Origin of the sequence: Aestuariivivens sp. NBU2969, from assembly GCF_019931125.1 — a bacterium.
Classification (GTDB): Bacteria; Bacteroidota; Bacteroidia; order Flavobacteriales; family Flavobacteriaceae; genus Aestuariivivens; species Aestuariivivens marinum.
Window position 1 is genome coordinate 57672 of the sequence record NZ_JAIOUU010000003.1, and the last position, 57671, is coordinate 115342.

The following is a 57671-nucleotide window of genomic DNA, read 5'->3' on the forward strand; positions in this document are numbered from 1 at the left end:
AGCTACCTCCATTAACCCCTTTATACTTTTCTCTGAAGCATCAGATGCTGCAACATGAATACTACCAACACGCATAACCCCTATAGCCTCACCCAACAAATCTTCTATTTCTGTAATAGCTTCCATAGTCTGCATGACCAACGGAACTATTGATTTTTTCGACCTTGCCAAAGTCACTAATGAAGCCGCTAAAGACGTGTTACCAGAACCAATAAAATTCCTTTCAACTAATACAACTTCAGCTTTAGCCATTTTACTAACATAATAGGCTACTGCAGTGCCAATAGTACCTCCGCCAATCACAACAATTCTTTTAGCCATGACTTTTTATAAAATATTATAATTAATTTATCAATAAAACAATACTATGTATATTTTTTGACTTCTAATAATTAAAACCAATATACTGTATTGTTAATTGTTACAATTTTTAGTAATAAGTGATTGTCCATCCATATTCCAAGAGGATTGAATATCAATACACAAATGTGTTAATGCTGTAACAGCTACATCAACCATTCTTGGGGTATTATCATAATTGTTCACATTGACAGTCTGACCAACTGTAGCATCTTTCCACTCTCCATTAGTTAAAGTACCGCTGGCCGAATTTGAACTTGAATCTGTAATAGTATCCCCTGATCCTTCATTCAATTTCCAATACCCTTGTAAATTGTCATATTTAGAGTGGGTATCATCCAATGCTTTACATTTCCAGGAGTTAACATCATCAGCACTCAACAAGGTGTTAAAAATCCTTACTTCGGCAATATATCCATTATAGGCATAAGCATTTTTGCCATCCGCACCAATAGTAAAAGGAAATGTATTATCTATATCTCCAATAGAAGCCATTGAAACACTATTTTTAAGCGCACCATCAATATATACATCTAACATGCCATCACGATCAAAAGTTGCACTAACCGTATGCCATTCATTATCAGTTATTTCTTCTGTCTCTACATCTACTCTATTTGTACCATCCCCAACATTAACTTTAAATTTTTTGGTACTGGGTTTAAAAGAAAATACATATCCTGGATAAAAGCCACTTTGCCAGTCTTTTTTCGCTACAATACTCACATCGTTTGGCGCCGTGGACCTAAAACGGCATTCAATAGAAAAATCCTGAGATACACCAAAACTATGGACACTATTGTTAGGTATACTAATTCTTGATGCACCATTAAAAAACAATTCCGTAGTGCTATTTAAACAGTTATTTACTGGGGGAATTGTTGTTTGTGTTGTTATTTTGGCTATTTCTTTCTTTGGAATATTCTTTCCACTTGCAATTATAAATATGGTACGTTCTTCCTCACTATCTCCTCCATGGGAAGTTCCCAAACCTCCATGATCTGTACTTACCAAAATGAGCCAATCTTCCTTATTGTAATTAGTACGAGCGTTAACAGCTGCTATCACATCTCCTATAGCTGCATCAACCGTTTTAATAGCACTAATATAATTTGGGTTATCTGGACTAAAGCCAAAACCATGACCTGCATGGTCTACATCATCAAAATGAACAAATAACGCTGTTAAATCAATGTTGGCTAATTCTGAAACAGCTTTATTTTTTGTATCACTTGTAGAGTCTTGGGTATTTACTATTTTATCAGCCTCTCCATTTACAATGATGTCATTAATAGGGTGCCATTGACATACAGATACGGTTCTGTAATCTGAATCCTTATCTTCAACATATTTAAAAAAATGTGGATAGCTTGAAAACTTAGCTCCGCTAAATGAATTGTCCACAACACCATGCTTTTCCTGCCAAACCCCGGTTAACATGGATGACCATCCAGGACCACTTGAAGTTTTCCTTATATTTCTAGCGTCTAAGGAATAGGTGCCATTGGCGATTAAAGCATCCAAATTGGGAGTATTTGCTATTGTTAATGCATCTGGCCTACAGCCATCGATACCAATGACCAAGACCTTTTTAATTTGATCTGTAAATTCTGGCATGATTGGATCATCACTATCATTTTTACTACTACAGGATGCTAATATTACACTAAGTATTATTAAAACTATACTTTTAGAATAGGAAATCTTTATTTTTACCATAACATTTAAAATTATTGGTCAAAAGTTATAAATATCTAAAAAAAAGAGGAGTATATGTAATATATGCCCCCCTCTCTCATGCAAACTAAATTAAAACTAACGCAACTTACTATTCATCATAAAATCACATACAGAAATCAACATCCTAAAAACTATTTTATCAAGTAATTATATGCCAACAAACTTATTCATTTAACTAAAATAATTGTAATATTAGTAAAAAATATTTTTTAAATTATACTATTAGTATATTTTTTTTACTTTTGTGAAAATTTTAGTTTAAATATTTAGTGACTTAAATAATGGAAATAAATAACAGAAATTACCCTAGACAAAAGAAAACAATAATAGGGATTTGTATGGATGGTACTTCATACCCATACTATGAAAAGGCAAAACACGTTATGCCAAATTTGCAACGTTTTATAAACGAAGGCTCGTTTGGTTTAGTAAAAAGTGTCATTCCTTCATTTACAAACCCAAACAATATGGCTATTGTTACCGGGGTAACACCAAAAGTAAATGGTATATGCGGTAATTTTTATTGGGACACACAATTACAAGAAGAAGTGATGATGAACGACCCGAAATACCTAAAAGTACCAACCATTTTATCTGAACTGAGTCATAACGATCGTAAAGTTGCTGTTGTTACTGCTAAAGATAAACTAAGAAAAATGCTGGCCCATAATTTAAATGGCATCTGTTTTTCTGCTGAATTTGCCAATCAAGCCACTTTAGAGGAAAATGGCATTGAGAATGTTGAAAGTGAATTAATGGGTAAAGAAAGACCAGGCATATACGATCCTTATATTTCAGTTTACTGTATTGAAGCTGGCGCAAAACTTTTGCAACGCGAACATTATGATGTTATGTACTTAACCACTACCGATTTTGTACAACATAAATATGCGCCTGGAAGTGAAGGTGCAAACGATTTTCTAGCAAAAATTGACTACTGGTTAGGTGAGCTTGACAAATTGGGTGCTATTGTAGGTGTTACGGCAGACCATGGTATGGAAGCTAAAACAAATGCAGATGGATCGCCAAATGTACAGTTCATTGAAAAACTACTGAACGAGCAAGGTATTAGCACGAGGGTAATCCTACCAATTACAGATCCTTATGTAGTGCACCATGGTGCTTTGGGAGGCTATGGAACCTTATACCTAGATGATAAGTCACAACTGGAAGCTGCGAAGGCCTATCTATTAAGTTTAGATGGTATTGAAAAAGTGTTGACCAACGATGAAGCCGTTGAAGCTTATGAATTGCCATCCGATAGAATTGGAGATCTAGTTATACTTTCAGATGCTGCAACAACCATAGGAAGGACGCCAGAGTGGCATGACCTAGAAAAGGTAAAAGAAGGATTGCGTTCCCATGGCAGTGAACACTGCCAAGTGGTTCCTATGATTTTTAACAAGAAACTGAATAGTGAATATGCAGAAAAATTAGCTTCTGGAGAAAGCAGAAACTTCGATTTATTCCATTTCCTTTCTAACGGATTTTAAATCAGTTAAGCCTTAAAAACCTATTAAAGTCATAAAATAACAAGTTGGAATAATGGAAAAAGACAGTCATAAAAACAGTGATGGTATTATAGAATTTGGTGCCATAATTAATGGCAAACAAGTTAAAACTGGAGAATGGATTGAGGTATTCAATCCATACACCAAAAAATTAGTAGGTAGGGTTGCTTCTATAAATACTGATACCTTGGACAAAGTTTTAACCGATACCAAAAAAACAAAAATAAACCTCACACGCTATGAACGCTATGAGATTTTAAATAATATTGCTAACGAGCTGGAAAAACGTGTAGATGAAGTCAGCCAGATGATTACCGATGAAACTGGTCTCTGCTTAAAAGACACACGCTATGAAGCCAGTCGTGTTTCCGACGTGTTACGTTTTTCGGCCATGAAGGCTCTTGACGATGATTCACAAGTGTTTCCTTGTGATGTATCTAAAAATGGTAAACCCAGAAGAATTTATACCACTCGGGTCCCCTTAGGTTTAATTAGTGCCATTACACCATTTAACCATCCTATGAACCAAGTGGTCCATAAAATAGCACCTGCTATTGCAACTAATAATACCGTGGTATTAAAACCATCTGAAAGAACACCGCTTTCTGCCTACTATTTTACACAATTGGCACTGGATTGTGGCTTGCCGCCCAACATGCTTAACTGTGTGAATGGCAAAGACATTCAAGCCACATCCGAGATGATGACCGTACACCCTGAAATCACCATGGTTTCATTTACTGGAGGCAGCAAAATTGGAAAAATAATCGCTTCTAAAGCAGGCTACAAAAAGTTGGTTTTAGAACTAGGTGGCAGCTCAGCTTTATTAATATTAGACGATGCCGATATTGATGAAGCGGTTGAAGTCACCATGGCTGGAACCTTCAAAAATTCTGCACAACGCTGTACAGCTATTAGAAGGATTTTGGTGCATGAAAGTATTGCAGACGAATATGCTTCCAAATTGGCCAAACGCGTTAGCGCATTAAAATATGGTAATCCGTACGATGAAAATAACGATATGGGAACCGTAATTACTGAAGAAGCCGCCATTGAAATGGAAAGACGTGTACAAGATGCCATAGCTAATGGTGCCGTGTGTTTGGCAGGCAATAAGCGTGAAGGTGCACTATTTGCTCCAACGGTTTTAGACCATATTAAAAATAATCACGAAGTTGTTGCTAAGGAAACCTTTGGTCCGGTAGCTCCTATTATTCGTTTCTCTACATTAGATGAAGCAATAGACATTGCCAACGACACTCCTTACGGTTTATCTGGTGGAGTAGTAAGTAATCATTGGCCATCCATTCAACGTGTCATTACAGAATTGGATACTGGAACCGTTAATGTAAACGAAGCACCAAGCTATCGATTGGAGTGGACTCCTTTTGGCGGTGTGAAAGATTCTGGATTAGGTTACAAAGAAGGTGTTATTGAGGCCATGAAAGCGTATACTTATGTAAAAACCTATTCCCTCCCATGGGATATTGCATAACCATGAACTATACTTAAAACCATAACAAACTTTAAATTATTTTAGGGTTTGTTCTAGCAAAACACAATATTAAATTAACTAATAACATTATATGGTTTTTCTAAGTCTTTCAAAACAACAAAGATTTAAACCAAGCATAAAACCAACAATATTTTATGGAAATTAAAAGAAATGTATTATTGAACCCTGGACCAGCTACGACCACAGATTCGGTAAAATTAGCGCAAGCGGTACCAGACATTTGTCCGAGGGAAAAAGAATTTGGGGATCTTATGGAGTTTTGTTCCACAGAAATAACGAGATTCGTTGGAGACCCAAAAGAGTATGCTACAGTATTATTTGGAGGATCGGGCACAGCAACAGTAGAAGCTATTCTAAATTCTGTAATTCCAGACAGTGGCAAGGTATTAATTATAGATAATGGTGCTTACGGAAAGCGGATGTGCCAAATTACAAGTGTTTATAAAATCCCCACTGTTGTTTTTGAATCGTCTTCAATTGAACCAATTGACTTAAGCGCTTTGGAAGACACCATTAAAAACACTGATGGATTGACACATTTGGCCATGATTCACCATGAAACCACAACTGGGTTGTTAAATGACATTGCTGCTGTTGGTGACATTTGTAAAAACCACAGTATTAGTTTTATAGTAGACTCTATGAGTGGGTTTGCCGCCATTCCAGTAGATATGAAAGCCATGAATATTGACTTCTTGGCAGCAAGTTCGAATAAAAACATACAAGGTATGGCAGGTATAGGTTTTGCCATTTGTAATAAAAAAGCATTAGAAGCAACGGCTTCCATACCTATGCGAAGCCTATATTTAAATCTGTATGCGCAATACGCTTACTTCGAGAAAACACATCAAACCCGTTTCACCCCTCCTGTACAAACGTTTTATGCCTTAAAACAAGCTATCGTTGAAACACAGGAAGAAACCATAGAAGCCCGCTATGAGCGTTATTCTAAGTCTTGGGAAACCTTGTTGGATGGTATAGAAGCTTTAGGATTAGAGTACTTGATAGATAGAAAATACCACTCAAAAATCATTACGTCTATTATAGAGCCCAAAACAGAAGCTTACGATTTTGATGAAATGCATGACTATTTCTTCGATAGAGGATTTACCATCTATCCTGGAAAAGTAAATAATTACGATACCTTCAGAATTTCCAATATCGGTCAAATTGACCACAACGATATCAAGGCTTTTCTTGAAGTATTAAAATCGTATCTTGCTAAGATAAATTTCTCATAAACCACTAAAACATGGATGATATTTTAGTAAATCTAGGAAAGCAATTAAAAAGAGTGCGTTTAAGTAAAGAATTGAGCCTAAAGCAGGTTGCCGAAATGAGTGATGTAAGTACAGGCTTGATTTCAAAAATAGAAAATTTTAGGACCACGCCCTCACTTCCTGTTTTACTAAAAATTATGCAAGCCCTGCAAATAGATTTAGGCGAATTAAATCTAATGTCCAACAACACAGAACCCTATGTACTAATAAGACATGGGGAAGGTGAATTAGAGGATCGTGAAGACTCCATGGGCTTAGAATATACCTTTCTGTTTTCCAATTCATTATCAGACAGCACACTACGTACTTACATTGTTAGGGTTAATAAAGGCGTTTATAGAGAACCTATTTCAACAGATGCCGTTGAGTTAATTTATGTTGTAAACGGGAAACTGGATTACATTATAAATGAAGAATCCATTGTTTTAAATGAAGGTGATATTCTATTCTTTGATGGCTCTGTTCCCCATGCTGTCCATAATAAGTATTCTGAAAATGCACAATTACTAAAAATGTATTTCATACAGAAAAACCCTTTTTAATTTATGCCCTTAACCACTGAACAAAAGTATTGGAGGAAACGCGTATTCCTCCTAACTTGGTTGGCCTATGCTGGATTTTATTTTTGCAGAAAAAACCTATCGGTAACCTGGAGTTCCATGGAGGCCGATCTAGGTTTAGACAACTCTGACTATGCCTCTATTATTTTTGTTTACAGTTTAATTTATACCATTGGTCAATTTGTTAATGGCTATCTGTCGGATAAATTTGGCCCTAGAATAATAGTGAGTACAGGTCTATTCTTAGCAGCCATAGCTAATATTTTTTTGGGCTTATCGTTTTCTGTTGGTATTATTATTTTCTTAATATCATTAAATGGTTATGGACAATCTACAGGCTGGAGTGGCTTAATTAAAAACATGACGCCTTGGTACAGAAGTAATGAACGGGGAATTGTTATGTCATGGTGGTCTACATGTTATGTAACAGGAGGTTTTTTAGCCACGGTTTTTGCTACCTATACGGCGTTCGATATGGATTTTATGTCTGAATTGGGCTGGAAAAGAGGCTTCTTTTTTCCATCTATGGTACTTGTAGTTATAGCTTTCCTTTACCTACTATTCACAAGAAACAATCCACAAGAGGTTAATTTGTCTTCAATACTTGAAGACAAATACCAAACAGACAGCGATGATAATCAAGATAATATTAAGATTTTAAAAATTTTAATCAAAAACAACGCTCTTTGGATCTATTCCAGTTGTTATTTTATTCTCAAACTTACACGATACGCCTTTTTATTTTGGCTACCAATATACTTGGAAAAAGCCTTGAATTATGATGTTAACGACTCAGGATATATATCATCGGTTTACGAGCTTATAGGTTTTTTTGGCGTTATATTGGCTGGTTATTCTTCAGATAAGCTTTTTAAATCCAAGCGATTCAGTACCGTGGCCTTAATGATGCTAGGTTTGGCCGCTGTATGTTTATTACATGGCACATTAGTGTCCTTTGGTAAAATGGGAGTTATATCAAGCATCGCTTTAATTGGCATTGCCACTTATGGGCCAGATTCCCTCATTTGTACCGCAGGCGCAATGGATGTTGGCGGCAAAAAAGGAGCAGGAATGGCTGCAGGGATTATCAATGGAACAGGTTCTATTGGACAAATGTTTTCAGGGTTTATCGTTGTAGCCGTTAATGAAGCTTATGGTTGGGATAACCTATTTAATTTCTTTGTTATTTTATCTTTAGTTGGTGGTGGATTAGCTGCCTTGAAATGGAATTATAAAAGTCCTGAAAAATATATTTCTTAAATAAATTTTGTCATAACTAAGAGAAAATAAATCATGTAATATTTCTATTTTAAAATTTAGAATCTATATTGTACAAATGCAACAGTATAGATTAGGCATTCTTTGATACTAAATTCTAAAGAAAATAATAAAATTTAATTTCCACGTTCAAATTATTAGAAACAAACACAATATCTTATTGATTTACAACACCTTAAATTAGTAATCGATCACATGAAATTAATAATATTATTGTATTTCATCGATTTTTTTTGCGTTTTATAGATGTTTTATAAATTTTTTATCCTATATTCGTGTCCATAAAACAGTTATTTATCTAAAATATTTATTAAATGAGTTGATAAAAATTCTAATTAACTGTTTTATAACAGATTAATATTAATTAATCTATGTGAAAATTTTTATGATCCTACTAATAGGAAATAAGGGTATTTCAACGAGTATTTTTGACATATACCGAAGGACATTCTAATTTTACATATCCCTCATAATTGGTTAATAGCACGTAAAACCTATAATTAGTTCGTTTTTTAAAGAAAGTAAGAAAACGAACCTGTTTACGTTTGTGCAATGCCCTAAATATTAACAATTTATGAAGAGAAAATACTTTTTTAAGTTTCTTTATATCTTAAGTAGCCTATTATTTTGCAGTTCGCTGTTAGCAAATAATTTTTACTTAAAAAGGAGTCCTGCTCCTTCTTCAAATAATGACACCCCTTATTATGGCTTGATTTCGGATTATGCTAAGTTGCTTGATAATGATAATAGAAAAGTAAATGTTAATTATTCTGACTTAAGCAACCTTACTAATAGTGCAAAAAATCCAGTCTTAATAACTCCAAACCTTATATGTCCTGGAAATATCAATCTAAGTAGCGATCTAAATTCTTGTGATGCCATAATAAATGAAGTTGATTTAACTCCCACTTATGATGTAAGTGTTATATCATTAAATTGGACTATGACAGGAGCTGTCAATGATTCGAACAATTCTCTTGGAATAAACATTATTCCAGATTATAATTTTCCTGTTGGCACAACGACAATACAATATACTGCAGACGACGGATTAGGTAATTCTGATAGTGTAGAACAGTGTTCTTTCGATGTGATCATTACCGATGATGACAACCCAACAATTTCAGGGTGCCCAACAGACATCAACCAAGGTACAGATGCCACTGGCTGCAACGCAGTCGTTACGTGGACTGCGCCCACCGCTGCTGATAATTGTGCCGTAGCAAGCTTTACGAGCACCCATAGCTCTGGCGATACGTTCAACGTTGGAACAACTACCGTAACTTATACCGCAACAGATGCTGAAGGCAACTTCTCAACTTGTTCTTTCGATGTGATCATTACCGATGATGACAACCCAACAATTTCAGGGTGCCCAACAGACATCAACCAAGGTACAGATGCCACTGGCTGCAACGCAGTCGTTACGTGGACTGCGCCCACCGCTGCTGATAATTGTGCCGTAGCAAGCTTTACGAGCACCCATAGCTCTGGCGATACGTTCAACGTTGGAACAACTACCGTAACTTATACCGCAACAGATGCTGAAGGCAACTTCTCAACTTGTTCTTTCGATGTGATCATTACCGATGATGACAACCCAACAATTTCAGGGTGCCCATCAAACATTACATTGGACAATATCTCTGGAACCTGTAGTAATACGGCTACTTGGACACCACCAACAGCTAGTGATAATTGCTCGGTAACACTCACAAGCACACATACCCCGGGAGACACATTTAATGTTGGCACTACAACTGTTACCTATACGGCAACAGACCCTGCTGGTAACACCGATACGTGTAGCTTCACGGTAACCATAAATGATAAAGACCCTCCTGTTGCTATTTGCAAGGACTTTACAATTATTCTTGACTCAGATGGTGCCAATACCCATGGAGACAAATTAAATGTGAACGATATTAACAATGGTAGTTTTGATGCTTGTGGTAATGTGAATGTTTCATTTGCCGATGGAGGGAATACCATGAACATCTTCTGTACAGATGTAGGTATCATGCAAGTCGATATGATCGTAACTGATAGTGCTGGAAATACATCAACATGTACTGCCAACGTAACTGTAGTTGATGACATTGATCCTGTTGCCATATGCAGAGCAACTCCACTAACCGTACAATTAGACAATACCGGGAACTATACTTTAGATCCAGCCTTATTGGATAATGGAAGTAACGATGGAGCAAACCCTTGCGGGGTTACTTTATCTTTAAGCCAATCGAACTTTGATTGTACGGACGTAGGTTCTAATACAGTAACTTTAATTGCCACCGATGGAGGAGGCAATACAGATACTTGCGACGTTACTGTAATTATAGAGGATAACGTACAGCCTACAGCAGTTTGTCAATCTTATACAGTTTATTTAGATGCCAATGGTAATGGCTCATTAACCGCAGCAGATATTGATGGTGGGTCTACCGACGCTTGCGGCGTTGTTAATCTAGTTGCTAGTAAAACGACTTTCGACTGTTCCGATTTAGGTCTTAATTCGGTGAGATTAGATGTTACAGATACTAACGGTAACGCTTCTAGCTGCTTTGCAGATGTAACGGTCGTAGACAATATCCCTCCCATAGCTCCAAACTTAACTAATATATTATGGGGTTGTGATTACACGCCAGCTATACCAACAACTACAGACAATTGTACTGGTGGTACTATTTCAGGTGTTCCTGATGTAGCATTACCTATAACCACTACAACTACCATTACCTGGATATTTACTGATAATGCCAATAACCAATCTACATCAACTCAAACTATAACCATAGACCCTGTTGTTTGTAATACATCAGTAACCCAACAAGTTAGTTGTTTTGGAGGCTCTGATGGTATTGCTACCGTTAGCGGGTCTGGGGGCAATGGCCCTTATACCTATAATTGGGGTGGTTTAGACCCTAATGCATTACCAGCCGGCACGCATACAATTACAGTAACCGACTCCGAAGGTTGTTCTAGCACCTGTACGGTAACCATTACAGAACCTACACAATTAACGTCCGCAATAACAAATCAATCCACTAATTTATTCTGTTTTGATGGTCCAACCGGATCAATAACAGTAGCTGGAGCTAATGGTACGTCACCTTATGAATATAGTATTGACGGTGGCCCATTTCAAAGCAGTGGCACGTTTAACGATTTAATAGGTGGCTCCCATACAATAACAACAAGGGATACTAATGGTTGTACTGTAGATATTTCAACCACTCTTATTGGTCCTACAGAAGCACTTATAGCAGATGTGCAATTAACCGACGCCAATTGCTTTGAACCTGGCTCTAAAGGTGTGGTTGTTCAAGGACAAGGTGGAAATGGTGGATATGAGTACCAAATGTATGGTGACGCCACCGTAACCTGGACTAGCGATGGCGATTTTGGAGGTCTCATAGATGGTACCTACTACTTCGAGGTTAGAGATTCTCAAGGCTGTGTATCAGCTCCTGTTGAAGTTACGATAAATGAATCGACACGTTTACAAATAGATATCCCAAGTTGGCAAAATGTATTATGTTATGGGGAAGCCACCGGTAGTGCTAGTGGCGTTATTACTCAAGGAGGTAAAGCACCATATACCTATTTATGGGATGACCCCTCAGCACAAACCACTTTAGCCGCCACAGGTTTAGCTGCCGGCACATACACTTTAACGGTAACAGATTTTTATAATTGTCCGGTTACCGCAACGGTCACGATAACAGAACCTGATGACATTACGATTTCTGAAACGCATGTAGACGTTAATTGTCATGGAGATAATACAGGCTCCATAACAATAACAGCAACTGGCGGTACACCAGGATATCAATACAATATTAACAATGGTATTTACCAAGGTAGCAATACCTTTACAGGGTTAAGTTCAGGAACCCATACAATGGGTGTTTTGGATGCTAATGGCTGCGAAAAACAACTGGATGTGGTCATTACAGAACCTACTCCTATTACCGCGACATACACTACTGATACGATTGGTTGTGCTGAAGATAATAATGGGACAGCTACCGTAACAGCATCTGGGGGTGTAGAGCCCTATACGTATTCTTGGAGCAATGGACAAACCGGAGTCACGGCCACTGGATTAGCAGCTGGACCACATACAGTAACAATTACTGATGCCAACAATTGTATATTAGTACAAAATATAACCTATTCTAGTCCAGATGCCTTAACCGTAGCCATGAGTACTACAGTTACTTCCGGTGTTGGACAATCGGATGGTACGGCTACCGCAACACCTACCGGTGGTGTGGGGCCTTATACCTATTTATGGAGTAATGGCCAAACTAGTTCTACTGCAACTGGTCTAAGTCAAGGCTCTCATTCTGTTATCGTTACTGACAGCAAAGGGTGTCAAGTTACAGAAACGATTATAGTTGCAGACATCATCAACATTGTACTAGATTATGAAGCAGCCTGTGACCCCAACTTATCTGTGGATTTACAAAGATTATATGTAAGATTACTTGACCCGAATGGGGTTCCACTAATTACGGGTGGCTATGGAAATTTAACCTATACCTGGAATTTTGGAGCTAATGTACAATCACCCAGTAATCCTTACACAACTGTAAACGACAATTCAACTATTGAGGTTATTTATACTATTGGAGGTAACAAAACGGTTGCACTTAGCGTTACTGACGAATCCGGACAAACGGTAAGTTATTCCTTCAATATATTTATTGACTCCTGTATTGAGTTCGATGTAGAGTGTGAACGTTGCGTTTCTCAGGATTATCAGTTATTAGATTGGTATGTTGGAGATGTTAATGGCGATCCTCTTGGTTCTTGTGGTATTCCAGGAACAGTTATTACTGAAGACGTTTATATTTGGTTTTATTTAGATCATGGAGATAATACCAATTATAACCTTAACGTAGTTGCAGAATATGTTACTACTCACCCATTAACTGGAGAGGTAACAGTAGAATCTATTGAAGAATGTTTATATGAAGGTGAAAAAATTGGTACTGGGGCCGCTTACTTATTTATTGATAATAGCTATGTTTGTGGTAGTACCATAGAAATATCAAAATTCTTAATCTCCTGGACCAAATTAGCTAAAACTCCTTGCGGTCAAAGAGAGCCAAAGTGTTTTTGTCCAGGATTTGATATTACTGTAAGCTCTCCTTTGAGTGCAATTGCTACTGCAACGGATATTTTATGTTACGCAGGAGCCAACAATGGCACTGCAACTGTTAATGCCTTTGGTGGTACACCTCCGTACACATATCTATGGACTACCAACGATGGTAGTGGTTTAGACCCAACCTCACAAAGTCAGACTGGACTGAGCCCTGGAACTTATACGGTAACGGTTACCGACTCCAACACCTATTACGATGAGGATTTAGAAATGACCGTTTCAGACCCTTACACCTTTACAACCTCCGTAACGGTTGGGGAACCACCTGAATTAACCATAGATAGTTTCGACCCTAACGTGCCTCCATGTCATGGTGGATCGAATGGGTATGCCCAGGTTAATGTTTCCGGTGGAACAGCACCTTATACCTATGTCTGGTCTAACGGACAAACAACACAAACGGCCACTAATTTAAGTGCTGGCACATATAGTGTAACCGTTACCGATGCCAATGGATGTACCGATTTTGCCTCTTTAACAATTACGGATCCGCCATTGCTTACAGCAACAGCTATTGGTACAGAACCACTCTGTTTCGGTAACAGCAATGGTACTGCAATAGTAACTCCTGCCGGAGGAACACCAGGACCTGGATATACATACTTATGGAGTAATGGTCAAACAACTCAAGAAGCTACAGGTTTAGCAACAGGCAGTTATTCCGTTACAGTAACAGATGCCAACAATTGTACAGCTACAGCTAGTGTTACTATTGGCCAACCAACAGCCTTAGACGCAACAACCTCCAAAACTAATGTATTTTGTAATGGAGCTGCTGATGGAACCGGCACTATAAATGTTACTGGAGGTACTGCACCTTATACATATCTATGGAGCAATAGTCAAACTACTCAAACGGCATCAGGTCTTGCCCCTGGAACTTATAACGTAGTGGCAACAGATGTTAATGGCTGTCAGATTTCAAGAAACGTAACCATTACACAACCAACTGTACTGACCTTATCCACTGAATTCAATGAACCACAATGTTACCAAGGCGCCAATGGTGGAACAGCAAAAATTTATCCGTCAGGTGGTACGGCACCATATTCCTATTTATGGAGTGATGGGCAAACTACTCAAACCGCAATTAATTTAGCTGTTGGAACCTATACCGTAGATGTTACAGATGCCAATGGATGTACGGAAAATGCATCCATAGATGTAACCCAACCTTTAGAAACAACCGCGAATGCAGGTCCTGATCAAGATTTAAGTGTTGCAAATTGCGGTGTAACCTCAACAGTTTTAAATGCCTCAGGAACAGATTCTAATGGCACTCCTTTACCCGGAAGTTGGTACATAGTATCCGGTACCGGAGGTAGTTTCTCTAGCATAACCGATCCTAATGCGATTTTTACAGGTCAAGCAGGTACAACCTATCAATTACTTTGGGAGATTGATTGTGATCAAGATCTTGTTGTGATTTCATTTGGAGAAGGTTGTAATACCTTGGACTTTGATGGTGACAATGATCACGTAACATTTCAGAATGAATACAATTTAAGTGGTCCTTTTAGTTTTGAAATCTGGGTAAAACCGGATCCTACCCAAAATGACGGTGGAGCCAATAATGCTATACAAACCATTTTCTCGAAAAGAGACGTATCAGACCTCTCTCATGGATACGATTTAAGATTAGAAGGCACAAATCTTTCATTCAGGTATAACAACGGAGGTATTATATCGGCTTCTAATGCTTTAGGAACCAATAGATGGTATCATATTGCCCTAACATATGATGGATCTGATTATATTTTATATGTAGATGGTATCCAAGTAGGTTCGGGAACTGGTACTATACCTATTTCAAATAGTGACGAATTTATGCTCGGCGCCATGGATCAAAATCCCGCTGGTGGTAATCCAAACCCTGTTAATTACTACAGTGGATGGATGCAGGAATTACGTATTTGGAACACGGCCTTAACGGTGGAACAAATACGCCAAATGATGAACCAACCTATTGTCAATAACGGTACGGCCACTACAGGAACTATTGTACCAATAGATGTTGCAGGTTTAAATTGGTCTACTTTAACAGGTTATTATAGAATGCTTCAACCTGCTGCACTCTCGGGAACAGGTTACTTGACATCAACTTTTGGAATTGGTCCAGACGGACAAATGCGCAATATTGAAACCACCCAACAAGAAACAGCACCACTACCATATGAATCTGATGAGGATGGCAATTGGAATGCCGTTAACACAACTGGAAATGATGCTGCTTCTCCTTGGAAGTGGGGACACTCTGTATGGGACCACCCAAATAGCACAGGTATTAATGGAGATCCTATAGATTGGAATATTGTAAGAACAGGGCATAATATTACTTCAGATTTACAAGATGTAACCCTACTTGGACTACTTGTAGATACTGCCGAACTTACAATTACTAACACTGGCACTCAAGATGAAAACAATCTTGGACATGAACTAAATATTTCACATTATTTACTTTTAAATGGGTTAATTGATTTGATTGGTGAATCGCAACTCATTCAGAAAAAATACGGGTATTATGATCATGACAACAATGCAAGCACGCCGGAAATAACTAACCAAGTAAGCGAAAGTATTTTGGACGCTGCTAGTTCTGGACACTTAGAACGTGACCAACAAGGGCAATCTAATTTATATAATTATAATTATTGGAGTTCACCCGTAAGTCCTACTTATAATGGGGCGTACAACGTTAGTGGTGTGTTAAAGGATGGTACAGATACTAACAATCCATTACCTTTACAATGGACTAGTGGATATAATGCTAATCCAACTACATCTGGTATTACTTTGAGCAGACGCTGGATATGGGCATTCAAGAACAATCCTATTAACTTTTATGCTAATTGGGAATATTTACAAGAAACAGGAACTTTAACCCCAGGTCTAAGTTTTACAATGAAAGGTAGTGGTGCCTCTGGAAATGAACAAAATTATGTTTTTGATGGACTTCCCCATAATGGAACCATCACAACACCAATATCATTTGGCAATGAAGCATTGGTTGGAAATCCATACCCATCTGCCTTTGATGCTAGAAAATTCATTAAGGACAATATCCCAGGTGGTAACCCAGGCACCTCCTCGAGTTTTGATGGAGCCCTTTACTTTTGGGTACATTACGATACAAATAACACACACGTACTGAGAGACTATCAAGGTGGTTATGCACAACTAACCTTAATTGGTGGAAATCAAGCCGTGGCACCATTAATAACCATTGATGGATATGAAATAAGTGGCTTAGGATCATCCAATAAAATACCGGACTATTATATTCCTGTAGGGCAAGGCTTTTTTGTGTATGCAGTTGAATCTGGTTCTGGTTCAGGGGATGTGACCTTCCATAATAGACATCGCATTTTTAAAACTGAACAAGGTGGAGAGTCTGTGTTTATGAAACAAACCAATACGAAAGGAAAAACAAATACGCCTGTTCCACAAAATAACCAAGAAATTGATGATATACAAAGGGTTCGGTTATTATTTAGGACACCTGAAGGAGCAAAACGACCGTTATTATTAGGGTTTACTCCCGATAACTCAGCTACTGATGGTTTTGATTTTGGATATGACGCCATAAATAGAGAAAACCACCCGAACGATATGCTCTTTAGAATTGGTGACAAAAATTATATCATTCAAGGCGTTGGGGCATTTGATGAAAACAAGGAATATCCCCTTGCTATATTTTCTGAAACTGGAGGACTAATTGAAATTCATTTAACCGGATTGGAAAACTTACCTTCAAATACCAAAGTCTATATATATGATTCTCTATTAGGTAATTATACAAAAATCAATAATCAAGAATTCAATATAACTTTAGATCCGGGTACGTATCTTGACAGATTTTATGTGACCTTCTCTAAAAAGAATTCCCTTTCCACTAATGATGAGTTACTTGAGCAAATAGGAGTTAATTACCTTCAAAGAACCAATGAAATACATGTTAAAACAAACAATAATATAATTTTAAAGAAAATATATTTAATCAATATTTTGGGGCAAACAATCAATAAATGGGATATATCCAATACGGTTCATTTTTCAAATGATATAAAAATTCCAGTAAGAAATATTTCAGAAGGTAGCTACATAATCAAGGTTCAAACAGAAACAGGATCGATAAATAAAAAGATAGTTGTTGGACAATAAATAACTAAAAGTAAAAAAGTGAAAAATGGACTTCTTGTCCATTTTTTTATGTATTTTATCGATTAACAGGTTATATATTTTACACTTTATCGTATTTTTTTGTATTTTGTCGTTATATTACTAATTTTGTTTTATATTGCATCAGCAATTTAATTTAATGTCTATTAAACCCCAAATCTAATGACAAAAATTACTCGCTTATGTTTAATACTTGCTATCCTATTCCTTTTTAATGGAATAGTTAATGCAACTAATACAAACAATGCTAATAATTCTAAAAACTCTTCTTCAACTTCAACAGAAATTCAAAGAGTTCGTATTTATTTTACATCTCCAAATGGGATTATAAGATATTTATTATTAGGTTTTACATCAGATGATAGTGCAAGTGATGGTTTTGATTTTGGATATGATGCCTTAAATAGAGACGATCTTCCAGACGATTTAAATTGGATGATTGACGATGATAGATATTTAATACAAGGTGTTGGAGCTTTTGATGATAACAAACAATATCCACTCGGGATGTTTTTGAAAAATGATGGAAACATTAAGATTGACCTCCAAGAACTTGAAAATTTTGAAACTCCCATAAATGTTTACATATACGATTCACTTTATGAGACTTATACAAAAATAAATAAGGCCACCTTCACTGAGAATATGACTAATGGCGAATACCTTGATCGTTTTTTCATTGCTTTTAAAGACAATTCTAGTGCTTTAGCTAAAAACAGCCTATCAACAACAGATGAATCTATAGAGTATGCTCAAATAAATTATTTAAGAAGCACCAAAGAGCTATTCGTTAAAACCAGTGATGGAAGCAATATAAACAAAATAACTGTTTATAATATTAACGGTCAAAAACTATATTCAAAAAATAATCTAAGGGATAACCTTATAAAAACCAACCTATTAAATTTAAATAGTAATCATGCCATTGTAACGGTTGAAAGTGATGATGGTAAAATGTCCACTAAACAGCTTATAATAAATTAAAAGAATTAGTCATTACAATCAATCTAAAGTGTTTAAAAAATAATTTTTTTTAGACACTTTTTTTATACATATACTTTATACAAATATTTAAAGTTGTGTATTTCATCGATTTTATTTGCATTTCATAGATTTTAAATATAATTTTATAATATAAATATTAACCCCAACTAAAACTTAACCTAATGAGAACACTTTCATTCAAAAGAAAGTATTTCATTATCATAACCTGTTTATTGTTATGCAAAAGCTTAATGGCTTTATGCTATAGTGTAAAATCAATAAACAGGCAGAACTTAAGCCCTCCAAACAAACCTTCCAAATTAGACTTTGATGGTATAAATGATTATATTGATTTTGGTGACAACACGGCTTTTGAATTTGATACTACATTTTCAATGGAAGCCTGGATACTTCAAGAAACAACAGTATCTACAGGAACAATCATTTCCAAAAGCAACACAAAAACATCAAATGGTAGCGGATATCAATTCACTATAAAAAACAACCATCCCAATCTTAAGTTCTATAATAATTTCGGCTTAATACTAGTTGATATAACCTCCCCATATCCCATAACTAATAATCGCTGGTATCATATTACTGCCACCTATAATGGTTCATTGGCTAAACTATTCATAGATGGAATAGAAGTTGGAAGTGCTAGTTCGACCCCACCATCTTATGGTGATGAAAAATTCTTAATAGGTGCAACGTATAACAGTGATACACCTACTTCACCCAATAATTATTTTAATGGTTTTATTGATGAAGTACGCCTTTGGAATATAGCCCTGACACCTGATCAAATACATGAAATGATGAATCAGGAAATTGAACAAGATGGTGTCGCCATAAAAGGTAAAATCATTCCTTTGAAAATCTCTGGCGGTTTGCTTTGGAACAATCTGGAAGGTTATTACAACATGAACGCTAACGATGCAACCGATAAATCCAGTTACGCTAGAAATGGAAGTCCAGAGAATATGACTACTAAACAGGAACAAACTGCCCCTCTTCCCTATACAACAAAAGCTAACGGCAATTGGTTAGATAAAACAACTTCTACACCCTGGAGCTTTGGGGATACGGTTTGGAATTCCCCCAATACCATTGGTATTGATGGCGTTACTACAATAGACTGGAATATTGTTAAACTTTCCCATACTATAAACGGCCCAAATAGCAACATTACCCTGCTTGGTTTAGTCATGGACACCAACAGCCAACTCAATATCGCCAACCCCAATGAACCATTAGATGAATTAAACACTGGCCATGCACTATATATATCCCATTATTTAAGGTTGGATGGCAAAATAGATTTAATAGGGGAATCCCAACTCCTGCAAGATGAAGGTTGTATTCTATCAGAAGCCAGTACAGGTACACTGGAAAAAGACCAACAAGGCACAAAGGATATGTTTACCTATAACTATTGGTCTTCTCCCGTTGGTACAAACAATATCGCAACAGACAGTACCAGTACCCAAAACAATTTTACGGTACCAGATGTGTTAAAGGATGCTGTGGTCTCCTCAAATCCACTGGACATAGCATTTGCCTCTTCGGGATACGATGGGGCTCCAGGCATAGCTAATACTGTAGGAGCCACCATTGCCGATTATTGGATTTGGAAGTATGCAAAAAAAATAGGTTACACCAATTCACAATGGCAACATATGAGAAGCACTGGAACCATTTATCCAGGAGAGGGTTTCACCATGAAAGGAGTCGATAATACCCATGGTGCGATTTCCCAAACACAAAATTATGTTTTTAACGGAATGCCAAATAATGGAGACATCGCATTAACAATTGCTACCGGAAATGATTATTTAGTAGGCAATCCATATCCTTCAGCCTTGGACGCCAGCGCATTTATAAAGGACAATATTAGTATGGTAGCTGGAGGGAGAAATACAATTAATGTTATTAATGGTTCCTTATATTTCTGGGATCATTATGCCAATAGCACCCATGCCATACAGGATTACAAAGGAGGCTATGCTACCTACTCACTTATGGGTGGTATTCCTTCCATAAATAATGACACACGAATTAACACCACAGGAAAACCGAAAACAAAAACACCCGAGCAATACATTCCTGTAGGTCAAGGTTTTTTTGTATTTGCCAGAAACACCGAAGACAACAATACCCTGTTACTAGGGGGAGATATTGCTTTTAAAAATAGCCAACGGGTGTTCCAAAGAGAATCGGATGCCTCCTCCACTATTTTGAAATCTACAAGTTTCAAAAATATTGTAAATAAAACAGTAGATGTCAGACAAAAAATTAGGTTACTGTACAGTTCTCCCAATGGCTATTATCGTGAGTTACTCGTAGGTGTTGACGAAAATGCCACTAGTGGTTTCGACATAGGCTACGATGCCGATTTATTTGAAGACAACAAGGAAGATATGTATTGGTCTATAGATAGCGGTGCTAAACTAACCATTCAAGCCGTTGCCAATTTTAATAGTGAACAAGTGCTTCCATTGGCTATAAAAACCAATGTTGACGGATTATCATCCCTTAAAATTGACAAATTAGAAAATGTTGATTCCGATAAACTGATTTACCTTCATGATAAGGCACTAAACATTTACCAAGATTTGAAGCAAGAACCTTATGAAGTTTTTCTTTCTGCCGGTGAGCATACAGAGCGTTTCGAAATCACTTTTAAAAATTCCAACGCTCCATCTTTAAGCACTAACCGTATTGATAACAACTCTTTAAATGTCTATTTCTCGAATGAAAAACAAAGCTTTATTCTTCATAATCCTAAATTAAAGGAAATTAAAGCCATTAAAATATATAATGTAATAGGTCAGTCTATTTATGAGTTTACAAACCTTAAAAATGAAAATTACCAAGAGCTTAAAGCAAAAAAAACACCTACTGGAACCTACGTCATAAAAATGGAAACGATAGACAGTACACTATCGAAAAAAGTGCTCATATATTAAGTTTTAGTTCATGTTAGTTTGAGTTAGTCGCTTTATACCCCAAATCTACCATTAACTCTGCTAATTACGAGAGTCTCAAAATAATTTGGGACTCTCTATTTTTGTTTTAATTTACCAATTAAAGCTTCAAGACTTACCTGCTCCTGATCTCCCTTGACCATATTTTTAAGCGTATACATATTGGATGCTATTTCCGATTCACCTACTAAAACCACATAAGGAATATTACGCTTATTGGCGTGATTCATTTGCTTTTTCATTTTAGCAGCATCAGGATAAAGCTCTGCATTAATACCATTTGAACGCAATTGTTTAATTGCCTTGAGTGAAAATAAGGCTTCCTGTTCGCCAAAATTAATAAACAGTACCTCAATATTTTTAGTCACTGTTTCTGGAAACAGGTTCAACTCTTCCAACACCAAATAAATACGGTCGAGCCCAAAACTAATACCCACTCCACTTATATCTTTCATGCCAAAAATACCCGTTAGGTCATCATAACGGCCACCGCCCCCAATGGACCCCATTTTTACTGAAGTTGGTGCAGCTACTTCAAAAATAGCTCCTGTGTAGTAGTTTAGTCCTCGGGCTAAAGTTACATCCAGTTGTAGTTTTGCAGTATATAGATCCAATTCGGAAATAGCCTTATCTATAAATGCTATTTCCTGAATACCTTTTAATCCAACTTCTGATGTTGACAAAATAGCTTTTAGACTTTCTATTTGGTCTTCAAAAGTTCCCGACAAAGAAAATAATGGCTGTAGCTTAGTAATTCCTTCTTCTGAAATGCCTTTAGAAAGCATTTCTTCCTTCACTTTATTCTCGCCTATTTTATCCATTTTATCCAAGGCCACAGTAAAATCGATAAGCTTATCACTAGCACCAATGACTTCAGCAATACCCGATAAAATTTTACGGTTATTGATTTTAATAGTAACACCCTTCAGCTTTAAAGCTTTGAAAACACTATCATATAATTGAATAAACTCAACTTCTTGCCAAAGCGATTTACTGCCTACTACATCTGCATCACATTGGTAAAATTCCCTAAACCGACCTTTTTGAGGTCTATCTGCTCGCCAAACAGGTTGGATTTGATAACGTTTAAACGGAAATTCTATCTCGTTTTGGTGTTGTACCACATAACGTGCAAAAGGCACTGTTAAATCGTAGCGCAGGGCTTTTTCGGAGATACTGGCCGTTAATTCATTCGAGTCCTTATTTTCAATGGCCTCCTGATTTGCCTTCACCAAATAATCCCCTGAATTCAATATTTTAAATATCAACCTATCCCCCTCATCTCCATATTTACCCATTAAGGTTTCGGAGTTTTCAAAACTTGGGGTTTCTATAGGTTGAAAACCAAATGTTTCAAAAACACCACGAATGGTATTGAAAATATAATTGCGCTTGGCAACCTGCTCTGGATTAAAATCTCGGGTTCCTTTTGGAATACTTGGTTTTTGCATTATTGGTCATTAAGCTTTAGACATTAGGCTTTAGTAATTAGTTCAGATTACTCTTCTACTGCGCTCAGTGTGACAAAAATAATAGTTTTAATGGATTCCTGCATTCGTAGGAATGACAAATCTAATTAATTAGCTTATCAAAATATTGATACAGATCGCCTTTGGTAATGACTGCACCCTGCTCTATCATTTTAAACTTATCTAAATTTTTATCATCGCTATAATCCTTATCAGCTTGAAAGAATTCAACATTCTCATCCATCAGGTTATCCCTAAGCCACTGATAACCCTCCTTAGTGGTAATATCTACATCGTTTTTAACATTTAAAACAATGGCACTCATATGATCTTCACCCAAGTGAAACAAATACATGTGTTGAGCAGAGATGTGCTCTAAATATTCCGCTTGGTTTAAAACCCCTTCCCAAATGAGATCACTAAACACATCTAATTCGGTTTCGGCCAGCTCGGGTTTGTTTTGCTTTAAGTTGGTCCACTCATCGGCCGTGATGGATTGGGTTGCCAAAAAGTTTATGAATTCCTGGTGCAATTCTTCAAATTGTTCTTTGGTAAGTCTGGAATACTTCATTTTTAAATATCATAAAAAAAGCCCCAACTAAGGTTGAGGCTTGAAAATTATATACTATAAAATTAGTTAGCTTGTGCAATAACTTCAAAAGGTAATTCAACAGTCACCTCTCTGTGTAAACGTACAATAGCAGTATATTTGCCTAAACGTTTTACGTTTCCACCAATCACATTGATGAATTTTTTGTCAATCTCATGACCTTCTTTCTCTAAAGCAGCAGCTACATCAATATTGTTTACAGAACCAAATAATTTATCGCCAGCACCAACTTTAGAAGTTATTTTAACCTCTAAAGCCTTTAATGCTTCAGCAGTTTTATTGGCATCGTCTACAATTTTCTTTTCTTTATAAGCTCTTTGCTTTAAATTCTCTGCCAAAACCTTCTTGGCAGATGGCGTAGCTAAAATAGCATGGCCTTGAGGAATTAAATAATTTCTACCATAACCGCTCTTAACTGTTACAACATCGTCTTTAAATCCTAAGTTTTCAACGTCTTGTTTTAATATAAGTTCCATCGTTATCGGTATTTTATTTTAATAAATCTGCTACGTAAGGCATTAAAGCTAAGTGACGCGCTCTTTTTACAGCTACAGAAACCTTTCTTTGATACTTTAATGACGTTCCTGTTAAGCGACGTGGTAAAATTTTACCTTGTTCGTTTACAAACTTTAATAAGAAATCTGGATCTTTATAGTCTATGTACTTAATACCAGACTTTTTGAAACGACAATATTTCTTTTGTTTGTTGGTTTCTATATTAAGCGGAGTTAAATACCTGATTTCTCCGTCTTTTTTTCCTTTTGCTTGTTGATCTATTGATGCCATAATTAAGCTTTTACTTTAAGTTTTTCTCTTCTTCTTTCTGCCCAAGCTACAGCGTGTTTATCTAATTTTACGGTTAAGTAACGCATAAAACGCTCGTCACGCTTAAACTCTAGCTCCAATTGACCAATTGCATCACCTGCAATGGTGTACTCAAACAAATGGTAAAAACCACTTTTCTTGTTTTGAATAGGGTAAGCCAATTTTTTAAGCCCCCAATCTTCTTTAGATACCATCTTAGCCCCTTTTGAAACAAGAAAATCTTCATATTTCTTTACTGTTTCCTTTATCTGATCTTCAGATAAAACGGGATTTAAGATGAAAACAGTTTCGTAATGATTCATAAAAATCTAATTTATTGTTAAAAATGGGTGCAAAAATAGCTAAATATTTCATATATTGCAAGTGAAACCCAACTTATTACAACTAGTTATAATGTCATTCATTAAATGTTAAATTTTTGTTAAATTAAGCATTTAATCGATGATTTTTGGTTTTTAACCGAATTTTTTGTACTATTGTCGATACTTAACCGAAATATTAAAATGTTATGACTTTAAACTGTGTAGTAGTAGACGACTCAGCAATACAGCGTCTCTCGATTGTAAAGCTGGTAGAGAATCATCCATCGCTTAACTTAATTGCAGAGTACAGCAGTGCTCTAGAAACAAAGAATGGTTTAAATACGCACCAAGTTGATCTTATCTTTTTAGATATTGAAATGCCTGTGTTAAATGGTTTCGAACTTCTAGACGTATTAAATAACAAACCACAAATTATTTTTGTTACCGGTAAAACCGAATATGCCTTTAAAGCATTTAATTATGATGCTACCGATTATTTGCATAAGCCTATAACAAAAGAACGCTTCAACACCTCTGTAGAAAAAGCCCTAGAACAACACAAATTAAAATTAGACTTTAGCGAGGAAGAAGGCGAACATATTTTTGTGAAAAGTAACCTTAAAAAACGTAAGGTATATATAAAGGATATTAAATGGATTGAAGCTCTTGGGGATTATGTAAAATTAGTTACCGAAGAAACTAGCCTTGTGGTATTGTCTACCATGAAAGCCTTTGAAAAAGAATTACCTGAAAATAAATTTTTAAGAATCCATAAATCTTATATTGTTAACTTAGATAAGATTGATCGATTTAATAGTAAAAATGTTGAAGTTGGCGCCTATGAAATTCCTTTAAGCAGGAATAAAAAAACCCAATTGGTTGATGCTTTAAATAACATTTAGGGATTTTGCAAAAAATCTATCTCTCACTAAAAGTTATCAACATTTAAAATCATTTTTACCGACCGAAATTCTTTAATACTATAGAAGCTGTTATTTATTTTAATAATAGCTTCTTTTGTTTTTGACAAGGACTGCCCTTGGGGTATTTTTACCAAAATGTTTTTATGAAACTGATTTCTAATCCTTGCTATTGGTGGTGATTCTGGTCCCAATACATATTCAGAAAAAATTTGCCGTAAGGACTTGGCCAACCATACTGAAGCCTGTTCCACCTTATTAAAGTCCTTGTGCTTTAAAGTTATTTTAATAAGCTTATAAATTGGAGGATAATTAAAGTTATACCTATCGTTTAGCTGCTCTTTAAACATGCCCTGGTAATCATTTGTAGTAACCTGGTGTAAAATATTATGATAAGGGTTATAGGTTTGAATTAATACCTTACCCCGTTCGTTGGTACGACCTGCCCTGCCTGCAACTTGCATCATTAATTGAAAACTACGCTCATGTGCCCTAAAGTCAGGGAAATTCAACATAGTATCGGCATTCATTATGCCTACTAATTTTACATTTCTAAAATCAAGTCCTTTCGTTAGCATTTGAGTTCCCACCAAAACATCAATTTCTTGCTGTTCAAATGCTGTAATGATCTTTTCGTAACCATATTTGCCTCGAGTAGTGTCCAAATCCATCCTAGCAACTTTGTGCTTAGGATACAATATTTTAACTTCTTCCTCAATTTGCTCTGTACCAAAACCTTTTGAATCCAATTCCGAACTTCCACAGGCCTCACAGTTTTTATGCATTACTGTATTATACCCACAATAGTGGCAACGTAGCTGATTTCTATATTGGTGATAGGTTAAACTTACATCGCAATTGGGGCATTGTGGAGCATGTCCGCAAGTAATACATTCTACTATAGGAGAAAATCCCCTCCTATTTTGAAATAAAATAATTTGAGAACCCTCGTCTAAAGTTTCTGTCATAGCATCCAAAAGTGTGTCGCTAAAATGTCCTTTCATGCGCTTTCGCTTGTGCTTATCTTTTAGATCTACCAATTGAATCTCTGGCATTAAAACGTTATTATAACGCCTGCTGATTTCTGCCAAACCATATTTATTTTGTTGTACATTAAAATAACTTTCCAAACTAGGTGTCGCAGATCCCAAAAGGGTTTTTGCCTGATGCATTTTAGCCAACACAATAGCCGTATCGCGTGCATGGTAACGCGGTGCCGGATCAAACTGTTTGAAGGACTGCTCGTGTTCTTCATCAATAATAATGAGCCCTAAATCATTAAATGGCAAAAAGACGGAAGATCTTGCCCCCACTACAATTTGAGCTTTAGAAGCAGACTGCAATACATTATTCCATACCTCAACACGCTCCTGTGAGGAATATTTAGAATGATATACCGATATGCGTTCACCAAAATAAAGTCTCAATCTGCCTATGAGTTGGGTGGTTAAAGCTATTTCGGGAAGTAAATACAATACTTGCCTACCCTGTTCTACTATATCTTCAATTAACTTTGAATAGACTTCGGTTTTTCCAGAAGACGTCACGCCATGAAGCAAAGTAACATCATGTTTATGGAATGCTTTTTTAATAGCATCTAAAGCCTGTACCTGGTTTGTGTTTAATATCTTAGTTTCATGTAACTCCCCTCCTTCATAAGAAATCCTATCTGTTTGGATATGATATTCTAAAAGAACCCCTTTGTCAATTAATGCTTTAATTATTGAGGTGGAAACACCACTTTCTGTTGATAAATCTGAAACCTTAACTGGTTTTTTTGTTTTTGCTGCTATTGAAAACAAGGTCAGGACTACCTCTTTTTGTTTATGGGCTCTCCCCAAATCGTCCAATAACCTTTGAAGTGCTTTTTCAGAAGTATAATTGACGTTCAATTTTACATAACGTACCAATTTGGGCCTATACTTTTCATAGACTTCTTCCTCAAGAAAAACAACATTTTTCTCTATCAATCTATTTATAATAGGAAACACCTGTTTTTTATCCAGAATACCCATAACATCCTGAACCTTTAAAGAAGACTGGTATTGCAAAGCTTCAAAAACCAGAAATTCATCATCCTTTAATTCCGATTCATTAATGGACACGCCTTTGTTCTTAACAATACTAGTTTCACTTTCCAAAATAAAAGCACTTGGTAAGGCAGCGCGCATTACATCACCCAAAGTACACATGTAATAACTAGCTATCCACTGCCAAAATTGCAATTGCAAATCGTTCACCAAAGGCACATCATCTAATATTTGATGTATTTCTTTAGCTTCATAAGCCGTTGGTGGTGTTTGATGAATATCTACAACAATACCTGTATATATTTTGGCTCCTCCAAAGGGAACAGCTACCCGCATGCCTTTTTCAAGAAAATTAGCTTCGGAAGCAGAAATACTATATGTAAATAGCTTTTGAAGCGGTATAGGAATTATAACATCTATATAGTTACCCATAAACTACCTCCTTTTCCGAAGTTTATTTAAAGACACATTAAGTTCGTAACCTAAAAGCAAAATATTAGCATTGAGCCATAAATAGAATAACAATATTAACAGGGCCCCAATTGAACCATATAGCTTGTTGTATTGACTAAAATTCTCAATATAGACACCAAACAAATAAGAGGTAGAAATAATAAGTAAGGTAGTAAATAAGGCACCTACTGAAAAAAACTTAGACTCACGACCTTCTTTAGTTCCGAAGTAATATAATGTGGCTGTAGCAATATAGACCATAAAAACAAAAAACACATATTTAGCTATATTATACCAAAAAACGCTATCAGGCTCAACATAACCTGTGTTATTTAACACATCTACCAACCCTTGAATCACATAAATTTGAAAATAACCTAAAACCACTATAGTTACAATGAGTAAAAAAGCCAATATTAAAGCAATACCTAAGGCATACAAATATTGCTTAAAAACATTTCGGCTCAATTGTTCATGATAGGAATTTTCGAACCCTGAGAATATAGCATTCACCCCATTGGCCATTAAAACAATGGATAGCACAAAAACCGATGACAACAATCCGCCTCTTTTAGAGCTTTCAATATTTTTAAAAATGTTGTCAAAGAAAAAATCTGAAGTACTTGGTGGCAAAAACGATTCCAAAAAATTCATAAAATCATCTTGGAAATTTGCTACCGGAATTTCCGGAATAACTATAATAACAAACAACAAAAAGGGGAATAAAGCTGTAAAAAAACTAAAAGCAATGGCACTAGCACGTGTTGTTAGCGCTCCTTTTACAATACCAGTGATATAAAGTTCTAATAAATCATAAAATGACAGCCCTTCTAAACCTGGTAATTTTATTTGCTTGAAAAAGCGAATTAGAACATTTAAAATTGGGATTTTATCGAGATTATCTTCTATAGGTCTAGTCATTAAAACACCCTTTTGTATTGGCCTGTTAGATATGCTATTTACAAAAAACAGCCAAAAATATTTGAAAAGGCAATTAATTAACTGCCTTTAAGCTTAAATCCATATTGTGGACCGAATGGGTTAAAGCTCCACAGGATATATAATTTACACCACATTCGGCATAATGCCTAATAGTTGTTTCATTGATATTACCCGAAGATTCAATAAGACATTTATCTCCTATTAATTTTACGGCCTTACGCGTATCTTCATAATCAAAATTATCCAACAAAATTCTATAAACACCATCATTCCTCAATATTTCCTCTACCTCTATCAAATTCCTTGCCTCAACCATAATCTGCAGGTCCTTTCCAGTCTCCCTTAAATATTGTTTGGTAGTTTCAATAGCTTTGGTAATTCCTCCAGCAAAATCTATATGGTTGTCCTTTAGCATAATCATATCGTACAAGGCAAACCTGTGATTTTCACCACCTCCAATTTTCACAGCCCATTTCTCCAAAACTCGAATGCCTGGGGTAGTTTTTCTGGTATCCAAAATTTTTGTTTTGGTACCCTTTACCAAATTAACATAAAGTCTTGTTTTTGTTGCAATGGCACTCATACGTTGCATAGCATTTAAAACAGTACGCTCAGCCTTTAATATGGATTGCGACGGCCCCTCAACATACATTACAATATCCCCAAAGGTCACCTCGGTACCATCTTCAATAAGCACATCTATCCTCAAACTTTTGTCGATATAGGCAAAAACTTTTTTAGCAAAATTAACCCCTCCTATTATCCCTTTATCTTTCACCAAAAGCTTAGCTTTTCCCCTAGCATTTTCTGGAATACATGCCAGTGAACTGTGGTCACCATCTCCAACATCTTCGCTAATGGCTGCAGCAATTATGCGTCTTACTTCTGAATCAAAATATTCTTGTGTAATCATTATTTAAAAGTTTGATGCTAAAATAATAAATTGATTGGCGAAATAATATTTTACATTTACCTAATTTTAATTTTTATTAAGATAAAATCTATCGCTCATCTTAATTTTGGCATTATGACTATTAAACTTTTGGCCATTGGAAAAACAGACAACGCGCATCTTGTCTCTTTAATTGAAGATTACAAAAAACGTCTGGAGTTCTACGTTAATTTTTCCTTTCAAATCATCCACGACATAAAAAAAGCCAAAAATTTAACTGAAGAACAACAAAAAGAAAAGGAAGGTAAACTTATTTTAAAGAACTTAACAAGTTCAGATGTTTTAATATTATTGGATGAAAACGGACAACAATTCACCTCTATTGCATTTTCCAAACAACTACAAAAACGTATGAATTCCGGTATAAAACAACTTATTTTTGTTATAGGAGGGCCCTATGGATTTTCACAGGAAGTTTATCATAGAGCGAACGAAAAAATAGCCTTATCTAAAATGACATTTTCACATCAAATGATAAGGCTTTTCTTTATTGAACAACTGTATCGTGGGTTTACTATACTTAGAAACGAACCCTACCACCACCGTTAGTGCTTAACAAAGGTTTGTTTTCTCTTTTTTAACTGTACTTCCAAATCCTTAAGGGTCTTTTTAACAGCATTTTCAAAGGTATTTTCACTCGATGTAGCAAATAACCTAGGGCCTGGGGCACTCAATTCAATTTTACATATCTTTCCATTTTCCTTGGCATTATGTTCAATCTCAAAATGGACCTCTGCATTGATAATCCAATCATATTTTTGGTTAAGTTTATTTAATTTCTCGGTTACATAAGCGTTCATGGCCTCACTGGTTAGCATATGAACATATTGAATGTTAATTGTCATAATTCTATTTTTAATCCATTAAACAATACTCTAAAATAGTAAAATTAAAAAAAGTGGCGTCTAACAAAAATCATAAAAAAGATATAAAAATCATATCTTAAAGAATCTAAGGCATTTAGCTATTTAAATTTTATCCGCAGTCGGTGCATCAATTCCTTTTTCATTTGAAATTTCGGTTATTGCTCTTAACGGAATTAACCGCTTAGTTCCCCTTTCCAATGCTTCTTTATAATAAGTAATCGCTTCTTTTGGTCTGTTTTGTGAAATTAAAAATTTAGCATACAACTCTTTTGTTGGCACAATAATATCTGGTGGCCCATAACTATAGGTCAAACTTTCTTCAAGTTCAACAGATTCTTTCAAAAAATGCTCAGTCTTGTCAAAATCCTCCTTAAGCCATGCTTTCAAACCCAATAATTGAACTTTCACAGTTTCAGCCCGCTTCAAATCCTGTCTATTAGGTAACGACCTATCTGATGAGGCACATAAACTTCCTCCATTACCAATATTATCAACCAAAAGTGATTCCTTATTTATTTCATCTTCAAGATTATCAATATTCTTACTTAATGCTTCTTCATCCTTATTTTTAAAAGCTTTCATTCCTTCAATAAAATAATTTTGAGCCTTAACCGAAATATTTGCTCCTGAAACATCTATGTCTACATTTACTATAGGATGATTCCAAAGATCTGTCTCTGCAAGAAAAGTTCCTTTTAAAAACAAGAGATGCACCCTTGCCCGTTTCGATGGTTTTTCATTGCAAAACTTTTGCATATCCCAAACCATTTTTTCGGCCTCATCAATTTGTCCTTTTTGTAAATACCCATACTGCAACCAATGATAAGCATGGTAGCCTCTTGCATCATTATCCAAACCTTTATCTTCCATTCTTTTTAGACTTGCCCCATAAGAATCTATATTAGAAGCAACTACTTTATCCCACATTCCTAAAGCCACATAAATATGCGATGGCATGTGTAGGGCATGACTAGCATCTGGTGCTACTTTTGCGTAAGAATCTGCTGCTTCAAGTGCAAGATGGGCATGTTTAGGATCATCGTATGAATGAATTAGATAATGTAGTGCCCCTGGATGTTTGGCATTATTTTTCAAAACCTTATTGGCTACTAAAGCACCCTCTCCATAAATAGAATCATTTCTCCCTTCTTTAACAGACCCCAACAGGGATAGGGAATAAAAAGCGGCCACTTCATTTTGATTTGGGTATTTAGCATACAGCCCACCCATAAATTCCATATAACTTTCATCACGTTCATCCTTTGGAGTTTTAGGCTTATATAGAATCTTTATAGCTTGCAATAAGTCCATTTCAACAGGATTTAATCCTGAAGTATCTATTTGTTCCAATTTATTTACAGCTTCAATACCGTCTTGATAATCCTGTTCCCTCCAAAGACTATGATTATAGGTCATCGCTTCACCCCAATAGGCCATAGCCATATTAGGATCTGCTTCCTGCGCTTGAACAAAAGCTTCCCTTGCATCCTGATATTCAAAACTATGCAATAACAACAATCCTTTTTCAAAAAAAGGAAGAGCATGCTGCTTTCCTGTAACCTCAAAATCAACGATTCCTAAGTAGACTGGCTGTTCTTCCTTTTTTTTGCAGGACACCATTAAAATAAAAGATATAAAGACAACAATTGATTTTTTCATTGGTTATAGTATTAAATTTATGACGTCAAAATTCTTGCTGTTTTTAAATATACGTAAAATTTTTATCGGAAATTAGCAGCACGTTAAGATTATTGACGTTGCCTAATCACTTAAAACCTATTTGTTTTGATAAAACTTGTTTTCGCCACTAATAATTTGAATAAAATTAAGGAAGTCCAGGCTTTGGTTCCACCACACATCAAACTATTAAGCTTAAAGGATATTGGTTGCTTTGAAGATATACCTGAAACCCAAGATACTATAGAAGATAACGCCAAACAGAAAGCCAACTATATAAAAACCACCTTTAATTATGATTGCTTTGCAGATGATACGGGTTTGGAAGTTGAATCACTTAATGGTGCTCCCGGAGTACTTTCTGCACGCTATGCTGGTGATCATCGAAGCGATAGTGCTAATATGGATAAATTACTTTTAAATTTAAAAAATTGCAATAATAGAAATGCACAATTTAAAACTGTAATTTCATTAAACTTAAATAATGGCAACTACATTTTTACCGGGATTTGCAAAGGTGAAATCACCCCTAATAAACAAGGTGAAAAAGGATTTGGTTACGACCCTATTTTTAAACCTAAAGGGTATAATGACACCTTTGCCCAAATGGATTTAACTCTTAAAAACAGTATCAGTCACCGTGGCAAAGCCATTTCACAACTTATTGCTTTTCTAAATTCAGCACATATTTAAAAAACAAAAAGGTTGCCTGTTAATTATCTTTATGCTATTTTTAATATATGATGACCGAAGAAGCCATAGAACAAGAGAATTTAGCCATTACCAAAGCTTACAAAGAACTGCTTAAAGTGAGCTATCGTACACTTTCAAAAGATGACAAAAAACTTATCCGTAAGGCTTTTGATGTTGCTTTGGATGGCCACAGGAATCAGCGTAGAAAATCTGGAGAGGCTTATATTTTTCATCCTATTGCCGTTGCCAAGATTGTAGCCCAAGAAATTGGATTGGACGCTACCTCAATTGCTGCTGCACTTTTACATGATGTTGTGGAAGACAATGAAAATTATTCCATTAATGATGTTGAACAGCTATTTGGTGAAACCATTGCAAAAATTGTAAACGGTCTTACTAAAATATCTTCACTTAGTAAAGAACAAGATATGGATGTTTCTTTACAGGCTGAAAATTTTAGAAAAATGCTATTAACATTAAATGATGATGTTAGGGTAATTATTATAAAAATAGCAGACCGACTACACAATATGCTAACTATGGATTCCATGCGTCCAGACAAACAAGTTAAAATTGCTTCTGAAACACTATATATTTATGCACCATTGGCACATAGAATAGGTTTGTATAACATAAAAACAGAACTCGAAGACCTTGGCTTAAAGTATACAGAACCAGAAGTTTATAACGATATTCTAAATAAAATAAAGGATAGCAAGGAAGAACAGGACAAATATATAGAACAGTTTAGTGATGTTATTAAAAACTCTTTGGACAAAGAAAAAATGGATTATACTATTAAAGGAAGACCTAAATCCATTTTTTCAATTAGAAAGAAAATGGTTAAACAAGGGGTTTCTTTTGATGAAGTCTATGACAAATTCGCTATTAGAATCATTTATAGTAGTGATGAAATAAATGAAAAATTCTTAGCCTGGAAAATATATTCCATAGTAACCGATCACTTTCGACCTAATCCCACCAGACTTCGGGATTGGATTTCATCACCAAAATCAACAGGTTACGAAGCACTTCATATAACAGTAATGGGACCTAAAGGAAGATGGGTAGAGGTTCAGATTCGCAGTGAACGTATGAATGAAATTGCCGAAAAAGGATATGCAGCCCATTACAAGTATAAACAATCTGGGGAAAAAGAAGACAGCCTTGAAAGTTGGATTAACCGATTGCAGGAAGCACTTGAAAATCCTCATTTAAATGCTGTTGATTTTGTAGAGCAATTCAAACTTAATTTATATGCTCAGGAAATATTTGTGTTTACCCCAAAAGGAGAATTAAAGTCATTACCAAAAGGGGCTTCTGCTTTAGACTTTGCTTTTAGCATTCATACTGAAGTGGGTATGAAAACACGAGGTGCCAAAGTTAATGGCAGACTAGTACCTTTAAGCCATATATTACATAGCGGTGATCAAGTAGATATATTAACCTCTGAAATAGCCAAACCTACTACCAACTGGTTAGATTATGCCACTACGGCTAGAGCACGTAGTAAAATTAAATCGGCTTTAAAAGAAGACAAAAAAATAATTGGGGAGGAAGGGAAGGAGATTTTAAGACGAAAACTAAGACAACTTAAAATTAATTTAAATGAACAAGCCGTTAATGATTTAGTACGTCATTTTAAACTTAAAACCAGTCTCGATCTTTTTTATCGTGTAGGCATAGGTTCTATAGACAACTCGATGTTAAAAGAGTATGCAGCATCCCGAAGCAATGCCTTTGTAAGCTATATTAAAAATAAAATTTCCCGAAAACCTGCCATAAGCAAAGAGGAGATTGAAAGAGATGAAATTACTGCAAAATATGACCTACTAGTATTTGGCAAAGAAGAAGAAAAGTTAGATTATAAATTAGCTAATTGCTGTAATCCAATACCTGGTGATGAAGTTTTTGGTTTTCTTACCGTTTCCGAAGGCATAAAAGTCCATAAAAAAAATTGTCCTAATGCCCTTAGTTTACAGTCCAATTATGCATATCGCATCATTCAAGCTAAATGGATAGACTCCTCACAACAGGAATTCCTGGTAAAAATAGAAGTGTCCGGGATTGACCATTTAGGCCTTGTTAATGAAATTACCCAGGTAATTTCCTCAAATATGCATGTTAATATGAAGAGTCTTAATTTTGAAAGTGACGACGGCATATTTTCAGGTCGAATTAATGCCATTATAAAAAACAATAGTATGTTAAAAACATTGTTAGAAAAACTAAAAAAAATTAATGGTATCGATAAGGTTAAAAGAGTATAAAAAAGTGTAAATTTGACACGAAAATTATGAGTACTAATTCCGAGTCTAAAAATCAAGATATTGTCAAAAATGTCTTTACCGGCTTTTTAGAAGCTAACGGTCACCGAAAAACACCGGAGCGTTACGCTATACTTCAGGAAATATATAATAATAATGAACACTTCGATATAGAATCTTTGTACCTAAGTATGAAGAATAAAAAATATCGTGTTTCAAGAGCTACACTTTACAATACCATTGAATTACTTTTAGAGTGTGGTTTGGTTAGAAAACATCAGTTTGGCCAAAATCAAGCGCACTACGAAAAATCATATTTCGACAAACAACACGATCACGTTATTTTAACCGATACAGGAGAGGTAATTGAATTCTGCGACCCTAGAATTCAGTCCATTAAAAAAACAATAGAAGAAGTCTTTGATATCGAAATTCATTCACACTCACTTTACTTTTACGGAAACAAAAAATCAACCAATTAATTTAATTTTATAATGGCAGTAGATTTACTACTAGGATTACAATGGGGAGATGAGGGCAAAGGAAAAATTGTTGATGTACTCACTTCCAAATACAATATTATTGCACGATTTCAAGGTGGTCCAAATGCAGGGCATACTTTAGTCTTTAATGGTAAAAAACATGTATTGCATACCATTCCCTCAGGTATTTTTCATGACAATGCTATTAATTTAGTTGGAAATGGTGTAGTTATAGACCCTGTTATTTTTGAGGGTGAATTGGATAAATTGGAAGCACAGGATGTCGATTATAGAAAATCACTTCTTATTTCACGTAAAGCTCATATTATTTTACCAACACATAGGTTATTGGATGCAGCCAGCGAAGCTTCTAAGGGAAAAGCTAAAATAGGTTCAACCCTAAAGGGAATTGGCCCAACTTACATGGATAAAACGGGTAGAAATGGTATTCGTGTAGGTGATTTGGAACTCAGTGATTGGAAAAAACGTTACAGGGCTTTAGCAGATAAGCACGAATCGATGATTGCCTTTTATAATGTTGACATCCAATATAACTTAGAAGAGTTGGAAATCGAATTCTTTAAGGCAGTAGAAGTTTTAAAATCATTAACATTTATAGACTCTGAAGAATATATTTACCAGGCCCAAAAATCTGGAAAGACCATTCTTGCCGAAGGCGCTCAAGGCTCTCTTTTAGATATCGATTTTGGAACCTATCCATTTGTAACCTCCAGTAACACAACAGCAGCAGGAGCATGTACCGGATTAGGCGTATCACCCAATAAAATAGGTGATGTATTTGGTATCTTTAAGGCCTACACCACTCGAGTAGGTTCTGGCCCCTTCCCTACTGAACTGTTTGATGAAAACGGTGCTACCATGGCCCGTGTTGGACATGAATTTGGTGCTACCACAGGGCGTCCAAGACGTTGTGGCTGGTTAGACCTTGTGGCCTTAAAATATGCCTGCCAAGTCAATGGCGTTACCCAACTCATGATGATGAAAGGCGATGTACTATCTGGTTTCGAAACACTAAAGGTTTGTACAGCTTATAATTATAAAGGTGATGTTATTGAACACTTGCCTTATAATATTGAACCCGAAAACGTTCAACCAATTTACACCGAGTTTAAGGGGTGGAAAGAAGATTTAACAACACTTTCCAATGTCTCGCAATTGCCACAGGAACTTAATGATTATATTGCGTTTTTAGAAAAAGAACTCGAAATACCAATCACCATCGTTTCGGTAGGGCCAGATAGAAAGCAGACCATTTTTAGGAATTAATTATTATACAATTAAATTGTTTAACGCTTCAAAAACTTATTTTGGAGCGTTTTTTGTTCCATTATTCTGAAACATTAATTTTATCATTATTTTTGCCATAAACTATCATAATTTGAACACATCAATCAAACTTACCATATACTGTTTATTTAGCTTCTTTTCTATTCTTTCCACTGAAGCCCAACAAAAAAAGAGAATTGAAATCCAACAAGCAGGTGCCATAATTAAAAACGAAGACAAGTACCCTGGCGCCCAAGTTATTTTGCGTAATGATGAAGGTCAAGTGCACATAACACATGAAAGTATAGCCATGTGGTGCGATAAAGCCATACAGTATAAAAATGACAATTTTATTGAAGCCTACGGCAATGTGAAAATGATTGAAAGTGATTCCATTACCATGAATGCAAAGTATGTGGAGTATAGCGGTAAGTCTCAATTGGCCTTTGCTAGCGGTGATGTCATTTTAAAGACTCCTGATTCTGAACTTAAAACAGACACGCTTTATTATGACAGAATAAAGCAACAGGCTTATTACAGGAGTGGTGGTAGCGTTGTTAAAGATACCTCTGGAACCATTACCAGCAAAGTAGGCCGGTATTATATGAACCTAAAAAAGTACAAGTTCATTGACAGTGTGGTTATGGTCAATAAAGAATCGACCATTAAGACCAATTTTTTCGATTACTACGAAGACACCAAAGAGGCCTACCTCTACGGCCCTTCAACCATAACCACTCCCGAAAGCGAAACCTATTGTGAAAAAGGCTTTTACGATACCGAATTAAAAACAGGCTACGCTGTTAAAAATGCAAAAATTTATTACGATAACCGCATTGTTGAAGGGGATAGTCTATTTTTTGACAACAATACCAATTTTGCTTCGGCTACAAACCATATAATGGTCACAGACACTATTAATAAAAGTATCGTAACAGGCCATTATGCCGAAGTTTTTAAAGCAAAAGACTCTGTATTTATTACCAAACGCGCCTTAGTTTCAACACTTCAGGAAAAAGATTCCATATATATTCATGCGGACACCCTAATGGTTACCGGAAAGCCGGAAAAACGCATTACAAGGGCCTTTAGAAATGTAAAGTTGTACAAGTCGAACATGAGTGGTAAATCCGATTCCATTCATGTTAACCATGTCACAGGATTAACCCAAATGATTAATATATCAAAACTTTCAAACACCGATCCCTTTGCCATTAAGCAGAAACCTATTCTTTGGAACATTAAAAATCAAATAACGGGAGACACCATTCATTTAAAGTCAAATCCCGAAACCGAAAAGATAGATTCCCTTATAGTATTCGACAATGCTTTTGTAATTAGCAAAGACACATTAGATGCTGGATACAATCAAATTAACGGTAAAAAATTAATTGGACTGTTTAACGATGAAAATGAATTATACCATGTTGACATTTTAAAGAATGCACAATCCATATACTACATGCGCAATGAAAATAACGAACTTGTGGGTATTGATAAGTCCAAATCGGGGAGCATTGAAATTTTTATTACCAATAGAGAAATTGATGAAGTTAGAAAGTTAAATCAGGTAGATGGTAAAATTTATCCTGAATCTGAATTCCCCGACAAGGAAAAGTTATTAAAAGGATTCGATTGGCGTGAAGAAGAGCGTCTTCTAAGTGTGGAAGATTTGTTTAAAGACGATCCTCCTTTGGTATTGCCTAAAATAAAAGGATTGGAAGATTATATCCCTCAGGAAGACTTTTTTGATAAAGAAATGCTGGAGCGCATTGAAACCGCCGACAAAGAATCTAACCCAAATTCAGAAGAAGGCATGGCTTCTAGAAACTTACCTAAACGTGTAAAGAACAAAACCAGACCTGTAGATTACAAGAATGTTCCTAAATAAGCAGGCAATGAAGACGGATTTTTTTAAATACCAAGCCCAGACAACACCACATCCTATAGGCATGGAAATTTCGCATGCATCCGGATCTTATATCTATGACAGTAACAATAAAGCCCATTTAGATTTTGTTGCAGGGGTTTCGGCATGCCCGTTAGGACACAGGCACCCAAAGATTATTCAAGCTATTAGGACCCAGCTAGAATGTTATATGCATGTTATGGTTTATGGCGAGTATATCCAAAAACCAGCAGTAGAACTTACTAAACTATTGGCCAAACATCTACCAAGTAATTTAGAAAAAACTTATTTAACTAATTCGGGAACCGAAGCTATTGAAGGTGCAATAAAATTAGCCAAACGTGCAACCGGCAGAAGCGAAGTTATCGCTGCTAAAAATGCTTACCATGGTAATACTATGGGGTCTATGAGTGTTATGGGCTATGAAGAACGCAAACAAGCATTTCGTCCACTTATTCCAAATATAAGGTTCATTGAATTCAATAATAAAACTGATTTAGAATACATCACACAAAATACTGCTTGTGTTATTTTGGAAACCATACAAGGTGGTGCTGGCTTTATTGAACCCAAAAATGGTTACTTAGAGGCTGTTAGAAAAAAGTGTGATCAAACGGGCACATTGCTTATTTTGGATGAAATTCAACCTGGTGTTGGACGAACCGGAAAATTATTTGGATTTGAGCATTACAATTGTATTCCAGATATTCTGGTTACTGGTAAAGGTCTGGGAGGAGGTATGCCTATTGGAGCTTTTACCGCATCGAAAAACCTCATGGATTTATTACAAGATCAACCCAAACTAGGACACATTACCACTTTTGGAGGACATCCGGTAATAGCCGCTTCAGCATTGGCTACATTACAAGAAATCATTAATAGTGACTTAATGCCGCTAGCTCTTGAAAAGGAAGTGCTCATTAGAAAACTCTTAAAACATGAATTAATAAAAGAAATAAGAGGTACTGGTTTAATGTTGGCTTTAGTCTTACCCTCAAAAGAAATTGCCGATCGACTTATTATTGAAGCACAAAAACACGGACTCATCCTTTTTTGGCTACTTTTTGAACCTAAGGCCGTTCGTATTACCCCACCTTTAACTATCTCAAATGAAGAAATTACAAAGGGATGTGGCATCATTATTGATATTTTAAGCCGTATTAAGTAAGCTTCAAACTATTGACAATCAAACAAAAAAAGACATTATTGCCAGTCAAAAAAAAACAACTGTTCATTACTTTGTTAAAAACATTTGCCCAATTCAGTACAAAAAAAAGAATAGAACCTTAAATTTATTCAGCATAGAACTATACTATCGTGCCTATGGAGTTTAGTCAAGACGACAACAACAACTTACCTTTATCAAAATTCGAATCGATGCTAAAAACAAACCATGTATTGTTTTTCGATTCGGAAGAGTTTGAAAACATCATCCACCACTACCTTAATCATGGTAAAATAGCTCTCGCTAAAAAAGCTATTAAATTAGGTTTAAATCAACATCCAAGCTCAATAAACTTAAAACTGTTTAAGGTTGAAATTTATGTTTTTGAAGATAAATTGGTTGAAGCAGATGAACTCTTGAACTCCCTATACATTTTAGACCCAACCAACGAAGAAATATACATCCAAAAAGCCAATATTTTATCAAAAAAGGACGATCACCAAAAAGCTATAAGCGTACTTAAAAAAGCGTTGGAGCTTACCGATGATGCCATAGACATCTATTCCTTAATAGGTATGGAATACTTGTTTTTAGATGAGTTTGAAAGTGCCAAAACTTACTTTATGAAGTGCCTTGAAGAAGATCTAGAGGATTATTCTGCATTGTATAATATTATTTACTGTTTTGATTACCTGAACCAAAATCAAGATGCCATAGAATACCTAAACATGTTTCTGGATAAAAATCCATATTGTGAGGTCGCTTGGCACCAATTGGGCAAACAATATTTAGTACTAAAAAAATATCGAAAGGCCTTAACGGCTTTTGATTTTGCCATTATTTCCGATGATACCTTTGTTGGAGCTTATTTGGAGCGCGGGAAAGTATTGGAAAAACTGAAACGTTACGAAGAAGCTATTGAAAATTATAATATTACCCTTAAGCTCGATGACCCAACATCCTTCGCCTTATTGCGTATTGGCAACTGTTACGAAAAATTAGGTAATAATGACCTTGCCGTGCAGTACTACTACAAAACGGTGCATGAGGATCCTTTATTGGATAAAGGCTGGATAGCCATAACAAAGTTTTATAACAAGAATAAAAATTACCAAAAAGCACTATATTATATCAATAAAGCTATAAATATCGATGCTGAAAACGTAACCTATTGGAAGTTATATGCACAAATAAACCACCGTTTAAACTTTTTTGAAGAAGCGGAACGTGGCTATAAAAAAACTTTAGAACTTGGTAATTATGAATTAAATACTTGGCTTTCTAGAGGCGATTTACTCATAAAATTAGGTGAACTGGAAGCCTCGGTATATAACTTTGAACAAGCTGTTGAATTTTATCCAGAAAACCCCGAATTGGAATATCGCTTGGCGGGCTTATATTTTGCTTTAAATGAAAACGACAAAGGCTCTTTCCATCTTAAAAATGGACTTCGTTACAACAAAGAATATGCTTTTATAATAGAAGAACTTTTTCCGGAAGTAACGGATAAAACCCAAGTTAAAAATCTGCTAAAAACAAATCTGTAAACTATCGTTACATTAAAATACATATCTTTGGTTTTTTTGCTAAAACGAAAGTATGCAAAGACGGTTATTCGATTATATAGTCATTTCCCTTAAAGGTATTGCCATGGGTGCTGCCGATGCCGTACCAGGGGTCTCAGGGGGCACCATTGCTTTTATTTCAGGTATTTACGAAGAACTAATTACCTCTATTAGCAATGTAAATCTGTCCCTTTTCAAAACGCTTTTTAAAAAGGGGTTTGTCCCATTTTGGAAAACATTAAACGGCAATTTTTTAGTAGCATTATTACTGGGTATTGTCATAAGTTTTGTGAGTTTTATGAGATTGGCGAAATATTTATTGGAAAACCATCCTATTTTAATTTGGTCCTTCTTTTTTGGACTTATTGTAGCTAGTATTTACTTTGTAGGCAAACAAATCCAACAATGGAACTTTCCCATTTTAGTTGCATTAATAACAGGAATTGTAATTGCCTTTTATGTAAGTCAACTATCGTCCTTAACTACAAATGAACACTCATGGTTTTTATTTTTGGCTGGTGCTATAGCTATATGCGCCATGATCTTACCAGGCATTTCGGGTTCTTTTATCCTTATTATTTTAGGAGCATACAAAACATTAAGTGATGCACTGCACGATTTCGATATAAAAAAAATATTAGTTTTTGTAGCAGGAGCTACCATAGGTCTTTTAAGTTTTAGTCATGTTCTAAAATGGCTTTTTAAACACTATCACAATATTACATTAGCCTTATTGACCGGGTTTATTTTTGGCTCTTTAAATAAAGTATGGCCATGGAAGCAAACCTTAACATGGTATACCAATGCCAAAGGCATTAAGACTCCTTTATTACAGAAGAGCATCTCTCCATTTTCCCTTAATGGTGATAATCAAATCCTATTTGCCTTGCTTTTAATGATTATTGGTTTTTTGACTATTTTTATATTGGAAAGGTTAGGAAGCAAAAAAGTATAAATGGAAAGCACCAGAACACTTACCGATAAAATTTTTCTTGTCCTAAAGGGATTAGGTATGGGAGCTGCCAATAAAGTCCCTGGAATTTCTGGAGGTGTTGTAGCTTTTGTTGCTGGATTTTATGAAGAGTTCATTTACTCACTTCAAAAAATTAACCGTAAGGCTTTTTTATTACTTATAAATGGAAGGTTTAAAAGCTGCTATTATTATATAAACGGTCGTTTTTTAGGCTTGCTTTTCTTTGGTATGATCGTGAGCTACTTTAGTGTATCAAAGCTATTGGATTATCTCATTTTTCATTACGAATTATATGTTTGGAGCGTGTTTTTTGGAATGATCATGGGCTCCATTTACTATATAAATAAAGACTTTAGGGATTGGAATTATAAAACCTACACTTTTCTAGCCATTGGTATAACTCTTGGGGTGGGCATTAGTTTTCTAAATCCAGCAATGGAAAATGACAATTTGTGGTTTGTATTTTTTTGTGGTATTATTAGTGTTTCGGGCATGACTCTTCCTGGCTTCTCTGGATCATTTATTCTTATTTTATTGGGTAATTACGTCTTGCTGTTAGTCGATTCGGTAAACGCCCTATACGATACTTTTTTCGAAATACTAGGAGGTGATTTTACGTTTATAGAAAACTCTCAACGTATAAAAATGTTAAAAGTTTTGAGCGTATTTACATTAGGTTCAATAACTGGATTAGTAACATTTTCCCATGTTTTAAGTTATATTTTAAAACATTATAAAAAAATTACGCTTTCTACAATTATAGGGTTCATTATAGGTTCGTTAGGTGTAGTATGGCCATGGAAAGAAACCATATATAAATATGATAAAAGCGGACAACTTCTGCACGATTCGACAGGAGAAAGAATTATTGAGAATTACCAACGATACATCCCGGATCCAAATAAAGAAACATTATACGCCATATTTTTTATATTATTGGGGATTTTAATCGTTCTAGCTTTAGAGGCTTATGGCGCAAAAACAAGAAAGCAAAATGCATAAACTGGGACTTTTAGGGCGACATATAGCTTATTCGTTTTCAAGAGCATACTTTAAGAATAAATTTGAAAGGGAAGGTATTACAGATTGTACTTATGAAAATTTTGATATAGGTCGCATTGAGTTATTTCCTAGCATAATAAAAAACAATCCCAATTTAAGAGGATTAAATGTTACGATACCCTACAAACAGGAAGTAATTCCTTTTTTGGACGAAATGGATGAAGTAGCAGATGAAATAGGTGCCGTAAACACCATTAAAATTACAAAAAACAACAAACTGATTGGTTATAACACAGATTGTTATGGTTTTGAAAAGTCCCTAGTTCCTTTATTAAGTTCCAATCATAAATCGGCATTGATTTTAGGTACCGGAGGTGCAAGTAAAGCCATTGCCTATAGTTTAAAAAAACTGGGGATATCCTATTATTATGTTTCCAGAAACGCATCAAAACAAGTAAACTATACCTATAGCGACTTAACTGAAGCTATAATTAAACAACATTTAATTATTATTAACTGTACACCATTAGGAACATTTCCTAATGTAGACGATTATCCAAATATTCCTTACGAAGCTATTACAGATAAACATATTCTATACGACTTAATCTATAATCCAGAAGAAACTACTTTTTTAAAACATGGAAAAGCTCATGGAGCTACTATTTGTAACGGACAAAAGATGCTGGAGTTACAAGCAAAAAAATCCTGGTCAATCTGGAATTTAGATTAAAAACTTGCTTTTTATTGACTTAAGGTAGGCTTTGCTTTGTAAATCCTTAGGTTGTTAGTATATTTATACCTGTTCTTTTTATAAAATTTTTACAATGAAAAACTATTTTTAATAAAAAATAGTTTTAAAGAACAATTCAAAATAATTATTTAACGACCCTAAACATTTTTAAAATGTCTGAGACTGATAACCTGCAAAAAGCAGAAGGAGAACAAGAAATAAAAAAAGAAAACAACACTAAAACTGGTAGTCAGGAGATTACAGATGCTGGTGTTGAAAATATCGAAACTTCACAAAAAGAGGAAGCCAAAACTCAAATAGAGCCAGAAAATGATCTAGAAGAAATTGAAGTTTCTTCAAAACCAGAGAAAGCCAAAACAGAAATTCGTGATAGTGATACCCAAAGTAACGACGATGAAGTTTTAGATGAAATAGAAGCTTCCAACGCTGAAGATGCAGAAGACGAAGGTAATAAGGATCGGCATACAATCGAACATAAGGAATACGATAAAATGTCTCTGGAGGCATTGGCTATTGAACTTGAACGCCTTTTAAGAAATGAAAAAGTTCAGGCTATACGCTCACATGTTCAAAATATAAACAATGAATTCAAATCGAAGTTTCAAGACCTAATGGATGAAAAAAAGGCAGAATTCATTAATGACGGTGGCCACGAAATAGATTTCTATTACAGTTCACCTGTACAAAAGAGATACAAACAGGCTTATAGAGAATACCGGCATAAACTAAACGAACACTATAAAAATTTAGAAAAATCCTTAAAAGACAACCTAGCCGAAAAGCTTGAGATTATAGAAGAACTTAAGGGCTTAATAAATATAGAGGAAAACATTAATACCACATATAAACATTTTAAAGAACTGCAAGAACGGTGGCGCAATACCGGTCCTATACCAAGAGACAAATATAATAATGCATGGAACAGCTACCACCACCATGTAGAAATGTTCTACGATTTTTTACACCTAAATAGAGACCTGCGCGATTTAGACTTTAAGCACAATCTTGAAAAAAAACTAATTATTATTGAGCGTGCCGAAGAATTGGCTAAAGAAAATGATGTTTTGCATGCTTTTAGGGAACTTCAAGAGCTTCATAAAATGTGGAAGGAAGAATTGGGCCCTGTAGCTAAAGAACATCGTGAAACCATTTGGGAACGATTTAAAACTGCTACAAAACAAATTAACGATAAAAGACAACTCTATTTTAAAGAGATAGATAAGATCTATGAAAAAAACCTTGAAGTAAAGGAGCAGATTATAACTAATATTTATGCCATTGCACAAGAAAACATAAATTCCCATAATGGTTGGCAGAAAAAAATTAAGGAAATTGAAACCTTGCGAGACGCATTCTTTAACGCAGGTAAAGTACCTTTAAAAGTTAATGAGGCTACTTGGTCTAAATTTAAAGAAGCTGTAAGAGAATTTAACAGGAAAAAAAATGCATTCTATAAAGATTTAAAAAAAGAACAATACAACAATCTTCATAAAAAATTAGATCTAATTAAAATAGCAGAGGATAACAAAGACAGTGAAGATTTCGAATTGGTTACACCTTTAATGAAAAAGATTCAGAGTGATTGGAAGAAAATTGGTCATGTTCCACGTAAGGACAGTGACAAAATATGGAAACGCTTTAAAGCTGCCTGTAACCATTATTTTGACAGAATACATGCCAATAGAAATGCTTCTAGCAAGCAGGAGATTGAGGCTTTCAACAAAAAACAAGAGATGCTCGACTCTATTAGAAAAATAGAACTAATAGGAGATAAAACCAAGGATTTAGAGACTATTAACAAGCAAATCTCTAATTGGAAGGAAATAGGCAGAGTTCCTTACGACAAACGTTATATTGAAGGTAAATTCCATAAGGTATTGGACGGGTTATTTTTGAGTTTAAAAATGGACCAGAACGAAATAGAAATGATTAAGTTTGAAAACAAGCTGGAACAATTAAATAATGAAGAAGACTCGAAACATTTAGATAACGAACGTGCCTTTATAAGTAAAAAAATAGATGAAATTAAAGGACAAATCAATCAGTTGGAAAACAACTTACTGTTTTTTACAAATGTTGATGATGACAACCCGCTGGTAAAAGAGGTTCACAGTAATATTAAAAACTACAAGGATGCTCTAAAACTATGGAAGAAAAAACTCAAAAAAATTAAGGAGCTTTATTAAAAACCTGAATGATGAAGCTTATAAAAATGACAAAACACCTCTATTTTTTTTTAAAAAATAGAGGTGTTTTTAATTAAAGCTCTTTTCCAATACAGCCTTCATTACCGCATAAGAAGTTGAAGCTCCAGGCGATGCCCCTAATAAAGCTGCTATAGTTTTATCTTGGGAAACGATAATTTCGGTGCCAAATTCCAGCCTACCATAACCTTTTTTGTTCCGCTTGATAATCTGGACGCGCTGCCCAGCAACTACCATTTTCCAATCATCATTATCAGCATTAGGATAAAACTCCCTAAGCATATCCATTCTATCCTTAAAGGTTAACCGTACCTGCTTAATTAAGTATTTTATTAATGGTAAATTTTGATAACCGGCTCCCAAAAGACTCATAATATTATCAAATTCAACCGATCTGGGTAGATCAAACATTGAACCATGTTTTAAAAACTTGGTCGTAAATCCTGCAAACGGTCCAAACAACAATTCTTTACGCCCATTAATAACTCTAGTATCCATATGTGGTACAGACATGGGAGGCGCACCACGTTTTGCCTTGCCATAAGCCTTAGCATAATGCCTTTCAATAATATCTGGATTGGTACAACGTAACCACAGGCCACTTATGGGAAACCCTCCATAGCCCTTGGACTCTTTAATATTAGCTTTATCCAGTAATGGCAATGTACCTCCACCAGCACCAATAAACACATAATTGGAAACAATTTTCCAGTGTTTTCCAATATATTGTCCTTTTACCGTCGTTAGCCAACGCTTATTATTTGTTTGTTGAAGATTATAAACATTTCCATTATTCAGTAATTGCACATTATTTTGATTTCCTAAAAAACGGAAGATCTGGTCAGCGATTTCGCCGAAATTAACATCATAGCCTTTGTTGAAGTAAGTAGCAGCAATGTCTTCCTTATCCGCTCTCCCTTCCATCATTAACGGTAACCACTCTTTGATCTCATCTTTACTAGCAGAAAATGCCATGTCCTTAAAATGAGGATATTCTTTTAAGATACGCCAACGCTTTTCTAAAAAGGCCATGTTCTTTTTACCTTGTACAAAACTCACATGAGGTACTTCTTTGATGCATTTAGCTAAATTTTTAATATAGCCTTTACCTGTGCAGTATTTCCAGAAATTTAGGGTTTCGTTAAACTGTTCCGAAATTTCAATAGCCTTCTTAACATCAATTTCACCTTTTCTTTCTGGAGTATAGTTTAGTTCACAATTGCCTGCATGTCCAGTTCCTGCATTGTTCCAAGCTTCGGAGCTTTCCTCGGCCATCTTAGGCAATTTTTCAATAATGGTAATTGTTTTTTTGGGAAACTTTTCAAAAAGTAAAATAGCTAGTGTGGCACTCATGATGCCCCCACCTATCAATACAAAGTCAGAATGTTTTATGGTTGTATTAGGCATTTTAAAAGATGTGTTTTAAAATCGCCCGCAAAGATAATCGTTTACATACGTTCAATACATTTTGGAAAGAGCTATTTTATTTTATTTATTAAAAAATTAAATAATTGAAAAAAAAATTAAAAAACACCAACCCTTTCATTTAATAACTAAATATTTTAAAAAGTTATAATTGTTTAGCTTCTTCCCAAAACACATCCATTTCTGCCAAGGTCATCTCTTTTAAAGGCTTTTTTAAACTCTTCGCCTTACTTTCCAGATATTGAAAACGTTTAGAAAACTTTTTATTTGTACGTTCCAATGCGTTTTCTGGATTAATATTTAAAAATCGAGCATAATTAACCATAGAGAACAAGACATCCCCAAATTCATTTTCAATTGCATCCTTGTTACCAGATTTAACCTCGGCCTTAAATTCGTTAAGCTCTTCTTCTACCTTTTCCCAAACTTGGTTAGGGGCTTCCCAATCGAAACCAACGCCTGCTACTTTATCCTGAATTCTATTAGCTTTTACCAATGCTGGTAAACTTTTAGGAACACCTTCCAATACACTGGTTTTACCTTCTTTTAGTTTGAGCTTTTCCCAATTACGCTTTACATCCTCTTCATCTTTCACTTCTATATCACCATAAATATGGGGGTGTCTATCGATTAACTTATCGCAAATCCCATTACAGACATCGGCGATATCAAAATCCTGGGTTTCGCTTCCTATTTTGGCATAAAAGACAATATGTAATAACAGGTCACCCAACTCTTTTTTTATTTCATCTAAATCATTATCCAATATAGCATCACCCAGTTCATAGGTTTCCTCAATAGTTAAATGCCTTAAGGTTTCCATGGTCTGCTTTTTATCCCACGGGCATTGTTCACGTAACTCGTCCATTATGGTTAATAACCTGTCAAATGATTTAAGTTGTTGATCTCTGGTATTCATAAAAATTTTTTAAAAAGAAAAGACCTGCTAAGCGTCAAACACCTAACAGGTCTAAATATACTCTAAATAGCTAATTTTATTAAGCGTTTTGCTCTTTAATTAAGTTTAAAGCTGACCCTGCCTTAAACCATTCTATTTGTGCATTGTTATAGGTGTGGTTTGCTTCTACAATAGCTTTACTTCCATCGGCATGTACCACTTCAATGGTCAACGGTTTATTAGGAGCAAACTCATTCAGGTTCAAAAAGTTGAAGGTATCATCCTCTTGAATTAAGTCATAATCACTTTCATTGGCAAATGTTAAACCTAACATCCCTTGTTTTTTCAAATTGGTTTCATGTATACGTGCAAATGATTTCACAATTACCGCAGCAACACCCAAATGTCTTGGCTGCATAGCCGCATGCTCACGCGAAGATCCTTCGCCGTAGTTATGATCTCCAACTACAATGGTTTTAATATTCGCTTTTTTATACTCACGTTGAGCATCTGGCACACCTCCATATTCTCCTGTTAGTTGATTTTTAACAAAATTGGTTTTATCATTAAAGGCATTTACAGCACCTATAAAGGTGTTGTTGGCAATATTATCCAAATGCCCTCTAAAACGTAACCAAGGACCAGCCATACTAATATGGTCTGTGGTACACTTACCCTTTGCCTTAATCAATAATTTTGCTCCAACAATGGTATCACCAATTGGTTCAAAAGGCGTTAGCAGCTGCAAACGTTCAGAATTCTCATCAACGATAACCTGAACCTCACTTCCATCTTCAACAGGAGCTAAATACCCACTATCCTCAACAGCAAAACCTTTTGGAGGTAATTCCCATCCTGTTGGCTCATCCAACATAACTTCTTCACCATTTTCATTAATCAGCTTATCAGTTAACGGATTAAAATCCAATCGACCTGCAATAGCAATAGCTGCCGTTAATTCTGGTGATGCCACAAAAGCATGGGTATTAGGGTTACCGTCTGCGCGCTTGGCAAAGTTCCTGTTAAATGAATGTACGATGCTATTTTTTGGTGCATTTTTTGGATCGTTGTATCTAGCCCATTGCCCAATACATGGTCCACAAGCATTAGTAAATATTTTAGCATCCAATTTTTCAAATACCTCAAGAATACCATCCCGTTCTGCTGTATATCGTACTTGTTCTGAACCTGGGTTAATTCCAAATTCGGCTTTAGTTTTCAAACCTTTATCGAGTGCTTGCTGTGCAATAGATGATGCTCTGGACAAATCTTCGTAAGATGAGTTGGTACAAGACCCTATTAGCCCCCATTCTACTTTAATCGGCCAATCATTGGCTTTAGCCTTTTCGGTCATAGCTTTACCTACAGGAGTAGATAAGTCTGGTGTGAACGGTCCATTTAATAACGGATTTAATTCTGATAAATTGATTTCAATAACTTGATCAAAAAACTGTTCTGGATTGGCATAAACCTCAGTGTCTGCAGTTAAATAATTTTTCACCTTATTGGCAGCATCAGCAACATCAGCTCTATCGGTTGCCCTCAAATAACGCTCCATGGATTCGTCGTAACCAAAGGTAGAAGTTGTTGCCCCAATTTCTGCTCCCATATTACAAATGGTTCCTTTACCCGTACATGACATTGCAGTAGCACCTGGACCGAAATATTCCACAATAGCTCCCGTTCCTCCTTTTACAGTAAGTATTTCAGCGACTTTAAGAATAACATCCTTAGGTGCGGTCCAACCAGAAAGCTTACCTGTTAATTTAACTCCTATAAGCTTTGGAAACTTAAGCTCCCATGCCATACCGGCCATAACATCGACAGCATCGGCTCCACCTACACCAATGGCTACCATACCCAATCCACCGGCATTAACCGTATGCGAATCGGTCCCTATCATCATACCTCCTGGAAATGCATAGTTCTCTAAAACAACCTGATGAATAATTCCAGCACCTGGTTTCCAAAATCCAATACCATATTTGTTAGAAACAGACTCTAAAAAGTTAAAAACTTCACTGCTTACATTATTAGCATGTTTTAAATCTACAGTAGCCCCTTCTTTCGCTTGTATTAAGTGATCGCAATGTACTGTAGTAGGCACCGCAACCTTACTTTTTCCTGCTTGCATAAACTGAAGTAAGGCCATTTGGGCTGTAGCATCTTGACAAGCAATTCTATCGGGCGCAAAGTCAACATAATCATTTCCTCTTACAAAAGCCTTTGTAGGAACTCCTTCCCACAAATGATTATATAAAATCTTTTCTGAAAGTGTTAGTGGTTTACCAACCACTTCTCGGGCTTTATCTATACGTTCGGCCATTCGGTCGTAAACACCCTTAATCATATCAATGTCAAATGCCATATCCTTAATTTATTTATTAGATTTTTTTAAGTGTCGCAAAGTACAAAATTAATGCAAAGTTTTAAAAATAAAGGCTTAAGAATACTAGCAAACCATACAAATTTATTATAGCATTATTATGAATAAATATAGATTAAAATATTCTCAATTTTTAGGACACAAAATAGCTTTTTAACAGTTTATGCGTTAAAAATATTTTTGATTCTTAAATCATCCCTTAAATTGGTCATGGGCTTTTCGAAATAATTATACACCGCCTTGGAAAACAAATAAGTAATTATTAGATAAATGAGTGTACAAACTATACATTCAAGCATACTTAAGTTGCTAAAACCAACAAACAATTGCATCAAATACAGTACAAATGTATAATGCAACAGATACATGGCATATGAGTATATACTTATGTTTTTAATAATTTCAGAAAGCCATGGTAGTGGTACATTTAAAAAGTAAAACTTGGGCAATAAAAAACAGATTGCTATTGAATTTAAAGGCAACAACATCACATTCCAGTAGAATGGTATTTTTTCTATACTTATACCCATCATAGGCATTATTATAAATAGTAACCCAATTAAAAATATACCTAAAAAGAAAAGCAAATCTTTTAATTTTTCAATACGCTTCTTGTATTTGTTAAAGTAATATACCAATATAAAACCATAGAAAATGCTATCTAACCTATAAACTACTATGGGTTTTAAGTTAGAATTCCATAATTCCAAAGACTGATATGTATCGACGGCCTTAACATGATATAATAGTTTAGAAACTAAAAAGAGAAGCACCAACAAAACCGAAGCCCATAAAAACAATGTATCCTTTTTCTTAACCTTCTTAAATAGCTTACATAAAACATAAAGACATATAGGAGCCAAAAGATAGGCATACTCCTCTATTGACAAACTCCATGACTCAGGAAAAAATGGAATGTGGCGCCCATTAAAATTTTGAAGAAAAAATATATATTTCCATAGGTCATGCGGCAATTTATATTCTACCAAAATAGCAATAACGATGTTTATTAATAGCACTAAAAAATATAATGGTAAAGTCCTAAACCAACGCCTAACCCAAAAATAAAGCATACTTTTTCCAGAAAATGATGCTGTTTTTAATAACCTTAAAAGAATGCCACCAATTAAAAATCCACTAAGGACAAAGAACACTTCTACCCCTTGCAAGCCCATACCTTGCAAACTCGTAACCAACACATTATCATAATTTTGAAAAATATAGCCAGTATGCGACAAAACTACCATTGCAATGGCTATTGCCCGCATGACATCTAAACCATATATTCTCGGTGTATTGTTTTTCAATTTATCTAGGAATTTTTTGGTCTCTAAATCTTAAAATAGGCTTTTCAAAATAAACATATATGAGATTTGACACAAAAATAGTAGTACTTAAAAATAGTAAAACAAGACAGACTTTCACTAACATTTCTAGGGCTTCAACATCAATAAACAACTGTAAATTGAGCAAGAGAAAAGAATAGTTAATCAAATACATCGCATAAGACCTTGTACTCACAAACTCAATTGCTTTTTTATATTTCCCTTTTCCTTTTAGATCCAAAAACAATGGAAATAATAGCAATAAAGAAATGCACACTACCTGTAAATACAAAAAGGAATAAAACCATAAATGGGTTTCAGGTAAAATTTTGAATATAAAAATTAATGAGTGTAGTAGAAGAAACATAAATACACCTGATAGAAATAAAATATTTTTATGTTTTTGCACTAAATTTTTATAATAGGTAATAGTATATACAGCTAAAAACCCATAATAAATACTATCCATTCGATAAACAACTACTTTTCTAAACGATAAGCTCCAGTCTGAATAGCTAATTGCATCAGCATTAAAATAATAGTAAATTTTAGGAATTGTAAGTAACACAATAGTTGCCAAAGAAGTTAAAAAAAACAGTTTTCCACTATTTTTTTTCTTTAGAATTGATGTCAAAAAAAGAAGCAAGGGCAAAAGCAAATATGCAAATTCCTCAATTGATAGGCTCCAAGCTTCAGTAAAAAAATTAGGGTGTTCCCATGCAAAATTTTGAAGGAATAAACCATAAAGAAAAGTTTCTTTAGGTAGTTTCAATCCAATTAGGAAAGCTAATACAATATTGACACACAAAATAAGAAAGTAATTGGGCAATGTACGAAACCAACGTCGTTTCCAAAATCGTAACAATTTTGACCAATTTAAGTCATCACTGTTCATCATTTTAAGCAATATGCCACCAATTAAGTAGCCGCTCAACACAAAAAACAAATCAACACCTATAGCTCCCATCAATCTGAAAATACTCAGAACAATAGTTACATTTTTAGGGAACAATAAAAAAGTACAATGGGATAAAATGACCAGACCTATTGCCAAAGCCCTTAAGCAATCCAGACCAAATATTCTATCTGACTTCATTTGATACATTGAAAACAAGTATCAATGTAGCATTTTTTTATTAAAATAGACTTTCAATAATCTGGCTTTCTGTTATACCTTCAGCCTCAGCTTTGTAATTTTTAATAATGCGGTGCCTTAAAATACTATGGGCTACAGCCTGTACATTTTCCATATCTGGCGAGAATTTACCATGAATGGCAGCATGGGTTTTTGCGGCCAATATCAAGTTTTGAGAGGCTCTTGGCCCTGCACCCCAATCGATATAGGTTTTTATCAAATCGTTAACCGTATTTCCTTCAGGTCTAGTTTTACCTACCATAGATACAGCATATTCAATAACGTTATCGGCTACTGGTATACGGCGTATTAAATGTTGGAAATCTATTATTTCTTGAGCAGTAAATAAGGCATCCACCTTATGTTCCACATCGGTTGTTGTTGTTTTTACTACCTGTACCTCTTCTTCAAAAGAGGGATAACCCAAATTAATAGCAAACATAAATCGATCCAGCTGTGCTTCGGGCAAGGGATAGGTCCCTTCCTGTTCTATAGGGTTTTGGGTAGCAAGAACAAAATAAGGTAAGCTTAACTTATAATGATGTCCAGCTACAGTTACAGCCCTTTCCTGCATAGCCTCTAATAAAGCCGCTTGGGTTTTTGGCGGTGTACGGTTAATCTCATCTGCCAGAATAATATTGGCAAAAACAGGCCCCTTTACAAACTTAAAATGTCTGTCCTCATCTAATATTTCGCTACCTAAAATATCACTTGGCATTAAATCTGGTGTGAATTGTATACGCTTAAAATCCAAACCTAAAGCCTGGGCAATCGTATTGACCATTAAGGTTTTAGCCAAACCAGGCACGCCAATCAATAAGGAATGTCCACCAGAAAATATAGAGATTAATATTTGATTGATTACCTCATCTTGACCAACAATAACTTTAGCTATTTCAGCTTTTAATTGGTTGTAACGTTCTACAAACTGTTCAATGGCAGCAACATCAGACATGTATTATTTTTTTAACCAGTTACTAGAAAACTCACAATCTCTATATGCTCCACCTATTTTAATATAGGTATCCATAATTTTCTCGGACTGCCATTTTTCTATGGCCTTAATTTGTTTTTCCTGAAGTGCCAATTTCTTAATCTTTAAAAAATCACGGGCATAATCGGCTTCATGTTCATCAACCCTATCCGTAACGGTTAAGATCACAAACTTAATATCACCTGTTCTTTCTTGATCGGATAATACCAAACTAACTTCCCCATCTTCCAAATTCTGTATTTGTGTATACAATTCAGTATCCATTTTGGTCAACTCAAAATTATAGTCTTGGGTTTCTGGATTAATGAGTTGTCCGCCTTCGGCACGAGTTTCTTCTTCATCACTTACTTCCCTAGCAGCATCTGAAAAAGAAATATCACCACTAACAATACGTTGCCTTACCTTTTCTAGACGTTCCTTAGCTTCACTAATAGCTTCATTAGAGACCTTGGGTCTCAATAAAAGGTGACTGACATCGTATTCCTGCCCCCTAATTTTTTGAAGATGAATAATATGAAATCCAAAATCGGTTTCAAAAGGCTCCGATATTTCTCCTTCTTGCAATGAAAATGCTACCTGCCTAAACTCTTTAACCATTCTTGGCTTCTTTCTGTTTAAGATATATTTATACCCCGACTGTTTCAATCCAGGGTCTTCCCCATATAAAATAACTTTAGACCTAAAGCTAGCTCCATTTTCTTCTACATCTGCTTTAAACTCTTTTAACCTATCGATTACCTTTTGCTTTTCTTCTTCAGATACTTTTGGCTTGGCAACTATACGTGCTACCTTTAAAGCAGTTCCAAAAAAAGGACGTTCTTCTTTAGGTATATTATTAAAAAACGTTCTTACTTCTTCCGGAGTCACCTCAATTTCCTCAACCACTTTTGCTTGCATTCTTCTAGCCAACATATTGGCCTTATTAATCTCCAACATTTCATCCCTGAGGCTCTTTTCGTCATCTTTATTATAGAACTCTAAAAGGCGTTCCATGGAACCATTAACTTGCTGCAAGAACTGCTCTAATTGATAATCGACCTGTTGCCTTACCTCGGCATCGGAGACTTCAATACTATCCTGTATGGCATGGTGGGCATATAACTTGTCTTCTAAAAGCTTTCCCATTAACTCACAATCTTTAATATCCTTGGTATTATAGCCACTAGCTTCTAATTGCGCTCTATTTTTAGGAATATCGGAATCTAAAATTATGTAATCGCCAACTACCGCGGCAACACCGTCTACCTTAACTGCATTTGCTGTGTCCATTTGTACTTTGGGCTTTACGTCTTCTTTCTTATCGTCTTCGATAATCTCTTGGGCAGCTGTTATATTTACCGCAAACACGATTAAGCCAAAAGTAATCAATGGCTTTATACTATTTAAAAATCTCAAACTGTTTATTCTTAATTGCATCTTTTGTAATGTCTTTTTCTATTTGCTTAATGAGCTCTAATTTCCTTTTGTTAATTACAATTTGGTCGATGGTAGGTTTAACATATTCTAATGGTGCTGTTTCGTTTCTCAAAAGAACATCATTAATTTGCATCAAATATACTCCTAATGAGTCTTTGAGTTGTATAAAATTAGATTTTTTTAACAATTCGTCTTTGTTCATCACATTCAAAGCTGGAATCTTTTCGAAGACCTGATCTACTTTTACCCAAATAGAATCATTTAAAGAATAGGATTTAAACTGAATGGAAATGGAATCAAGTTCTTTTTTATCTTCTATGTCAAACCGCTTAAAACGTTTTTCAATGGTATTAAAATTGTTTATACTTTCAATAACATGAATGTAACGGAACTTAATAAGTTCTTCATTTAATTTAAAAACATCCTTGTTTTCACTGTAATATACTTGGGCTTCGTCATAACCTACAACAGTATCCACGCTTCTACTCACCAAAGCCTCTAGATAGGCCTTTGCAAATAAATCGTTCTTGTATTGGTTTACCAAACGGTTGAAAGTTTCCTGCTTACTTTCACTTAAATTAAGCTTTGCCCCATCGAACAACAATTGTTGGGTTGCCCAACTTTTTATATAGTTTTGAACCAAAAGTGTACTATCTTCTTTTGAAGCCCCTTCAGATACAAGTCCTTTAATGTCGTCTTCATACAAAAAAGAATTATTTACTCGGGCAATAGCAACACGATCATCAACCTTTTTGAAAAAATTACAGGACACAATAGTACTGTATATTAACATAATGGCCCATATTCTTAATTTCACTTGTGATTTACTTTTGTTAATTAATCAATTATTACTTTTTCTGTTTTTTTAACCTCGTCTGCCTATAGCTTACTCTTGACCTCATTTCTAACTTCTTCTAAAACGTCAGCATTAATAACAACCTTATATTTTTTTCTCAGTTCTTTTATCCATTGAGCCTCTTTGAATTCTTGGTAATCACTAATCACCAATCCTTTTGCTTCCTCAAAGGTTTTTAGGGACTTTGGGAGAATCTCTTTTGTTTGTATTAAAACATAACCCGAATTATGTTTGTATATATTGGACAAGCCTTTTTTAAATTTATATTCTTTTGGAACCGACTGATGATTTGCATCCATATTACCTTGTGTAAAA

The 57671-nt window shown here is 35.2% G+C and carries 42 protein-coding genes (2 of these 42 cut by a window edge); 21 read left to right on the plus strand and 21 right to left on the minus strand.

What is annotated here, in order from left to right; translation table 11 throughout:
• Together K7G79_RS03295 and K7G79_RS03300 are read right to left on the minus strand one after the other, a co-directional pair.
• On the minus strand, positions 1–321 hold the 5' portion of the coding sequence (locus K7G79_RS03295; RefSeq protein WP_223549123.1) for an FAD-binding oxidoreductase. It extends 900 nt beyond the left edge of the window; 321 of the gene's 1221 nt are visible here — the first part of the coding sequence; the start codon lies at positions 319–321; the stop codon falls past the left edge of the window.
• Between the two features lie 93 nt (positions 322–414).
• A complete protein-coding gene (locus K7G79_RS03300) occupies positions 415–2079 on the minus strand; it encodes an alkaline phosphatase family protein (RefSeq protein WP_223549124.1) in 1665 nt (554 codons plus the stop codon).
• Positions 2080–2381: 302 nt separating this feature from the next.
• Here K7G79_RS03300 and phnA point away from each other — a divergent pair, with 302 nt between their 5' ends.
• The 8 genes from phnA (at position 2382) to K7G79_RS03340 (ending at position 21556) form a co-directional block, all read left to right on the plus strand.
• Entirely contained in the window at positions 2382–3593 is a 1212-nt protein-coding gene (phnA, locus tag K7G79_RS03305) for a phosphonoacetate hydrolase (RefSeq protein WP_223549126.1), read from the plus strand.
• Positions 3594–3645: 52 nt separating this feature from the next.
• Entirely contained in the window at positions 3646–5106 is a 1461-nt protein-coding gene (locus K7G79_RS03310; RefSeq protein ID WP_223549128.1) for an aldehyde dehydrogenase family protein, read from the plus strand.
• A gap of 155 nt (positions 5107–5261) precedes the next feature.
• Entirely contained in the window at positions 5262–6368 is a 1107-nt protein-coding gene (locus K7G79_RS03315; protein WP_223549130.1) for a 2-aminoethylphosphonate aminotransferase, read from the plus strand.
• Between the two features lie 11 nt (positions 6369–6379).
• Positions 6380–6949, plus strand: coding sequence for a helix-turn-helix domain-containing protein (locus tag K7G79_RS03320; RefSeq protein ID WP_223549132.1), 570 nt, complete (start codon positions 6380–6382; stop codon positions 6947–6949).
• A 3-nt stretch (positions 6950–6952) separates the two neighbouring features.
• Positions 6953–8227: an MFS transporter gene (locus K7G79_RS03325; protein ID WP_223549134.1), complete on the plus strand. Its 1275-nt coding sequence runs from the start codon at positions 6953–6955 to the stop codon at positions 8225–8227.
• Between the two features lie 592 nt (positions 8228–8819).
• Positions 8820–17585, plus strand: a complete 8766-nt coding sequence (locus K7G79_RS03330) for an HYR domain-containing protein (RefSeq protein WP_223549136.1) — start codon at positions 8820–8822, stop codon at positions 17583–17585.
• Between the two features lie 180 nt (positions 17586–17765).
• On the plus strand, positions 17766–18587 hold the full coding sequence (locus K7G79_RS03335) for a T9SS type A sorting domain-containing protein (protein WP_223549138.1): 822 nt from the start codon (positions 17766–17768) through the stop codon (positions 18585–18587).
• Between the two features lie 182 nt (positions 18588–18769).
• The gene (locus K7G79_RS03340) at positions 18770–21556 is read left to right on the plus strand and encodes a LamG-like jellyroll fold domain-containing protein (RefSeq protein ID WP_223549140.1); all 2787 of its coding nucleotides are present in this window, start codon (positions 18770–18772) and stop codon (positions 21554–21556) included.
• A gap of 95 nt (positions 21557–21651) precedes the next feature.
• Here the strand turns inward: K7G79_RS03340 and hisS are convergent, their stop codons facing one another.
• From hisS to rpsF, 5 genes are all read right to left on the minus strand, one after another.
• On the minus strand, positions 21652–23028 hold the full coding sequence (hisS, locus tag K7G79_RS03345) for a histidine--tRNA ligase (RefSeq protein WP_223549488.1): 1377 nt from the start codon (positions 23026–23028) through the stop codon (positions 21652–21654).
• Between the two features lie 118 nt (positions 23029–23146).
• Entirely contained in the window at positions 23147–23614 is a 468-nt protein-coding gene (locus tag K7G79_RS03350) for a DUF6495 family protein (protein ID WP_223549142.1), read from the minus strand.
• A gap of 62 nt (positions 23615–23676) precedes the next feature.
• Positions 23677–24129, minus strand: coding sequence for a 50S ribosomal protein L9 (gene rplI, locus K7G79_RS03355; protein ID WP_223549143.1), 453 nt, complete (start codon positions 24127–24129; stop codon positions 23677–23679).
• Positions 24130–24142: 13 nt separating this feature from the next.
• Positions 24143–24439 carry a 30S ribosomal protein S18 gene (gene rpsR, locus K7G79_RS03360; RefSeq protein ID WP_130938278.1) on the minus strand — a complete coding sequence of 99 codons (297 nt, stop codon included), beginning with the start codon at positions 24437–24439 and terminating at the stop codon, positions 24143–24145.
• A 2-nt stretch (positions 24440–24441) separates the two neighbouring features.
• On the minus strand, positions 24442–24780 hold the full coding sequence (gene rpsF, locus K7G79_RS03365; RefSeq protein WP_223549145.1) for a 30S ribosomal protein S6: 339 nt from the start codon (positions 24778–24780) through the stop codon (positions 24442–24444).
• A gap of 206 nt (positions 24781–24986) precedes the next feature.
• Here rpsF and K7G79_RS03370 point away from each other — a divergent pair, with 206 nt between their 5' ends.
• Positions 24987–25682 carry a LytTR family DNA-binding domain-containing protein gene (locus K7G79_RS03370; RefSeq protein WP_223549147.1) on the plus strand — a complete coding sequence of 232 codons (696 nt, stop codon included), beginning with the start codon at positions 24987–24989 and terminating at the stop codon, positions 25680–25682.
• Between the two features lie 26 nt (positions 25683–25708).
• Here the strand turns inward: K7G79_RS03370 and priA are convergent, their stop codons facing one another.
• From priA to nadC, 3 genes are all read right to left on the minus strand, one after another.
• Positions 25709–28162: a primosomal protein N' gene (gene priA / locus K7G79_RS03375; protein WP_223549149.1), complete on the minus strand. Its 2454-nt coding sequence runs from the start codon at positions 28160–28162 to the stop codon at positions 25709–25711.
• A 3-nt stretch (positions 28163–28165) separates the two neighbouring features.
• Positions 28166–29104, minus strand: a complete 939-nt coding sequence (locus K7G79_RS03380) for a YihY/virulence factor BrkB family protein (protein WP_223549151.1) — start codon at positions 29102–29104, stop codon at positions 28166–28168.
• 73 nt (positions 29105–29177) lie between these two features.
• A complete protein-coding gene (gene nadC / locus K7G79_RS03385; RefSeq protein ID WP_223549152.1) occupies positions 29178–30038 on the minus strand; it encodes a carboxylating nicotinate-nucleotide diphosphorylase in 861 nt (286 codons plus the stop codon).
• A gap of 114 nt (positions 30039–30152) precedes the next feature.
• On the opposite strand from nadC, the gene rlmH reads away from it, so the two are divergent.
• Positions 30153–30626 carry a 23S rRNA (pseudouridine(1915)-N(3))-methyltransferase RlmH gene (gene rlmH, locus K7G79_RS03390; protein WP_223549154.1) on the plus strand — a complete coding sequence of 158 codons (474 nt, stop codon included), beginning with the start codon at positions 30153–30155 and terminating at the stop codon, positions 30624–30626.
• Here the strand turns inward: rlmH and hpf are convergent.
• Both hpf and K7G79_RS03400 read right to left on the minus strand, forming a co-directional pair.
• On the minus strand, positions 30623–30922 hold the full coding sequence (hpf, locus tag K7G79_RS03395; protein ID WP_223549156.1) for a ribosome hibernation-promoting factor, HPF/YfiA family: 300 nt from the start codon (positions 30920–30922) through the stop codon (positions 30623–30625). The two genes, rlmH and hpf, sit on opposite strands and share 4 nt — an antisense overlap.
• A 123-nt stretch (positions 30923–31045) precedes the next feature.
• Complete coding sequence (locus K7G79_RS03400; protein WP_223549158.1) at positions 31046–32602, minus strand: lipopolysaccharide assembly protein LapB; 1557 nt, start codon at positions 32600–32602, stop codon at positions 31046–31048.
• A 129-nt stretch (positions 32603–32731) separates the two neighbouring features.
• Between K7G79_RS03400 and K7G79_RS03405 the strand changes: the two genes are divergently transcribed.
• From K7G79_RS03405 to K7G79_RS03455, 11 genes are all read left to right on the plus strand, one after another.
• Positions 32732–33313 carry a non-canonical purine NTP diphosphatase gene (locus K7G79_RS03405; RefSeq protein ID WP_223549490.1) on the plus strand — a complete coding sequence of 194 codons (582 nt, stop codon included), beginning with the start codon at positions 32732–32734 and terminating at the stop codon, positions 33311–33313.
• Between the two features lie 50 nt (positions 33314–33363).
• Positions 33364–35583, plus strand: coding sequence for a bifunctional (p)ppGpp synthetase/guanosine-3',5'-bis(diphosphate) 3'-pyrophosphohydrolase (locus tag K7G79_RS03410; protein WP_223549491.1), 2220 nt, complete (start codon positions 33364–33366; stop codon positions 35581–35583).
• A 26-nt stretch (positions 35584–35609) separates the two neighbouring features.
• Positions 35610–36062, plus strand: a complete 453-nt coding sequence (locus tag K7G79_RS03415; protein ID WP_223549160.1) for a Fur family transcriptional regulator — start codon at positions 35610–35612, stop codon at positions 36060–36062.
• A 12-nt stretch (positions 36063–36074) separates the two neighbouring features.
• On the plus strand, positions 36075–37349 hold the full coding sequence (locus tag K7G79_RS03420) for an adenylosuccinate synthase (protein WP_223549162.1): 1275 nt from the start codon (positions 36075–36077) through the stop codon (positions 37347–37349).
• Positions 37350–37461: 112 nt separating this feature from the next.
• Positions 37462–39240, plus strand: a complete 1779-nt coding sequence (locus tag K7G79_RS03425; protein WP_223549164.1) for an OstA-like protein — start codon at positions 37462–37464, stop codon at positions 39238–39240.
• 7 nt (positions 39241–39247) lie between these two features.
• The gene (locus K7G79_RS03430; RefSeq protein WP_223549165.1) at positions 39248–40426 is read left to right on the plus strand and encodes an aspartate aminotransferase family protein; all 1179 of its coding nucleotides are present in this window, start codon (positions 39248–39250) and stop codon (positions 40424–40426) included.
• A 155-nt stretch (positions 40427–40581) separates the two neighbouring features.
• Entirely contained in the window at positions 40582–41970 is a 1389-nt protein-coding gene (locus K7G79_RS03435) for a lipopolysaccharide assembly protein LapB (RefSeq protein WP_223549167.1), read from the plus strand.
• 52 nt (positions 41971–42022) lie between these two features.
• Positions 42023–42943 (plus strand): DUF368 domain-containing protein, encoded by a 921-nt coding sequence (locus K7G79_RS03440; protein WP_223549169.1) that lies wholly within the window; start codon positions 42023–42025, stop codon positions 42941–42943.
• Positions 42944–43963 carry a DUF368 domain-containing protein gene (locus tag K7G79_RS03445; RefSeq protein ID WP_223549170.1) on the plus strand — a complete coding sequence of 340 codons (1020 nt, stop codon included), beginning with the start codon at positions 42944–42946 and terminating at the stop codon, positions 43961–43963.
• On the plus strand, positions 43956–44696 hold the full coding sequence (locus K7G79_RS03450; RefSeq protein WP_223549172.1) for a shikimate dehydrogenase: 741 nt from the start codon (positions 43956–43958) through the stop codon (positions 44694–44696). The genes K7G79_RS03445 and K7G79_RS03450 overlap by 8 nt, the downstream gene beginning before the upstream one ends.
• A gap of 173 nt (positions 44697–44869) precedes the next feature.
• The gene (locus K7G79_RS03455; RefSeq protein ID WP_223549174.1) at positions 44870–46903 is read left to right on the plus strand and encodes a DUF349 domain-containing protein; all 2034 of its coding nucleotides are present in this window, start codon (positions 44870–44872) and stop codon (positions 46901–46903) included.
• Between the two features lie 69 nt (positions 46904–46972).
• On the opposite strand, the gene mqo is transcribed toward K7G79_RS03455, so the two are convergent.
• From mqo to K7G79_RS03500, 9 genes are all read right to left on the minus strand, one after another.
• Positions 46973–48328: a malate dehydrogenase (quinone) gene (gene mqo, locus K7G79_RS03460; protein WP_223549177.1), complete on the minus strand. Its 1356-nt coding sequence runs from the start codon at positions 48326–48328 to the stop codon at positions 46973–46975.
• 163 nt (positions 48329–48491) lie between these two features.
• Positions 48492–49265 (minus strand): nucleoside triphosphate pyrophosphohydrolase, encoded by a 774-nt coding sequence (gene mazG, locus K7G79_RS03465; RefSeq protein WP_223549179.1) that lies wholly within the window; start codon positions 49263–49265, stop codon positions 48492–48494.
• A gap of 79 nt (positions 49266–49344) precedes the next feature.
• A complete protein-coding gene (locus K7G79_RS03470; RefSeq protein WP_223549181.1) occupies positions 49345–51612 on the minus strand; it encodes an aconitate hydratase in 2268 nt (755 codons plus the stop codon).
• Positions 51613–51791: 179 nt separating this feature from the next.
• Positions 51792–52937, minus strand: coding sequence for an acyltransferase (locus tag K7G79_RS03475; protein ID WP_223549183.1), 1146 nt, complete (start codon positions 52935–52937; stop codon positions 51792–51794).
• A 1-nt stretch (position 52938) separates the two neighbouring features.
• Entirely contained in the window at positions 52939–54060 is a 1122-nt protein-coding gene (locus tag K7G79_RS03480; RefSeq protein WP_370634187.1) for an acyltransferase family protein, read from the minus strand.
• A 31-nt stretch (positions 54061–54091) separates the two neighbouring features.
• Complete coding sequence (locus K7G79_RS03485) at positions 54092–55045, minus strand: MoxR family ATPase (RefSeq protein WP_223549187.1); 954 nt, start codon at positions 55043–55045, stop codon at positions 54092–54094.
• A 3-nt stretch (positions 55046–55048) separates the two neighbouring features.
• Positions 55049–56500, minus strand: a complete 1452-nt coding sequence (locus K7G79_RS03490) for a peptidylprolyl isomerase (protein WP_223549189.1) — start codon at positions 56498–56500, stop codon at positions 55049–55051.
• Positions 56463–57317 carry a peptidyl-prolyl cis-trans isomerase gene (locus tag K7G79_RS03495; protein WP_370634188.1) on the minus strand — a complete coding sequence of 285 codons (855 nt, stop codon included), beginning with the start codon at positions 57315–57317 and terminating at the stop codon, positions 56463–56465. Before K7G79_RS03495 ends, K7G79_RS03490 begins: the two co-directional genes overlap by 38 nt.
• Positions 57318–57379: 62 nt before the next feature.
• Positions 57380–57671: the 3' portion of a peptidylprolyl isomerase gene (locus K7G79_RS03500; protein WP_223549190.1), read on the minus strand. It continues 1661 nt past the right edge of the window; only the last 292 of its 1953 coding nucleotides appear in the window; its start codon lies off the right edge, out of view; its stop codon occupies positions 57380–57382.

Excerpts from the sequence above, each read along its gene's own strand:
- K7G79_RS03300 (WP_223549124.1), bottom strand. The coding sequence starts at position 2,079 with ATGGTAAAAATAAAGATTTCCTATTCTAAAAGTATAGTTTTAATAATA.
- phnA (WP_223549126.1), top strand. The coding sequence starts at position 2,382 with ATGGAAATAAATAACAGAAATTACCCTAGACAAAAGAAAACAATAATA.
- K7G79_RS03310 (WP_223549128.1), top strand. The coding sequence starts at position 3,646 with ATGGAAAAAGACAGTCATAAAAACAGTGATGGTATTATAGAATTTGGT.
- K7G79_RS03315 (WP_223549130.1), top strand. The coding sequence starts at position 5,262 with ATGGAAATTAAAAGAAATGTATTATTGAACCCTGGACCAGCTACGACC.
- K7G79_RS03320 (WP_223549132.1), top strand. The coding sequence starts at position 6,380 with ATGGATGATATTTTAGTAAATCTAGGAAAGCAATTAAAAAGAGTGCGT.
- K7G79_RS03325 (WP_223549134.1), top strand. The coding sequence starts at position 6,953 with ATGCCCTTAACCACTGAACAAAAGTATTGGAGGAAACGCGTATTCCTC.
- K7G79_RS03330 (WP_223549136.1), top strand. The coding sequence starts at position 8,820 with ATGAAGAGAAAATACTTTTTTAAGTTTCTTTATATCTTAAGTAGCCTA.
- K7G79_RS03335 (WP_223549138.1), top strand. The coding sequence starts at position 17,766 with ATGACAAAAATTACTCGCTTATGTTTAATACTTGCTATCCTATTCCTT.
- K7G79_RS03340 (WP_223549140.1), top strand. The coding sequence starts at position 18,770 with ATGAGAACACTTTCATTCAAAAGAAAGTATTTCATTATCATAACCTGT.
- K7G79_RS03350 (WP_223549142.1), bottom strand. The coding sequence starts at position 23,614 with ATGAAGTATTCCAGACTTACCAAAGAACAATTTGAAGAATTGCACCAG.
- rplI (WP_223549143.1), bottom strand. The coding sequence starts at position 24,129 with ATGGAACTTATATTAAAACAAGACGTTGAAAACTTAGGATTTAAAGAC.
- rpsR (WP_130938278.1), bottom strand. The coding sequence starts at position 24,439 with ATGGCATCAATAGATCAACAAGCAAAAGGAAAAAAAGACGGAGAAATC.
- rpsF (WP_223549145.1), bottom strand. The coding sequence starts at position 24,780 with ATGAATCATTACGAAACTGTTTTCATCTTAAATCCCGTTTTATCTGAA.
- K7G79_RS03370 (WP_223549147.1), top strand. The coding sequence starts at position 24,987 with ATGACTTTAAACTGTGTAGTAGTAGACGACTCAGCAATACAGCGTCTC.
- priA (WP_223549149.1), bottom strand. The coding sequence starts at position 28,162 with ATGGGTAACTATATAGATGTTATAATTCCTATACCGCTTCAAAAGCTA.
- K7G79_RS03380 (WP_223549151.1), bottom strand. The coding sequence starts at position 29,104 with ATGACTAGACCTATAGAAGATAATCTCGATAAAATCCCAATTTTAAAT.
- nadC (WP_223549152.1), bottom strand. The coding sequence starts at position 30,038 with ATGATTACACAAGAATATTTTGATTCAGAAGTAAGACGCATAATTGCT.
- rlmH (WP_223549154.1), top strand. The coding sequence starts at position 30,153 with ATGACTATTAAACTTTTGGCCATTGGAAAAACAGACAACGCGCATCTT.
- hpf (WP_223549156.1), bottom strand. The coding sequence starts at position 30,922 with ATGACAATTAACATTCAATATGTTCATATGCTAACCAGTGAGGCCATG.
- K7G79_RS03400 (WP_223549158.1), bottom strand. The coding sequence starts at position 32,602 with ATGAAAAAATCAATTGTTGTCTTTATATCTTTTATTTTAATGGTGTCC.
- K7G79_RS03410 (WP_223549491.1), top strand. The coding sequence starts at position 33,364 with ATGACCGAAGAAGCCATAGAACAAGAGAATTTAGCCATTACCAAAGCT.
- K7G79_RS03415 (WP_223549160.1), top strand. The coding sequence starts at position 35,610 with ATGAGTACTAATTCCGAGTCTAAAAATCAAGATATTGTCAAAAATGTC.
- K7G79_RS03420 (WP_223549162.1), top strand. The coding sequence starts at position 36,075 with ATGGCAGTAGATTTACTACTAGGATTACAATGGGGAGATGAGGGCAAA.
- K7G79_RS03430 (WP_223549165.1), top strand. The coding sequence starts at position 39,248 with ATGAAGACGGATTTTTTTAAATACCAAGCCCAGACAACACCACATCCT.
- K7G79_RS03435 (WP_223549167.1), top strand. The coding sequence starts at position 40,582 with ATGGAGTTTAGTCAAGACGACAACAACAACTTACCTTTATCAAAATTC.
- K7G79_RS03440 (WP_223549169.1), top strand. The coding sequence starts at position 42,023 with ATGCAAAGACGGTTATTCGATTATATAGTCATTTCCCTTAAAGGTATT.
- K7G79_RS03445 (WP_223549170.1), top strand. The coding sequence starts at position 42,944 with ATGGAAAGCACCAGAACACTTACCGATAAAATTTTTCTTGTCCTAAAG.
- K7G79_RS03450 (WP_223549172.1), top strand. The coding sequence starts at position 43,956 with ATGCATAAACTGGGACTTTTAGGGCGACATATAGCTTATTCGTTTTCA.
- K7G79_RS03455 (WP_223549174.1), top strand. The coding sequence starts at position 44,870 with ATGTCTGAGACTGATAACCTGCAAAAAGCAGAAGGAGAACAAGAAATA.
- mqo (WP_223549177.1), bottom strand. The coding sequence starts at position 48,328 with ATGCCTAATACAACCATAAAACATTCTGACTTTGTATTGATAGGTGGG.
- mazG (WP_223549179.1), bottom strand. The coding sequence starts at position 49,265 with ATGAATACCAGAGATCAACAACTTAAATCATTTGACAGGTTATTAACC.
- K7G79_RS03470 (WP_223549181.1), bottom strand. The coding sequence starts at position 51,612 with ATGGCATTTGACATTGATATGATTAAGGGTGTTTACGACCGAATGGCC.
- K7G79_RS03480 (WP_370634187.1), bottom strand. The coding sequence starts at position 54,060 with ATGTATCAAATGAAGTCAGATAGAATATTTGGTCTGGATTGCTTAAGG.
- K7G79_RS03485 (WP_223549187.1), bottom strand. The coding sequence starts at position 55,045 with ATGTCTGATGTTGCTGCCATTGAACAGTTTGTAGAACGTTACAACCAA.
- K7G79_RS03490 (WP_223549189.1), bottom strand. The coding sequence starts at position 56,500 with ATGCAATTAAGAATAAACAGTTTGAGATTTTTAAATAGTATAAAGCCA.